This window comes from Streptomyces sp. NWU339 (assembly GCF_003143855.1).
Lineage (GTDB): Bacteria > Actinomycetota > Actinomycetes > Streptomycetales > Streptomycetaceae > Streptomyces.
In genome coordinates, this window is sequence record NZ_QFRK01000004.1 from 1 (window position 1) to 57,671 (window position 57,671).

Consider the following 57,671-nt stretch of genomic DNA (forward strand, 5'->3'; position numbering starts at 1 on the left):
CCGGCCGGACGGCCGGAGACGGGGTATCAACATATCTGGCGTTGACTTTTGGCACGCTGTTGAGTTCTCAAGGAACGGACGCTTCCTTCGTACTCACCCCTGCGGGCTTTCCTCCGGGCGCTTCCCTTCGGTCTTGCGTTTCCGACTCTATCAGATCTTTCCGATCCGATTTCCTCGGGCTTTCGCCTTCCGGGGCCGCGCTTTCCGCGTTTCCCTTTCCGGCGGACCCGACTTTATCAGAGGTTCTGAGTCGGATTTCCTCGCCCCTCCAGGGACTGATTCCGACGCTTGAAGCGATCGGGTTCCCGGTCGGGGTGAGCCGTAAACGTACTGGAGCGGGGCGGCTCGATGCAAATCGAGGCCGCCCCGCTCCCAGTTCACCCTTACGGTCTTGTCCTACAGGCCGTCAGACCTCCACGACCACGGGAAGGATCATCGGCCGGCGCCGGTACGTGTCGGAGACCCATTTGCCCAGCGTGCGGCGGATCAGCTGCTGCATCTGGTGCGGTTCGACGACGCCGTCCTGAGCCGACCGTTCCAGGACTTCCGTGATCTTCGGCAGTACGGCACCGAAGGCGGAGTCGTCGATCCCGGAGCCGCGGGCCTGGACATACGGGCCGCCGGTGATCTTCCCGGTGGACGAGTCGATCACCACGAAGAGCGAGATGATGCCCTCGTCACCGAGGATCTTGCGATCCTTCAGCGCGGGCTCGCCGACATCGCCGACGGAGAGGCCGTCGACGTAGACGTACCCGGCCTGGACCTTGCCGGAGATCTTCGCCCTGCCGTCGATCAGGTCGACGACGACCCCGTCCTCCGCGATGACGATGCGGTCGTGCGGGACACCCGTCAGGGCGCCCAGTTCGGCGTTGGCCCGCAGGTGGCGCCATTCGCCGTGCACCGGCATCAGGTTCTTCGGGCGACAGATGTTGTAGAAGTACAGCAGCTCGCCGGCGGAGGCGTGGCCCGAGACGTGCACCTTGGCGTTGCCCTTGTGGACGACGTTGGCGCCCCAGCGGGTCAGGCCGTTGATGACCCGGTAGACCGCGTTCTCGTTGCCGGGGATGAGCGACGACGCGAGGATCACCGTGTCGCCCTGGACGATACGGATCTGGTGGTCGCGGTTGGCCATCCGGGACAGGGCGGCCATGGGTTCGCCCTGCGAGCCCGTGCACACCAGGACCACTTCGCTGTCCGGCAGGTCGTCCAGCGTCTTGACGTCGACGACCAGGCCCGGCGGGACCTTCAGGTAGCCGAGGTCGCGGGCGATGCCCATGTTGCGGACCATGGAGCGGCCGACGAAGGCCACCCGGCGTCCGTACTCGTGCGCCGCGTCCAGGATCTGCTGGATGCGGTGGACGTGGCTGGCGAAGCTGGCCACGATGATCCGCTTGCGGGCGCCGGCGAAGACCTGCCGAAGGACATTGGAGATTTCGCGTTCGGGCGGGACGAAACCCGGCACCTCGGCGTTCGTCGAGTCGGAGAGGAGGAGGTCGATGCCTTCCTCGCTGAGCCGGGCGAAGGCGTGCAGGTCCGTGAGGCGGCTGTCCAGCGGAAGCTGGTCCATCTTGAAGTCGCCGGTGTGGACCGCCATGCCGGCGGGGGTGCGGATGGCCACGGCGAGCGCGTCGGGGATCGAGTGGTTGACTGCGACGAACTCGCAGTCGAACGGGCCGATGCGCTCGCGGTGCCCCTCGGCGACCTCCAGGGTGTAGGGGCGGATGCGGTGCTCCTGGAGCTTCGCCTCGATGAGGGCGAGGGTCAGCTTGGAGCCGATCAGCGGGATGTCCGGCTTCTCGCGGAGAAGGAACGGAACACCGCCGATGTGGTCCTCGTGACCATGGGTGAGGACGATGCCCTCGATGTCGTCGAGGCGATCCCGGATGGACGTGAAGTCCGGCAGGATCAGGTCGATTCCGGGCTGCTCCTCCTCGGGGAACAGCACTCCGCAGTCGACGATGAGCAGACGGCCGCCGTACTCGAAGACCGTCATGTTGCGGCCGATCTCGCCGAGACCGCCGAGCGGGGTGACGCGCAGCCCGCTCGCGGGAAGCGGCGGGGGCGGACCGAGTTCAGGATGCGGATGACTCAAAAGACTCTCCTCACCACACGCGCCACGTACCGGTGGGGCACGTGGCGCGCATGACGTTCGTGCAGAAGCAGTTGTCGTTGTGGTGCGCGGGCACCGGTGGCCCGCCGCTTATTCAGTTGTGGAGTCAGGTTGCGCGAGCGGTCGCGCGAAGTCCGTTGTCAGAGCTGTACCCCGCCGGCGGCAAGATCGATCTTGAGCTGCTCGATCTCTTCCGGCGCGCACTCGGCCATGGGAGCGCGCAGGGGCCCGGCGGGCAGGCCCTGGAGGGTGAGCGCCGCCTTGGTGGTCATCACGCCCTGGGTGCGGAACATGCCCGTGTAGACGGGGAGCAGCTTCTGGTGGATCTCGGTGGCCTTCTGGACGTCTCCCGAGATGTACGACTCCACCAGGGAGCGCAGCTCGGGGGTGACGAGGTGGCCGACGACCGAGACGAAGCCGACCGCGCCCACGGAGAGCAGCGGCAGGTTCAGCATGTCGTCGCCGGAGTACCAGGCGAGGCGGGAGCGCGCGATGGCCCAGCTGGCGCGGCCGAGGTCACCCTTGGCGTCCTTGTTGGCGACGATCCGCGGGTGCTCGGCCAGGCGGACGAGCGTCTCGGTGTTGATCGGGACACCGCTGCGGCCGGGGATGTCGTAGAGCATGACCGGCAGCTCGGCGGCGTCGGCGATGGCCGTGAAGTGCCGGTAGAGGCCCTCCTGCGGGGGCTTGTTGTAGTACGGGGTGACGACCAGCAGGCCGTGTGCGCCGATGCGCTCCGCGGTGCGGGCCAGTTCGATGCTGTGGCGGGTGTCGTTGGTGCCGACCCCGGCCACCACGTGGGCGCGGTCTCCGACCACCTCCAGGACCGCCCGTACGAGGTCCGCTTTCTCCGCGTCGCTGGTGGTGGGGGACTCGCCGGTGGTGCCGTTGATGATCAGGCCGTCGTTGCCTGCGTCCACCAGGTGGGTGGCGAGTCGCTGGGCGCCGTCGAGGTCGAGTGCGCCGTCCGCCGTGAAGGGCGTGACCATGGCGGTGAGGACCCGCCCGAAGGGGGTCTGCGGAGTGGAGGTCGGAGCCATGGGTTACACGCTACTCGCTGCTTGAGTCGGGGTCTGCCCTCGGGGAGGCGACAAGACAGGACAAAGGTGGAGCCCGGCACTGCCTGCTCGGGGGTTCAGGCAGTGCCGGGCCCGTTCGATCAGGCTAAATGAACTACCCTAAATACCGCAATACGGACAACTCGCAGGGCTGATCGCCCATGCGCGATCAGCCCTGCGAGCAAGACCCGCCACCGGCGGACACGAGGAGCTGTGAGCACCACTCGAACCGCACCGGCCGCACGGGCTACGGCGCCACGCGCCCGTTGGCGTTGAAGGCGGCGTGAGTGAGCGGCATGAGCCGGGCCCACTCGGCCTCCATCTTCTCGCCGACCATCTCGATCTCCCGCTGCGGGAAGGACGGGACCTTCGCCATCTCGTGCTGGGTGCGCAGGCCGAGGAAATGCATCAGCGAGCGGGCATTGCACGTGGCGTACATCGAGGAGTACAGGCCGACCGGGAGCACCGCGCGGGCGACCTCGCGGGCCACACCCTCGGCCAGCAGCTTCTGGTAGGCCTCGTAGGCCTGGCGGTAGGAGTCGCCCAGTACGTTCTGGACGGTTTCGTGCTGGCCCGGGGTGCCTTCGACGAAGACGTACTTGCCCGGGCGCCCCTCCTGGACCAGCTTGCGCGACGCGTCGGGAACGTAGAAGACGGGCTGCAGCTCGCGGTAGCGCCCGGATTCCTCGTTGTAGGACCAGCCGACCCGGTGGCGCATGAACTCACGGAACACGAAGATCGGCGCGCTGACGAGGAACGTCAGGGAGTTGTGCTCGAACGGGCTGCCGTGCCGATCCCGCATCAGGTAGTTGATCAGGCCCTTGGAGCGCTCCGGGTCCTTCTGCAGTTCCCCGATGGACTGCTCGCCGAGGGTCGACACGCGGGCGGCGAACAGGACGTCCGAGTCCGAGGCACTGGACTTCACCAGTTCGACGGTGACGTCACTCCGCAGGGTGACGCCATCAGGTGTTGACGGCTGGAGGTCATCGGCGGAGGTCAAGAGAGCACTTCCCGTCACATCGCATCTGCAGGTCAGCGCCCACTCTACGGGGGCTCCCTCCGTGGCGGGGAGACGGACCGCGCCACGAAGAATTTCCCCATCTGGGCACTTTTTGAGTGTGTCGCTCGTTTGTGTCGGTGAGAGTGATTCGTTCGAGATTCGACGGGAGAAGCACCACTGATGTTCGGTCGACGGGAATCCGTGCCGTTCGCCTTCATTGCCACTGCCGACAGGTTCCGCAGTAATGTCACGCCCCCGCCGCGCGAGCGGGCTTCCGCCGGCGAGCTGGCCGGGCGCTGGCTGCTGGGCCTCTGCATCGTCACCGGTCTGGTAGGGGCCCTGGTCCTCGGGATGCCCGCGCTGTCCATCGACCAGTCGGCCACGGGGAGCGAGCAGTCACAGGCGTCCGACGGACGCTGACCCGGAGCCCGGACCGGACGCCTTACCGAGCGCCGAACCGGACGACGACCCCGCGCCGAATCGGGCGCGGGGAACCACCCGGGAGCGGGGGCTCCGGCTCCAAGCGGGCCCCCGAGGGTGGTGAGGGGTCATGCGGATCGGTAGCCTCACCGGGCACAGCCCACGCATGGATCAAGTGAGGACCAGCCGTGCCCCTGCCCTTCCTGACGGCCGATCGTGCTTTCGACACTGCGGACGACGTCGCACTGCCGCACGACGACCGTGACCGCTGGCGGCGTCCGTACCGTCCGGGGCCTTGGCGAGTGGGGACGGCGGCCATACTGCTGCTGCTCGCCTCGTTCGTGCTGTTCGCGGCGGCGATCATCGCTGCGACGGCCTCGGTGTCGTCGGCCGGTGTGGTCTTCGCCCTCGCGCTGGTCGTCATAGTCTGGGCGCTGAGGCTGCTGCGCATGGGCACGTGGGTGAGTGCCCGTGGACTGCGGCAGGTGAGTCTGTTCAGCACCCGTACGACGCCGTGGGCCCAGGTGGTCACGGTGCGCACGGTGCAGCAGCCGGTGCGCTGGCTGGGGCTGCCGAGGACAGTACAGGGGCAGGCGCTGCTGCTGGCCCGGCGGGGACGGTCGGCGGAGGCCCTGCTGCCGCTGCTGACCTCGCACAACGCGGACTTCCTGGGACGGGAGCCGGCTTTCGACCGGGCGGCCGACTCGGTGGAGGTCTGGGCCGACGAGTACCGGCGGGACTGACCCTGCCCGTCGGGACCGGACTTCACGTCGTCAAGAGCCGGGGCCCGGTCCGCATGTGCGGACCGGGCCCCGGCTCTTTTTGTCGCGGCGTCAGGGGGCGGCCCTGCGCAGGGCGATCGCCCGTTGCATCGCCTTGCGGGCGCGCGCGGTGTCGCGGGCGTCGTGGTAGGCGACGGCGAGCCGGAACCAGCTGCGCCAGTCGTCGGGGGCGTCCTCCGTCTCGGCCCTGCGCCGGGCGAAGACCTCGTCGGCCGAGTCCCGGTCGATACGGCCGCTGGGCAGACGCTTCAGCTCGTCCACGGGCAGTCCGCCCTGGGCATCGAGTTCGGCGGCGAGGCGGTTGGCGTTGCGGACGAACTCGGTGTTCTTCCACAGGAACCACACGCCGATGACCGGCAGGATGAGCACCGCCACGCCGAAGGTGACGGTGAGGGGCGTACCGGCCTGGATGAGCAGCACGCCGCGGCTGCCGACCAGGACGAAGTAGACGACCAGGACGGCGGCCGTGACGGCGTAGGAGATCTTCGCGCGCATGGGGTCGGCTCGTGCTCAGTTCAGGTCGAGGAAGTGTTCCAGGCCGAAGGTCAGGCCGGGAGTGGTCACCACACGGCGGGCGCCGAGCAGGATGCCCGGCATGAAGCTGCTGTGGTGCAGGGAGTCGTGGCGGACGGTGAGGGTCTCGCCCTCGCCGCCGAGCAGGACCTCCTGGTGGGCCAGCAGGCCGCGCAGCCGGACGGCGTGCACCGGCACCCCGTCCACGTCGGCGCCGCGGGCGCCGTCCAGGGCGGTGGCCGTGGCGTCCGGGGCGGGGGCGCTGCCGGCCCGGCGGCGGGCCTCGGCGATGAGCTGGGCGGTGCGGGTGGCGGTACCGCTGGGGGCGTCCACCTTGTCGGGGTGGTGCAGTTCTACGACCTCGACGGACTCGAAGTACGGGGCGGCGATCTGCGCGAACTTCATGGTCAGCACGGCGCCGATGGAGAAGTTCGGTGCGATGAGCACACCCGTCTCCGGGAACTGCTCGAGCCAGCCCCTCAGCTGTGCGAGGCGGTCGTCGGTCCAGCCGGTGGTGCCGACGACCGCGTGGATGCCGTGACGTACGCAGAAGTCCAGGTTGCCCATGACCGAGGCCGGGGTGGTCAGTTCGACGGCGACCTGGGCGCCGGTCTCGGCAAGGGTCTCCAGCCGGTCGTCCCGGCTGAGTGCGGCCACCAGCTCCATGTCGTCGGCGGCCTCGACGGCCCGTACCGCTTCGGACCCGATCCGGCCCTTGGCGCCGAGGACCGCCACGCGCAGCTTGCTCATCTTCCTTGCTTCCTTACCGGAGGGGTCGGGGAGGACCGGGACCGTGGAGGGTTGGGGGCCGTCGGGGCCCGGCGGGCCCGCTAGGCGACGGTGTCGTGCAGCCGGGAGGCCTGTTTGTCCTTGAGCGGGCCGATGACCGACAGCGAGGGCTGCTGTCCCAGGATGTCGCGGGCGACCGCGCGGACCTCGTCCGGCGTGACCGAGGCTATCCGGGCCAGCATGTCGTCGACCGACATCTGCTCGCCCCAGCACAGTTCGCTCTTGCCGATGCGGTTCATCAGCGCGCCGGTGTCCTCCAGACCGAGGACGGTGGAGCCCTGGAGCTGGCCGATGGCGTGCCGTATCTCGTCGTCGGACAGGCTGTGTTCGGCGACCTGGTCGAGTTCGTCGCGGCAGATCTTCAGCACGTCGTGCACCTGGGACGGCCTGCACCCGGCGTACACGCCGAACAGGCCGCAGTCGGCGAAGCCGGAGGTGTACGAGTACACGCTGTAGGCCAGGCCGCGCTTCTCCCGGACCTCCTGGAACAGGCGGGAGGACATGCCGCCGCCGAGAGCGGTGTTGAGCACGCCGAGGGCCCACCGGCGCTCGTCGGTGCGGGACAGGCCCGGCATGCCGAGGATGACGTGCGCCTGCTCGGTGCTGCGGTCGATCAGTTCGACCCGGCCGGCGGTGCGCAGCGTGCGCCGTCCGCCGCGCGGGGCGATCGGCTCGGCGTCGAGGTCCTTGACGGCGCCGGCCTCCTCGAAGGCGGCGCGGACCTGGCGTACGACCTGGTCGTGGTCGATGTTGCCGGCGCAGGCGACCACGAGGTGGGTCGGGTCGTAGTGCTTCTTGTAGAAGCGGCGGATGCGGTCGGCGGTGAGGGCGTTGACCGTGTCGACGGTGCCGAGGACCGGGCGGCCCAGCGGGTTGTCGCCGAACATGGTGTGCGCGAACAGGTCGTGCACGCAGTCGCCGGGGTCGTCCTCGGTCATCGCGATCTCTTCGAGGATCGCGCCGCGCTCGACGTCGACGTCCTCCTCGAGGATGCGCGAGCCGGTCAGCATGTCGCAGACCACGTCGATGGCGAGCGGCAGGTCGGTGTCGAGTACACGTGCGTAGTAGCACGTGTACTCCTTGGCCGTGAAGGCGTTCATCTCGCCGCCGACGGCGTCGATGGCGGAGGAGATGTCCAGGGCGGACCTGCGGTGCGTGCCCTTGAAGAGCAGATGCTCCAGGTAGTGGGTGGCGCCGTTCAGGGCCGGGGTCTCGTCGCGGGAGCCGACGTGCGCCCAGATGCCGAAGGTCGCCGAGCGGACCGAGGGCAGGGTCTCGGTGACGATGCGCAGGCCCCAGGGGAGGGTGGTCTTGCGGACGGTGCCGATGCCGTTCTCGCCCTGGATGAGGGTTTGGGTACGGGCGACGGCCCGCGCCTCCGGGGAGGTGCGGGCCGTCGCCTTGGAGCCGTGGGACGTCACTTGTCGGCGTCGGCCTTCTTCTCGTCGTCCTCGCCCTCGATCACGGGGATGAGGGAGAGCTTGCCGCGGGAGTCGATCTCGGCGATCTCGACCTGGACCTTGGCGCCCACACCGAGCACGTCCTCGACGTTCTCCACGCGCTTGCCACCGGCCAGCTTGCGGATCTGCGAGATGTGCAGCAGACCGTCCTTGCCGGGCAGCAGGGAGACGAACGCGCCGAAGGTGGTCGTCTTCACGACCGTGCCCAGGTAGCGCTCGCCGACCTCGGGCATCGTCGGGTTGGCGATGCCGTTGATCGTGGTGCGGGCGGCCTCGGCGGCCGGGCCGTCGGCGGCACCGATGTAGATGGTGCCGTCGTCCTCGATGGTGATCTCAGCGCCGGTGTCCTCCTGGATCTGGTTGATCATCTTGCCCTTGGGGCCGATGACCTCACCGATCTTGTCGACCGGGATCTTCACGGTGATGATCCGCGGCGCGTTCGGGGACATCTCGTCCGGCGTGTCGATCGCTTCCATCATCACGTCGAGGATGTGGAGGCGGGCGTCACGGGCCTGCTTGAGAGCGGCGGCCAGGACGGAGGCCGGGATGCCGTCCAGCTTGGTGTCGAGCTGGAGGGCGGTCACGAACTCCTTGGTGCCGGCGACCTTGAAGTCCATGTCGCCGAAGGCGTCCTCCGCACCGAGGATGTCGGTGAGGGCGACGTAGTGCGTCTCGCCGTTGATCTCCTGGGAGATCAGGCCCATGGCGATACCGGCGACGGGGGCCTTGAGCGGCACACCGGCGTTCAGCAGCGACATGGTGGAGGCGCAGACCGAACCCATGGACGTCGAGCCGTTGGAGCCGAGGGCCTCGGACACCTGACGGATCGCGTACGGGAACTCCTCGCGCGTCGGCAGCACCGGCACGATGGCACGCTCGGCGAGGGCGCCGTGGCCGATCTCGCGGCGCTTGGGGGAGCCCACGCGGCCGGTCTCGCCGACGGAGTAGGGCGGGAAGTTGTAGTTGTGCATGTAGCGCTTGCGGGTCACCGGGGAGAGGGTGTCCAGCTGCTGCTCCATGCGGAGCATGTTGAGGGTGGTGACGCCCAGGATCTGGGTCTCGCCACGCTCGAACAGCGCGGAGCCGTGCACCCGCGGGATGGCCTCGACCTCGGCGGCCAGGGTGCGGATGTCGGTGACTCCGCGGCCGTCGATGCGCTTCTTCTCCTTGATGACGCGCTCACGGACCAGGGACTTGGTCAGCGAGCGGTACGCGGCGGAGATCTCCTTCTCGCGGCCCTCGAACTCCGGCAGGAGCTTCTCGGCGGCGAGCTGCTTGACGCGGTCCAGCTCGGCCTCGCGCTCCTGCTTGCCGGCGATGGTGAGTGCCTGGGCGAGCTCGGGGCGGACGGCGCCGGTCAGCGCTTCCAGGACGTCGTCCTGGTAGTCCAGGAAGATCGGGAACTCACCGGTCGGCTTGGCGGCCTTCGCGGCGAGGTCGGCCTGCGCCTTGCAGAGGACCTTGATGAAGGGCTTCGCGGCCTCCAGACCGGCCGCGACGATCTCCTCGGTGGGGGCCTCGGCACCGCCCTCGACCAGCTTGACGGTCTGCTCGGTGGCCTCGGCCTCGACCATCATGATCGCGACGTCGCCGTCCTCCAGGGCGCGGCCCGCGACGACCATGTCGAAGACGGCGTCCTCGAGCTCGGTGTGCGTCGGGAACGCCACCCACTGGCCGCGGATCAGCGCGACGCGGACGCCGCCGATCGGGCCGGAGAAGGGCAGACCGGCCAGCTGCGTGGACGCGGAGGCGGCGTTGATCGCCACGACGTCGTACAGGTGGTCGGGGTTGAGCGCCATGACCGTGGCGACGACCTGGATCTCGTTGCGCAGGCCCTTCTTGAAGGACGGGCGCAGCGGGCGGTCGATGAGGCGGCAGGTGAGGATCGCGTCCTCGGAGGGCCGGCCTTCCCGGCGGAAGAAGGAGCCGGGGATCTTGCCGGCCGCGTACATCCGCTCCTCGACGTCCACCGTCAGGGGGAAGAAGTCGAGCTGGTCCTTGGGGTTCTTGGAGGCGGTGGTGGCCGACAGCACCATGGTGTCGTCGTCCAGGTACGCCACGGCGGAGCCTGCGGCCTGACGGGCGAGGCGGCCCGTCTCGAAGCGGATGGTGCGGGTGCCGAAGGAGCCGTTGTCGATGACGGCCTCGGCGTAGTGGGTCTCGTTCTCCACCAGTGTTCTCTCCGTTACTTGTCGTCTTTTGTCCCTCCTCGCCCGTGTGGCGGGAAGGACGGGCGGAGAAGCACGCCTTCTGGTGCGGGCCGGTCTTCGATCGAAGCTCCCGGGTTGACTCTCCCGGGGGCCACTACCGAGGACCGGCGGCGGCGAGGTGCGCTTCTCCTCGTACGTCATGACGTCCGGGGGGACGTCGGGGTGGCGCCCGTGACGGCGGTGACCTGATGCGGTACCGGTCGGCACGGCGATTCGGTGCTCTTGCGTTGTGCTACCACACTACAAAGAGGGAGTGACACTCCGCACGTACAGCAAAGGGAGCGGTCCCCATTTTCCCAGGGAACCGCTCCCGTCACAGCGTCTTACCGGGCGCCCGCCGCACCACGGCGGATGCCGAGGCGGTCGACCAGCGCACGGAAGCGCTGGATGTCCTTCTTGGCGAGGTACTGCAGCAGCCGGCGGCGCTGGCCGACCAGGATGAGCAGACCACGACGGGAGTGGTGGTCGTGCTTGTGGGTCTTGAGGTGCTCCGTCAGGTCGGAGATCCGACGCGAAAGGAGGGCGACCTGGACCTCGGGGGAGCCGGTGTCGCCTTCCTTGGTGCGGAATTCGGAGATGATCTGGTTCTTCGTAGCGGCGTCGAGCGACACGCTTACTCCTCATGGTCTGTGAATGGCCACCGAGCGCCCCCGGTCTTCACCTCGGGGGATCTTCCATGACTCGGAAGGCGGGATCCGCTGGACGCGGCCTGTGGAGCGGGGCTCCGAGGCGCGCACACAGCACACATACGTCCGTCGCTCAGAGTACCAGCCGGTGGCGGGCCCCTTTACCACGGTCCGCGGAACCGCCCAGGTGGGGCGTGGGGTGCCACTAGGGTGAGCGCTCGTGCCGGTCGTCGGACCGGCCATCGGACCATCCATACGTCGGGAAGGGGTCGCTGCGACATGGCGGAGACGGCTGAGGAGATCAAGGCACGCAAGGAGCGGGAGAAGGACGAGCTCTACGCCCTCGACATCTCCGGCGTCGAATGGCACAGCGCGCCGGGCACCGAGGAGCACGAGGAGCGGGTCGAGATCGCCTATCTGCCCGAGGGCGCGGTGGCCATGCGGTCCTCTCTCGACCCGGACACCGTGCTCCGCTACACGGAGGCGGAGTGGCGGGCGTTCGTGCTGGGCGCGCGGGACGGGGAGTTCGACCTGGAGCCGGCGGGCCCCGAGGCGGAGTGACCGCCGTACGCGTCCGGGAGCGTGCACGCGTGTGTGCGCCCTCCCGGACGTCGCGCGTCAGCCGGTCATCGACCGCACCATCGCGTACACGTCGAAGACGGCGAGCGTCAGCGGCACCAGTGTCAGCAGTACGAAGCCCTCGGCGATCTCCAGGAAGCGCCCCCAGAAGGGCGTGAACCCGCTGCGGGAGGCCACCAGACCGATCGCGGTGACCAGCGCCGATACCGCCGCGATGGCTGCGACCAGCCAGATCGTACGGATGTCGAGACCGGTCCGGTCCCCCGTCAGCGCCTCGCGGACCAGGGCGTCCGGCGGGTTGAGCGCCAGACCGAGACCGAGCGCGACCAGGGAGCCGAGCCCCGCGGCCAGCAGGGTGGCGACCTGCGCGGTGTAGCGGAACAGCTGCGCGCGCATGAGCAGCGCGATTCCGGTGGCCAGGACGAGCAGCAGCGCCCAGAGGCCGTCGGAGAAGCTGAGCACGAGGGCGGAGCCGACCGCGAGCAGCGAGCAGCCGCCGACCAGGCCGACCAGGAGTTCGTGGCCGCGGCGGACCTGGGCCCCGATGCGTTCGGCGTCCACCGGCTCATGGGGCTCGGGGTCGGTGCCGTAGGCGCGCGAGGAAGCGGTGTGCGGCGTCTCGAAGCCGATGGGCAGACGCGCGAAACGCATGGACAGGCCCGGCAGGAAGGCCAGGGCGCCGACGGCGACAGGAGCGCACAGAGCGGCGCTCTCGGCCGGCGTCCAGTCCCTCAGGAGCGCCACGAAGGTGGTGACCAGGGCGAGGCCCGAGGCGGCCACGAAGGCCACGAACGGGCCGTCACCCCGCGGAGAGACCAGGGCGAGGATCACCGAGGCCACCAGCACGGCCGCACAGGCGAGCAGGAACTGGAGCTTCCCGATGCCCTGCCCCTCGGAGAGCGACAGCAGGCCGGAGCCGGCCACCCCCATGTTGGGGAGTGCGCCGAGCCCCAGCGCGACGGCGGCGGCCCGGTCGTCGTAGACGCGGGCGCGGACACAGCCCAGAACGACGAGGAGGACACCGGCGATGCCCGCGAGGATGCCGGGCAGGCCGTGCATGTCGTGCCGCGGATCGGCGTTCCAGGCGACGAACGCGAGCAGGGCGGGCAGCACGCCACCGCCGACGAGGCCCGCGGCACGTGTGAGGTCGCTGTGCCACAGGGAGCGGTCCCGGGTGACCGCGGAGGCGACCGCTTCGGAGACGTCGTCGACGACGGCCGGCGGGAGCGACTCGGAGAAGGGGCGAAGGGTGAGGAGTTCGCCGTCGAGGATGCGCTGCGCCGCGAAGGAGCGGGAACTGTCGAGGACGGTGCCGTCCCGCCGGACCAGGTGGTAGCCGACCGGGGCGCCCTCGGCGGGGCTCTGCCGGGCGAACCGGAGGATCTCCGGGTAGAGGTCTGCGACCGGCACGTCGTCGGGCAGTGCCACGTCGATGCGGCTGTCCGGTGCCACGATGGTGACCCGGCAGAAGCCCAGCCCCGCGCCTGATCCCGCTGAGGCCGTGCTGCCCGGTCCGCCGGCCGCGCCGGCCGGCGCGGAGGCCGTCATGCTCACCTGCTGTTCCCCCTCTTCGGTAATGCGGGCGGAGCGCGGTACCGTCGCGTCTCACCCGCTCACCCGCGGGTGGCCACCGTGTCCGGTCGTACCGCGCCGCCCGTCAGTGGCTTCGTCGGATCCGGAGCAGGCACGAACGCTCGTTCCGACGTCGCATTGTGCGAGCAGTCCTCGGCCGATTCGCAATCGTTCACACGTCTCACGGGCACCCTATCGTCCGCCGTGGTCAGTGCGAGTCAGTAGGATCGCCCCTCGCGACCGACGTGCGCCGGACACGGGGCGGCGGACGGAACGGTCCAGCCGGGCAAGGGAATTGGTGCGAAGTGAGCCACATCGTCGTCAAGCGCCCACCACGGGCACTGCCGAAGGACGTGCCCACGCAAGAGGTCGTTCTCCAGCCACCGCCCGAACTCCCGCGGGGGCAGCAGGAAGGCGCTCTGATGCAACTCCTGCCCATGCTCGGCATGGGCGGGTCCGTGGTCTTCTTCTTCAACCCGCAGGCCCAACCGTTCATGAAGATCATGGGAATGGTGATGGTGGCCGCGACGATCGCCATGGGCGTCGCGATGCTGATCCGCTACCGCCGGGGCAACCAGGGGCAGATGGCCGACATAAGGCGGGACTACCTGCGCTACCTGTCGCAAGCCAGGCAGTCCGCCCAGACGACCGCCCAGGCCCAGCGCGATGCCCAGTACTACCTGCATCCTTCACCGGAGCAATTGTGGGCGCTGGTCGCCGAGGGCAGCCGAGTCTGGGAGCGGCGCACCGGTGACGAGGACTTCGGTCAGGTACGGGTGGGTCTCGGTCCGCAGGCCCTGGCCACTCCCCTGATTCCGCCGGAGACCGCGCCGGTCGACCAGTTGGAGCCGCTGACCACAGGCGCCATGCAGCGCTTCCTGGCCACGCACGGCACCCTCGACGACCTGCCCATGGCCGTCTCGCTGCGCGCCTTCTACCACGTGACGGTCAGCGGCGACCCCGGCACCGTGCGCGCCACCGCCCGCGCCGTCACGGCTTCCCTCGCCTCGCTGCATTCCCCTGACGACCTGGTCATCGCCATGGCCACTGGCCGCGAGTGCACGCAGGAGTGGGAGTGGAGCAAGTGGCTGCCGCACGTGCAGTCCAAGGGCGCCGCGGATGGCGCGGGCAGCAAGCGTCTGATCACGACCGACCCGGTGGAGCTGGAGGACCTGCTCGCCGACCGGCTCCAGGGACGCCCCCGCTTCCACCCGGACGGGCAGCCCGTGCCCGACCAGCCGCACCTGGTCGTCGTACTCGACGGGGTTTCGCTGCCGCCGACGTCCCTGCTCGCGAGCCCGGAGGGTCTGCAGGGCGTCACGGTGCTGGAAGTCATTCCCGGAAACCTCACCAGCGGGCGCGGTGACCTCTCGATCATCGTTCACCCGAAGGAGCTGCGCCTGGAGTCGGCTCACGGCATGGTCTACGAAGGCACGCCCGACGGACTGCCGTACGAGGCTGCCGAGGCCCTGGCACGGCAGCTCGCGCCGCTGCGGATGGCATCGGGCGGAGACGACGACGAACCGCTGCTGGCCAACCTGGAGTTCACGGATCTGCTGAACCTCGGCGACGCGGCCTCCGTCGACACGAGGCGGACCTGGCGGCCCCGCTCGCAGTCCGAGCGGCTGCGGGTGCCGATCGGCGTCGGCGAGGACGGCCGACCCGTGATGCTCGACCTGAAGGAAGCCGCGCAGGAGGGCATGGGCCCGCACGGTCTGTGCGTCGGTGCGACCGGTTCGGGAAAGTCCGAGCTGCTGCGCACTCTGGTTCTCGGTCTCGCCGTCACCCACTCCTCCGAGACCCTCAACTTCGTGCTGGCGGACTTCAAGGGCGGAGCCACCTTTGCGGGTATGGCACAGATGCCCCACGTGGCAGCGGTCATCACCAACCTGGCGGACGACCTGACCCTCGTCGACCGGATGGGCGACTCGATCCGCGGTGAGCTCAATCGCCGCCAGGAAATGCTCCGCGACGCCGGCAACTACGCCAACATCCACGCCTACGAGAAGGCCCGCGCCGCCGGTGCCGCGCTGCAGCCGATCCCGTCCCTCGTCCTGGTGATCGACGAGTTCAGCGAACTGCTGACGGCGAAGCCGGACTTCATCGAGATGTTCGTGCAGATCGGCCGCATCGGCCGATCGCTGGGCGTCCACCTGCTGCTCGCCTCGCAGCGGCTGGAGGAGGGCCGCCTGCGAGGCCTGGAGACCTATCTGTCGTACCGGATCGGTCTGCGCACCTTCTCGGCGGCGGAGTCGCGTGCGGCACTCGGTGTCCCGGACGCCTACGAACTGCCGAACGTCCCCGGCTCCGGCTTCCTGAAGTTCGGCACGGACGAGATGGTGCGCTTCAAGGCCGCGTACGTCTCGGGCGTGTACCGCACGAGCGCCCAGCAGACGGCGTCCTACGGCGGACCTCTCCCGGTCGACCGTCGGCCCGTGCTCTTCACCGCCGCCCAGGTTCCGGTGCAGTACCTGGCGGTCCCCCCGCAGCGCGAGGAGGCACGGGACGAGACCGACGAGGCGCTCGCCGACACCGTGCTCGACGTCATCGTACGGCGCCTGGAGGCGCAGGGTCCGGCCGCCCACCAGGTGTGGCTGCCACCGCTGGACAGCCCGCCGTCGCTCGACACACTGCTGCCCGGCCTCACCGGGGTGCCGGGGCGCGGCCTGACCCAGCCCGGCTACGAGCACGCGGGCCGGCTGGTGGTGCCCGTCGGTCTCGTCGACAAGCCGTACGAACAACGCCGCGACCCCCTGTGGGTGGACTTCGGCGGCGCCGCCGGCCACATGCAGATCCTGGGCGGACCGCAGTCCGGCAAGTCGACGCTGCTGCGTTCGATCATCACTTCCTTCGCGCTCACGCACACACCGCACGAAGTACAGTTCTACGGCCTGGACTTCGGTGGCGGCGGCCTGTCCGCCGTGGCCGGCCTCCCGCATGTGGGCGGGGTGGCATCGCGTCTGGACCCTGAGAAGGTGCGGCGCACGACGGCCGAGGTGTACGGCGTCATGACGCGCCGCGAGGAGTACTTCCGTACAGCGGGCCTCTCCTCGATCGCCGAGTTCCGTGCTCGCCGGGCTCGGGGCGACATCTCCGTGACCGACCAGCCCTGGGGCGACGTCTTCCTGGTCATCGACGGCTGGGGGAACTTCCGCACGGACTACGACGCGCTGGAACCGTCCGTACTGGACATCGCGGCGCGCGGCCTCGGCTACGGCATCCACCTGATCCTCACGGCGTCCCGGTCCATGGAGGTCCGCGGCAACCTCAAGGACCAGCTGATGAACCGCCTGGAACTGCGGCTCGGCGACCCCATGGACTCCGAGTTCGACCGCAAGGTCGCGGCCAACGTGCCGCCGGGGGTGCCCGGCCGTGGCCAGACTCCGCAGAAGCAGCACTTCATGGCCGCGGTGCCGCGCATCGACGGCCTGTCCTCCGACACGGACCTGGCGGAGGCGACGCAGGCGCTCGGAACCGAGGTGGCCCGGCACTGGCAGCAGCCCGGTGCGCCCGTGGTGCGCCTGCTGCCGAGGGAGTTTCCGGCTCACCGTCTCCCCCCGGGCGGCCGGTTCCCTCGCCGGGGGGTCTCCTTCGCGCTCGACGAGGACACCCTGGAACCGGTGTTCGTCGATTTCGAGCAGGACCCCTTCTTCCTGGTGTTCGGGGAGAGCGAATCCGGCAAGTCGAACCTGTTGAAGCTGCTCATCCGGCGTCTGACCGAGCGCTACGACGGCAACAGCTGCAAGTTGTTCGTCATCGACAATCGGCGTTCCCTGCTGGGCGTGACCCCGCCTTCCCATCTGGCCGAGTACGTCCCCATGTCGAACCAGATGCAACACCACATGGACGCGCTCGCCGAACTGATGCAGCGGCGTACTCCGACCGCGGATGTCACGCCGCAGCAGTTGCGTGATCGCAGTTGGTGGCAGGGGCCGACGGTCTACATCGTCATCGACGACTTCGACCTGGTGGCCACGTCGAGCGGCAACCCCCTGGCCGGTCTGACCGAATTGCTCCCCCTCGCCCGGGATGTCGGTGTCCGCTTCATCATCGCCCGCTCCACCGCGGGCGCGAGCCGCGCCGGTTACGAGCCCTTCATGCAACGGCTGAAGGAACTCGGCGCACAGGGCGTCGTCCTCAGCGGCGATCCGGCCGAGGGCGATCTGCTGGGCGGCGTACGTCCGCGGCCGATGCCTCCGGGACGAGGAGTGTTCGTCTCCCGGCGGCGGGGGCGGCCGCTGGTACAGACGGGATTGGTGACGGAGGAGACTCTCTGATGGTCGGAGCCGGCATTCCTCTCGTTCTGAATCGCCTGCCGGCCCTCCAGGGCGGGCCGACAGGTGATCAGTGGGCGTTGTGGTGGCGTTTCCGGACCGCTGCCTGAGGGCTTCGTCGCGACTCCCCCCTCCCGGAAGCGCCGCGCGGAAGAGAACCGGTATGCCCCTGTCTTGCTGACGGCAGTGGAGGAGAGGACCTATGACATGGGACGAGTGGGAACAGTTGAAGGCACAGGCTGCCGACCGGCAGTCGACGCACATGCAGGTGAACCAGGCGCCCGCTCAAGGGCCGGGCGTCGGCGGCGATCCCGACCTGGTCGTACAGCAGGACGACCTCGGCGCCGTGGGGCATGACGCTTTCGTCCTGCACGGTGACCTCGTGAAGAAGGTGGACATCGCCGGTGCCGGCATGAACTCCGATCACGCCGGTTCCACGCACCAGGCGGCATCGGCTCTGTCGAAGTCCAACTTCACCATGGGCGACGAACTCATGACGACGCTGACGGTCTGGGAGAGCCAGGTGAAGGCGGTTCGTCAGGCCTGTGCCCACATCTCGAACCACCTGGACTTCAGCAAGAAGCGGCACGCCAACGACGATGCCGAGATCGCCACCGTCATCGCGAGGCGCAATGGCTCCGCAGTGCCCGTCTCGGAGCTCGGCAAGTACTTCAAGTAGCACGGGGGATCTCAGGCGTGGCCATCACCTACAACGACCTGATCCAAGTCGACCTCGGCCGGCTGGGAACCGCGGTATCGGACTGGAAGAAGGCGGTCACCAACCTGAAACAGCTCGAGGCCGATGCACGTGACGGCCTCAAGAAGAAGTCCGACCGAGCGCGCTGGGAAGGGATGAACGCCGGTGTCACACGGGAGTTCGTGAACAAGACCGCCAAGGAGTTCGCAGACCTTCGCACGGAAGCCAACAGCGTTTTCCAGGTCCTGGACGACGCCCACCGTGAACTCGAAGCGTTACAGAAGAGCGTCAGGTCACTCACCAACGAGGCCAAGGACAAGGGCTATACCGTTCAGGACAACCGCGACGGAACGGTGAGTGTGGGCGTCCAGCCCACAACGGGCGCCGATGCGAAGGACGGCAAGGACGACACGAAGCAGGACCGGCAGCGCTACGCCGACTCCATCACGAAAAAGGTCGCGCGCGCCGACGACATCAACGCCTCCACCAAGCTGGCACTCAGGCGGGCTCACGGGAACGACCCGTACAACGCCGGTCACGCGAAGTACGGTTCGCTCAATGACGCGCAGGTCGAGCGGGCCCTGGAACTCGCCAAGAGGCGCGAGGACATGACCGACCGCGAACTCGCCGAACTGAACAGGCTGCTGCGCCACAACGGACGCGAGAAGGATGGCGAGTTCGCGGCCGAGTTCTTCGAGGGTTTGGGCGGACCGAGGCAGACACTCGAGTTCTACGCCGCCATGTCGATCGACGGCACCGGCGAGGACGCCTCGAAGACCCGCCTGGCCGGCGTGCAGGATCTGCAGCGGTACATGGGCCATGCCCTGGCCAACGCGACCGACCCCTACACTCCCCAGAGCCTCAGGGGCCACCGGCAGCATCTGCCCACGTGGTGGGGCGCGGAGTTCCGCAAGCTGGGCACCCAGGAGATCGAGTGGGAGCGCGGCCTGTGGAGCAAGCCCTACGGATACCAGGTCCTGGGCGGTCTGCTCCGCTACGGGAACTACGATCCGGCGTTCTTGACCCCCATCGCGGAGCATGTCACCCAGCTCCACCAGGACGATCCGCACCGCTTCATGGCCAACAAGCCCGCCGGCGGCGACGACAGGTACGGATTCAACCCCTCCGGAAAGCTCGGCACCGGCAACGACCCGCTGAACAGCGTGCTCGAGGCCCTTGGACACAGTCCTGAGGCAGCCGAGCAGTTCTTCACGCAGAAGCCCACGGTGTACAACGAGGACGGCACGGTCAAGTCCGGTGAGAAGACGGACTTCAAGTCCTACCTCGACCTCTTCACCAAGAAGGACTTCGAGTGGACGATCGACACGAACAGCCAGCACGTCTTGGCGGATGAGGAGGCGACGGAGAAGGCCCTCGGCTTCGGGCCGAACGCCCTCGGCCACGCCCTCGAAGCCGCGGCAACGGGCCACCCGTACGACAGCAGCACAGTCGATCCGTCGGTCAAGCACAGCGAGGCGCAGGCGAAGCTGGTTCACGACATCGTGGAGAAGTTCGCCAAGAACCCGGACCTGCTGACGCACAACATGAACGGGGACCTGGAGGAGGAGAAGACCGGGCCGCTCTACGCGCTGCGGGACAGTCTGGGCAACATCTCGGCGGACTACATCGGCGACTTCCAACGGTCGATGTACCTGGAAAGCTCCGACAGCAAGACCTTTCAGGTCAACGGAGCCGCTGCCGAGCTCGAATACGGAAATGCACAGAAGTTCCTGGGCCTGGTCGGTCAGGACCCGGATGCGTACAGCGCGATCACTTCCGCGCAGCAGGCGTACACGGCGAACGTGGTGCAGGAGTTCCTGAAGGCGGAGGGGAGGGACCTCACCGCGGAGGACGGTGCGCGCGTCGGGGACCTGGTGGCGCCGGGGGCCGCCATCGCGGGGATCATGAGCAACTCGCGGGCCGACTCAATCTATGACTACCACACGGCTGAGAACAAGGAATTCAACGAGGCTGCAGCCGACAACGCGAAGTGGGTCAACCGGATCGTGGGGGTGGGGACGGGGGCCATTCCTGCCCCCTTCTCTGCCGTGGGGGAACCAGTCAATTGGCTGGCGGAGGATGTAACCGAAAGCGTCTTGAAGAGCATCAACAAGGACACAACAGACAAGGCTGAACTCAGCGCAGGGAAGGAGTACTCAGAAGGAAGGAAAGCGGCAGCGGAGGCATCTGCGGCAGCCGTGACCACTTATTTTGCACATCATGGAGGAATCGACGTGAAAACTGAGGAGGCCATCGAGCGAGCCGTTCGCACTCAAGCAGGTGTCAGCCACTCTGATGGCGCTCAATGGAACTCCTCGGGCGACGGGACGTGAGACTGTTCCAACAGTCGACCCGTCACTCGATCGGCCACTCCCTGCAAGCCAGACAAGAACAGAAGGAGGGGATTATCCTTGCAACCTAAAAGAATCTTTATCGCCGCTGCAATCGCGATGGCGCTCACAGCGTGTGACTCATCGAATGCAGGGCTTTCTTATCCCGCCCCGGACAACATCTGCGGAATCCCCGCCGACAAGGAAGCTCTGGAGTCCCTACTCGACGACGGCGACGAACTAGAACAGGACACCGGCCCCTTCAGCCTTACAGAGGGCCAGTTCTGTCACATGTACGTGGACGGAAACGACTCCGTAGTCAGCGACGGGAATTGGCATGAGAACGGGTATGAACTGCGCGACCTCTTCCAGGACTACGAGGCGAAAAATTTGCGCTACTTCAAGGGAGATACATACGCCTCATGGCATCGCGGGGTAGCAACTCTGATTCCGTGCCCTGGAGTCAGCAAGGAGGGTGACATTGTGTCCGTGGAAGTCAAGGACATGAAGTGGAACGAAGAGTCACAAGCCTTGCTGGAAAGGCTCGTCCCCTCCTACTTCGATACCTACAAGAAAAAACTCGGCTGCCAGCCTTGAGAGCCGCACCGGCCGGGAACCTGAGCGCTGCACAGATGAGGCGTGCGACACTCTCTGGGCCTCACGCCAAGTGAACGGACGGTTCACCTGGCTCGATCGCACTCAAGTTGAAGCAGGACGAACCGCGGCCCGGGCAGTGGAAGCCGTATTCCGCGTTTTTGCACGCAAGATCGATCAGGATCGGCACGCCCCGCTGGGCTGCTGCACCATTGAGCACGTCGACCAGGCCGTGCCGGTGGGCGCAGGAGGTGTCATGGCCTCGCCCCCTGCGGGTGTCGCTCCTCGCACGGTGGTCGCGCAGCAGTCGGGCCAAGTGCTCGACAGTGGACCGGCGGACAGCAAGCACAGCGGTACATGTGACACCGGACGGCACGTGAGGCCCCTTGGCCGGATCTTTCTGTCGCAAGATCGTTCCTACCAGGGGCCTTACGGCGGCACGGGCTTGGGGACGACAGGGACCCAGTCCAGCCCGGCAGTCATGACGAGTGACTGCCGATTACGAGAAAAGGCTTACTGCAGGTATCGGGATGCCGCCAGGTCGCCTTCCATGTACGTGCCGCCGGACGAACCCACGACGTGGCCGATGCCCATCAGGGCCTGGTGGATGTCGCTGGCCTCCTTGTCCCAGCGCCGCAGCTTCTCGTCGAAGGTGTCCTGTGCCTTACCCGTCCAGTACTGCTTGCTGTTGACCACCATCTGCCGGAGCTGCTGGAGGTCCTCCTCGAGCTGCTTCGCTTCGTTGGCGATGGTGGTCGCCGCGAAGTCGAGTCCGTCATAACCGACTTGCAGTCCTTCGCCGTTACGGCCCATCTCTCTGCCTACCTCGTCTCGTTCGTGTGTGCTGTTGACGAATTCTCGGGAATTCCGCCGGCTCAGAACGAGCTGAACGGAGACGACTGCATCGTGGGGGCGCCGTCCAGCACGTTGATCTTGTTCACGGAGGCGCGGACTTCGTCTTCCTTGCTGTCCTTGATGTTGCGCGCCGAGGTCATCGCGTCGATGACCTCGGCAAGGACGCGGCCCATGTTCTGCAGAGACGTGTTGATCTCGTACTGCTTGGTGTCGAACGCGGCACGACCGATTCCGTGCCACTGCCCCTCGAGGCTGTCGATCACACCCTGGAGGTTACTCACCCGCTTGCGGATGTTCTCGAACTTCTCGTACATGTCCTTCTGCAGCTTGATTACTGCTGCATCTTCGAGCTTCTGGTCGACGGCCATGTTCCGCCTGCCCTCCCTCTTTCCGTTTCGGGGTCCAGCTGTGCGGCTCAACGCTTTACGGCGGTGAGCACGTTCTCCATGTCCTGGCTGAGCGGCGCGGGGCTCGGGAGGCTGCTGACGTCACGTGGCGCGACGCGCTCGCAGCAGGGCGAAGGCACCGCCTCCGACCACGACCACCGCTGCCGCGGCGCCGAGCACGATCCACAGGGTGCTGTTGTCGTCACCCGAGGACTCGGCTGCCGCCTTCTCCGTCTTCTCCCCCTTCGATCCTGCTGCCGCCTTGTCGGCGCCAGAAGAGGCTTCCGGGGCTTGTGACGAGGCTGTTGCAGAGGGGGAGGCCGCAGAGGCGGGAGGAATCTCGGTCACCAGCGTCTCCCCCTTCTCCTGGTTCCACTTGGCGAGGGGGTCGGAGTACGCGGGGCCGGCGTCGTAGTTCGGGTTTTCGAGTACCTTACGGGGCCGGATGGTTCCGTAGCCGGCGTGCTCGGTCGGCTTGTCCTTGGGCCAATTGCGGCTTGCGGTGTCGATCAACGCGCGGGTGACCTGGTTCGCCGTCCAGTCGGGGTGGGCGGACCAGATGAGGGCGGCAGAGCCAGATGCGATAGCCGTGGATGCGCTTGTTCCGCTGAGGTCCGGGCAGTACGACGTGAAACTGGGCTGGCAGTAACCGGGAACGCCCTCACCAGGTGCCACCAGGTCGACGTAGTTCCCGGTCGAGGAGAACTTCGAGAGGTTTCTGTCCTTGCCCATCGACGAAACGCCCACCACGTATCGAGCCGCAGCCGGGTAGCCGATGTTGTCTTCGCCAGTGTCGCCGTTGTTCCCTACACTCGCAATCAGCATCTTGCCTTTCGAGGCAGCGTAGGTGATCGCTGCTTCTACATCCGGATCATAATATGGAGAACCGAAAGACATGCTGATGATCTTTGCATCAGTATCGGCCGCGGCCTTGATCGCCTGCGCGGGCAAGGCCGTCTTCTTCTTGTCCTCGGCTCCTGTCAAACCGTTCAAGTGAATGCGGTATGGGACGATCTTCGCGTCAGGTGCGAGACCCTGCACACCACCGTTGGCTCCTGTGCCGGCGATGAGCTCAGCCATGCTTGTGCCGTGCCCTGTGTAGTCGTCCGCAGCACCGTATGCAACAGCTTTGGGCACCTCATTCACCAGCACCTGGCCCTCCAGGGAATCCGTATGGGGATTCACACCGGTGTCAATGACAGCGACCTTGACGCCCTTTCCAGTGCTGTGCTTCCACATCTGGTCTGCCTGCATCGGCTGCAGATACCACTGTCGCGACTGGGCATCGGACGCCACAGCATGCGGAGCAAATCCCACGCCCGCAGCCGCCACTGCACCGATCACCGCGCCCGCAGCGTGCACTCGTCGCCGGTGACGCATCTTGCGGAGGACACTCCGCTCGGCCAGTCGGCTGGTCCCTGCCTTCATGACGTTGTGAGTCCTCGCTAGTGCTTAGTTGACGACCGGCGGCACGCCGCGCCGCTGCTGAGTGGGCAAGTGGAGCTCTTCGTCCTCGCTCAGGTGGGCGCCACGCGCTGTCTCTTCCCGGTCCTTGTCCGAAGTCTTGTCCGGCCTCCCGCGGCCGCCTGGCCCGCGCACAAGACCGGCGCCTCCGCGGGTCATGCCGTTCCGCTCGGCATTGACTGCGGAGTTACGTGCGGCAGGACTGCCGGTAATGGCCCCGGACGTCGCCGGTCCGACACGAGGACTGTTGGCGGCGGAACCGGGCTTCCCCGCGGAGGCCAGCCCACCAAAGACTCCACCCTGTCCAGGACGCCGCTCGGCCGCCGAACGGGATCCGGCCGCCGCCTCTGTGCCAATCACCGTTCCTCGGGGGATCCTAGGCCCGTTCTTCGCAGGTGTCGCGGCTCCGGTCACGGGCCGCCCCCCGACCACTCCGTTCGCATGGCCCGCGCCGGTCGTCCCACCGCTCTGCGGCCTGGGGCCAGACGTCCCAGTTGGCTTCGCTGTACCGCCGGCCACTCCCGAGCCCATCGGCAGGGACTTCGCTCCGGAAGGGACACCCTTGGCAATCGACTGGCCGGTCGCTGCGGTACGGCCCATCTGGCCAACCGGTCCGTTGCCTGGACGCCCAGGGCTCATGTTGTTGACGCCTGCTGCACCGGTTCGCCCCTGGGCGGACACCGGGCCTCGGAGACCGCCCGACCCGCTCGTGCCTTTTCTCGAGATCATGTTGCCGACCGGCGTTCCGTAACCGTTCGCGAACCCATTGTTCGCGCTGCTGCTCCCACCTGGGGCACCGACAGTCGGAGCAACATCTCCAGGAATGGACGGTGTCAACGGTGGCAAGGTGCCGACGCTGTCAATCGTCGTTCCTACCGCAATGTCCGGCTCCGCGGGGGGCCGTGAGGAATCCACGGGGCGCAGTGGCACATCCTTTGCCCCGCGGATTTCCCCTCTTTCCGCTTGGGCGACTGCTGGCTGATGACTTGCGCTGCCTGTCGCGCCAGTTGCCTGGTGAGCCGCTGCCGACGCGCCCCCGCCCTGAGCGGAGTCCGTGTCGACAACGCCGGGTGTGGGCCTCGGGACCCCCACGTCCGGCATGGCCTTGAACTCCGGAGATTTCAGCTCGACGAGTTGCTCGCGGGCCACCGCATAGTAGGACGACAACCGGTTCATCTGGTTGATCGCCTCCTGGCGGTCCTTTTCCACGCGGACCGCTTCGGCGTACTCGGCGTTGCCCTCGACCTGCTTGGGCGTCGGCATCTGCTCAGGCCGCAACGCCTTCTCCGTCGGCCTCGTATCACGCAGCGGCATGGACCCGCGCACCGCAGCCAGGCCCACCGCGGCGGCGCTGATCTGGTCCCCCGCCCCGCCGGCGAAGTCACTCAGCCCGTACGTGCTGATGACGAGTGAACGCCCCCACTTGCGAAAAGCCTCGCCCGACTCTCCGACCCAGTGCACCTTCTCGATGCGGCCGTCCAGTTCCTTGGCAGCGTCCGAGATGGCGTCCCGGGCGTCCCACAGGGCCTTCCCGGAAGCCTCCATGTCCTCCGGGTTGGTCTTCTCGACCAGGTCGATCATGTCGTTCAGACGGTGCTCGTCGAAGTTGGTCCGCCCGTGCATCGCTCGCCCGTATGGCGTCTTCTCCGCCGCCGCACGCACCATGCTGTCGATGGCTCCGCGAAGGAAGCCGCTGCTCGGGTGCTCTTCGGCATGCCGGGTGAGGTCCGTGAAGGAGTTCTGCCCGGAGACCCGCTCCAGGTCCTGCTCATGCTGCTCGTCGGTCATGGTCACAGGTCCCCGATGGGCTTGTCGCTCTGAGTGCGCTGGTTGTCGTCGCCTGTTGCCTGGGTCTTCTGAATCTGCAACTGGATCGCCCAGAAGCGACGCCGTTGCTCCTCTTCAAGGTTGTCGAAACCGACGTGCGCACCTTTGACGGCGATGCCGATCGCCTCGATCTGCAGGTGCAGGGTCTTGGAAAGAGAGGTGAGCTTCTCGTGCACCTGGTTGTACTGCACGTACAGGTCCTGCGCCTCAGGAAAAGCGGACGGGTTCCCCGCCAACGACCCCGGCTTGATCGTCTGGGCGCCGACGCGTTTCGGGTTGCCCGGCGACCCTTCAAGATCACTCAGGATCCCGTCCACACGCTTCACGAACGTGCTCAGCGCCTCACCGGTGACCTCCAGGTTCACCGCCCTGGCGGTCGACACGCCCCCCACCATGTCTGCTGGAAGCACTCGCTTCCTCCCCGTTTCCCCGTAGAACCATGGCTGTGGCCACCTGACCACCCGCCCCCGCGATCGCAAACCAAGTCGCGCGCGCCATGCGATCACCACTGTAATCAACCGGTACCACGGGGCCAACCGTGATGTGTGCTGGTCGAGTTACAAAGTCCTCCCGGACATGGCACTTCGACCGATTTGGCGAGTAGCGCCGGGAGGAAATCGCGGCACAAGCGGCCGGCAGATGCCGGGCTTCGTGGTCACAGCCGCATGGCACGTACGAAAAGATCGTGCCACTCCGCCGCCTCCTCGGCCGTCCGCCGCGGTGTCACTCGAAGTAGCGCAACGGCGGGGGCACTTCGGCACCCCCGTCCGCGTGTCCAGCATGTATCTCGACCCGTCCAGCGTGAAATCCGTGGCGTACTGGCTTGCACGAGCCCCAGCACATCTCCCCAGAACCCTCACCTCCGCAATCGCCACACCTCGGGCACAGCCGGTTGGCCCTTCTGCGCCAGTTGCTAGCTTGTTGGCGTCCGGACACCGCAGGGCGCCCTCCGACCAGCACAGGCAGGAGGCACTCCTGCACACGGGGAGGGTGCCGTCCATGGCATGGAACGAGTGGGAACAGCTCAAGGCCGAAGCGCTGCAGCGTCAACAGGGTTCGGCACACATGCAGTTGAACCAGCTGGACGGCGGCGGCCCTCCGAAACCTTCCGAGTACGGGGACCTCAAGGTCGCGAACGACGCGCTCACCAAGATCGGCTCGGTCGCGTTCGAGCTCTACGACCAGCTGTGGGACAAGGCACGGGTCTCCGTACCCAGCAGTGACTCCGCGGCCGCCGACTTGTCGAAGCAGGGTTTCGCACTCGGTGCGGGACTCAAGCACGTGTCGAACCGCTGGGAGGAGCAGCTCAAGTCCCTGATGGACGCCTGCGCCCACATCTCGAACCACATGCGGGTCACCAAGAAGGTCCACGACGGGGACGAGGGCTACATCCAGCGGCAGATGAGCAGTATCGCCCTGCTGGACGCCGGTTTCGACGAGCGGGTCGGAGCACCAGGCGAAAAGAACCCGATCTACGGAGAGCCGAGCAAGAAAAAGGACGAGTAGGGCGTCGGCACAGGCCCTGACTTCCGCTCGATACCCGCTCATCCTCAAGGACGTATCCCATGGAACTCGACACTCTCCGCGATGCCGACTTCAAGCTGCTAGACGACGCCGTCAAGGACTGGTCGACTCTCGTCAAGAACCTCGAGACCCTCAAGAAGGACGCCGAGGACAACCTGCACAAGGGCGCCAACAAGGCCGACTGGGCCGGTGTGAACGCCAAGGTTTCCAAGGAGTTCATAGGTAAGACGGCCGGCGAGTTCGCCGATGCCCATACCCAGGCCAGCACCATCCACAAGATCCTCAACGACACAGTGGGCGAGTTGAAGGGCTACCACCGGCAGCTCGTCGAAGCCATCGACGGCGGCCGGAAGAAGAGCCTGAAGGTCATCGGATACGAGGGCGGCTTCACCGTCACCACGGATGTCCCCCCGGAAGCACGCAACACGATTGACCATGACAACCAGTCGGACATCACCGCGCTGCGAGACCAGATCCAGGGCATCCTCAACAAGGCCACCGAGAGCGACGACTCCGCCAAGACCGTCCTGCAGGCCATTGCCGACCAGAGCAAGATGGGCTTCTCCGACGCCAGCTACCAGGACCGGGATTCCGCGGCCGAAGCCATCAAGCAGGCCGACGAGTTGGCCGCCCTCGCGAAGAAGAACCCCGACGACCTGAGCGTCAAGGACTTCGACAGGCTCAATGCCGGGCTGAAGAAGTACGCCGGCGACGAGTTGTTCGCCGAGCGGTTCACCACGACGCTCGGCCCGAAGAAGACAATGGAGTTCTGGACCGGGATCACCGACCCTCAGCGGGGGAACTGGGATCTGGGTCGTGAGCGTCTGGACCAGTTCGACGACTTGCAGCGCAGCCTGGGCATGACGCTCGCCAACGCCACGCAGAGCGACTCGACGGCGATGGCCGACTGGAAGCGTACGATGATCGACATCGGAGACAAGCCGCTGTACGGCAACCGCGGCGGCCCGATGGGCTTCCAGGTCATGAGCAACCTCATGCGGACCGGTGACTACGACGACCGGTTCCTCACGGACTACGGCACGAAGCTCATGGCCACCGAGCGCAAGCTCACCGGCAACGGTGAGCACCAGAATCTCGCCTGGCGCAACAGCCCCATGACCCCATGGCTCAACCGAATCGGCGAGGACAGTGGCGCCGACCCGCTGACGGGATACCTGAAAGGCCTCTCCAACAGCCCGGACGCAGCCACCGACTTCTTCAACCAGCAGTTCGTCTCGAAGGACGACCCGGACAACCCGTTCGAGCGGGACACGGACGGCAACGGCAAGAACGGGAAGGTCTCGCTGTCCAACTTCCAGTATCTGTTCGAGGAGCGGGAGTGGCCTCAGGAGTCGAACCTCAAGGGAGACGACCTCCACACCGGGCAGAACAACCTGGCGCTGGCCCTGGAAGCTGCAACGACGGGACATCCAGCAGGTGAGCTGCCCACACTAGATACGCCAGCACACAATGCAGGACAAACAAAGCTTTTCGAAAGCATCGTTGCCTCCATCTCGGACAACACGGAGCGACTGACCGATAACAGCTACATGTCCGACAGTATCGGTCAGATCGCGTCCGAGTATCTTCCTGATATCAACCGCGCAGCAACTGACGTGGATCCGCACCCAGACAAAGATGATGTGGATGCCCAGCAAGCGTGGGATCGGATCAAGAACACCTACCCAATCGCTGGTTCTGCCGCGGAGATGAACCACCGAGACATCTCCCGATTCCTCTTCACCATTGGCCAGAATCCGGAAGGTTACGCTGCGGTTGAAGTAGGCCAGAAGAAGTACATGACCTACTTGATGGACTATCACCTGAACCCAGACTTGTCGGAAAGTCAGCGTCCCCATCACGATGAGGAACTCACTGTCCGCTCCATCGCGCGTCATTCGGGCGAAGTTTCCGGAACGTTGGCGATGGGGCGAAACGAAGCAGTGGCGTCCGGAGCCGTCGAGTCGGACGAGAAGTACGACCACTCAGTAGCACAGTGGAAGAACACCGCTTCAGGGGTCGTTGGTCTCGGTGTCGGTGTCGGCACGTCTTTCATCGCCTCGCCCGTGGCTGGAGCGGCGGCCGCAGGTGCCGCCGGAACCGTGACCAGCGTAGTGATGGAACAGTTGTTCAAAGATGCGGAAGGCAGCGCCAAGGACGACGCTGGTTCCAAAATGGGCGAGAACTGGGAGAAGGGCCAAGATAACAATATGAAGTACACTCGGCGTGCTGCTTCAGAGGCCGCCCGAGCACATGGCCACGCCACCCCAGGGGATGTCGCCAGCTGGGCGGAGGACGAATCCTATAAGGGTTATTTGTCGGCTGGTGGCCACATGGAGCGCGTCGCGCCAGAGCTTGTGACGGACATCTGATCGGCGCTACATGATGGCCCATTTCCCCCTATCGCTTCACAGTTATCCCGAAACGAAGGAGTTGCTTTCTAATTGATCAATCGACGAATCACAGCATCTGCGGTGGCGCTCACGGCGGTCGGCGTGCTCGCCGGATGCTCGGGATCTGACGAGGGGAAGAAATACGACGTCCCCAAATCTCTTTGCGGCATTTCTCTGGACTCGGGCCTAATTGATGAGCTGCTCCCTTCAGGGAGCAAGATCGACGTCCAGGAAAAGAACCCGGGGCCCAGTCGAAAACGCTGTCAAGTGATTATCGACGGCGAATCAGCCTTCGAAGTGAGCCAGGAATGGTGGCCGGAAGGTGACACCGTCGTCGATGTGGCCCAGGGGGTTCCGGAGGTGGAGTCCGCCGTACTGACGGACGACAGCGACTCCCTGCTCACCGGTACGGGGGCTGTGCAGCAAGCGCGTTGCACCAGTTCAGAGCGTCCCGATCATGTTCTGTTCATAACAGCCCAGGTCCACGCCGACGGTGTGGACGACTCTGCGGCGATGCAGGAGTTGATCACCGCGTACACCCGGGCCGTGGAGGGCTCTGCGACCTGCCGGTGAGGCGTGGGCTGCCAGCAGGCGGGCACGCGCGGGAGCAGGCGGATCAGCAGGCTCCCTTGCGGCTCGTCACCGCGTACGCGTAAGCCGGCACCACCGTCGTCCCTTCTCCTCCCGTGATGCCCGGGGGATGCCAGTCGTCCTCCTTGGAGCGGGTGCGCCGCACGTGGACGCAGAAGGCCGCCCCCGCGCCGTCGCCCGTGACCGTGTAGCTCGAGTCGGGGGCCGTGTTGCCGTCGGCCGGGTGGGCGTCGACGCCGAGTTGCGGGGCGTCTCCGCCGCCGTGTTCCACGACCTCGTCCTCGATCATCCTTGTGTTCTCCTGGTCGACCATGGAGTCGCTGCTGTGGAGGTCACCGAGTTTGGTCGTGCCGTCCAGGGCCGTCACGGCCTGCTCCACCGCACTGGTCAGTTCGTCGTCGCTCCACTTCGCGTCATCCTCGGCGGCCAGACCGCGGACGCCCACGACGATCCCGACCGCAGCCATCGTGACCAGTAGCAGGCGCGCGACGACGAAGGCCGCGTCCGGGACGTCAGGGGCCGAGGGGTTGAGGGACTCGCGCCAGGCCCGTACACGGTCGGCCTTGACGCAGGCCATGGCGAGCAGCACAGCGTCCAGGACGAATATGAAGATCGACAGTTGCGTCAAGAGTGGCCTCCCTGCCCTCCGTGCCGACGTCGTGCGTCCCTCACCGCGACCGCCGTACCGGTCAGGCCCGCCACCAGGACCAGGCCGCCGACCACCACGTACGTCCCCAGACGGGTGTTGCGTTCCTCGGCCGTCTCGCCGACGTGCAGGGGGGCCACGGAGGGCGCCTTCGCGCGAACATCCCCCTCCTCGGCCCGGGGAGACTCCACCGGGCGGGCCGGATCGACATCCGTGAGGGCCTTGACGGGGTCGACCACGCCCCAGCCGACCAGGCGGTCGTGGCCGGGGATGGAACGTTCGGCCGTCTGCTCGATCTGGGCGACGATCTGGGCGGCCGTCCACTTGGGGTATTTGGCCTTCAGGAGAGCCGCCACCCCGGCCACGTACGGCGCGGAGAAACTGGTGCCGTTGTCCGAGCAGTGGCCGTCACCGGGGACGGTGGAGACCATGTCGACGCCTGGGGCCGCCACACCCACGAACTCACCCGATTGGGAGAAGGACGCGCGTTCGTTGTTGCGGTCGGAGGACGCCACGGCCAGGACGCCTTCGAATGAGGCGGGGTAGGTGACCTTGACGTTGCCTCCGAGGCCGTCGTTGCCGGCCGAGGCCACGACGACCACCTGCTGGGACAGGGCGTGGTCGACAGCCTCCCGCAGGCTCGGGGCCGGCTCGACGGCGTTTGCCGTGTCCTGGGAGATGTTGATGACATCGGCGCCCGCCTGGACAGCGTAACGGATCGATGACGCGAGGGTCTCCGCGGTGCCGTTGCCCTCCGCATCGTTCTGCTTGATGGGGATGATCGTGGCGTCGGGAGCCAGGCCCACGAAGCCGGTCCCCTTGGCGGGACGGGCCGCGATGATGCCGGCGACCCGTGTGCCGTGGCCGACCGTGTCGGTCGTGCCCTGGGCGTTGCCGCGTTCGATGCTCTCACCCTTGGTGCTCTTGGCGGGCAGGTAGTTCCTGCCCTTGGACACGTTGACGGCGTCGCCGAGTTGGGGGTTCTTCACGTCGACCCCCGTGTCGATCACCGCGACGCTGACCCCCTTGCCCTTCGACTGCTCCCACAGCTCGTCCAGGTTGACGCGCTGCAAGGACCACGGCCGGCCTTCGTACTTCTTCGAGGGGAACGTGCACCGTCCACCGTCGTCCGCCCTCGCCTCGGGGAGCGGGAACGCGCAGAGCGTCCCGCCGGACAAGACCGTCACCACGAGCACGGTCGCCGTCGTCCGGGGGATCTTCCTGCCGTTGGCTCGCAGCATGACTTCCTTCTCCTCGGGAACCACGTCCGCTACGAGCCCTGCGGCTGCCGGGCCGCCGCTTCCGACAGGCGGGGGCCGGTGGGCAGGAACGTCGACCAGTTCACCGGAACGAGAGACGGTTCCACCTTCTCGTAGCCGAGGCGGGTCTGGGCGATCTGGGCCTCGTTGAGCTGTTGCTCGCGCTGCTTGTCGGAGGTTCCGATGCCCTTGTCTTCCGTGGCGCTGTCGTTGTTGGACTGCAGGGCGTAACGCAGTCCCGTGTCGGTGACCAGGAAGACCCCGCCCGCCTTGGTCTCGGTGCCCTGGAACTGCCGGTAGAGCTGGCCGGAGCCCGGCGTCACGTACGCGCTCGAGGAACCGGTGGGCAGCTGGGCGGGGAAGTCGGTGCCCGCCCAGGTGGAGAGGGTCGTGACCCCAGACTTGGCGTTGACCGAACGCAGCACGTTGCAGACGGTGTTACGTCCGCCGTCGGCGGCCGTGGCGCCGTTGACCGTCTTCGGACGGTACGTCGGCCAGTTCCGCTGTCCGTCGAACTCGGTGCTGTCGACGACCGCGCCGGGGCTGACCTGCTGGGCCTCACCGGCCTGTCCGGCGCCGACGAGGTCACCGCTGTTGAGGAGCAAGGTGGCGGTGAACTCCGAGATGCGCGCCACGCCTCCCTCCAGTACCACGTAGTACTGCATGCGCCGGCCGTCGTACGCCTTGATGATCATGCCGACCTTGTCGTACTGCCTGAGCATGTCGGAGGCGCCCGCGTCCGCGCCCGGCGTGCCCGTGATCTCGGGAATCGCGATCGGGTCGCCCTTGTGAAGGGTGTCCAGCCACTCCTGGGACACACGCTGCGGGGCACGGCTCTGCGTGTCGAGGGCTTTGAGGAGCTCCTTGTCGGCCGGATCGGCCAGCGGGTAGGCGTATCCGCGCGAGTCGACCACGTACTGGCTCTTGCCGTCCGGGCCGACGACGTACATCAGCTCTCCCTCGACGAGCCTGTCCGAGCCCTCGGTCCTGGACCATTCCTTCTCGGCGAGGACGAACGCCGCCTTCTGGATGGCCCGGCCGCCGGGCCCGGGGCGCTCGCACACCGCCCATCGCATGGTCCTCTCCGCCTCGTCCGGCGAGGGCAGGCGGTCGGGTGCGTAGGGAATGCCGATGGTGGCCCCGTGCGGGGGTTTGCCACTGTCCAGGACGTCCTCGTCGACGGTGATGACACTGTCCTTGTTCGGGTCCAGGAGGAGCTTGGCGGACGCCATGTTGAGGACCGGGTGCAGTTGCTTCTTCCCGTCCGTCTTGAGTACGACGTACCGGGTCGTGGAGTCGCTGGCCACGATCACGTGCGCCCCCGACTCGTCCCACCCCTTCGGCGCCATCGGGCTGAACATGCCGATCGCCCCGAACACCGCGAGGACGACCACCCCGACGATGACGCCCGGCACGACCGCTCTGAGCGGCTTGGGGGCTCCCTCCTCCGAGCCCGATGGAGAGGGTTGCAGGAAGGACGCGAGGGTGCGGCGCTTCGCGAAGGTGTAGGCGTTCAGTTCATCGCGCCGTGATGCCATCTGTGTTCGTTCTCTCCCCGTACGAAGCCATGCGCACCGGCGGAGTGTCAGGGGCAGGCCGCTGGTGCCCGCTCCGCTCCGGGTGTCTCTGGAGCCTCGGCTGTCAAACCCAGCACCTACTATGCCTGTTGCGCAGTCGCCTGTGTGGCACGGGTAGGGTGCTGAAGCCTTGCCGCCTGCTGAGTGCGTTGGTTTTCGGGAGAGTTCGGGGGATTTGCAGTGATGGCATCCGCTCCGCGAACCCGGTCGCGATCGCAATCCGCGACGCGGCGGGCCGACGCGGCGTCGACGGCCGGTGGTTCCGCGACCAGTCGCGGTTCTGTCACACCGCACCTGCAGCCCCGTTCCGGGCGAGGGGGTTCCTTCGCGCTGCAGCGGCTGGTGCTGCTGGAACTCGTCGCCGCGCTGGTGGTGTGCGGTTGGCTCGTCGATCCTGCCGCTCTGGTGGCGGGATGTGTGATCGGCGGCGTTCTGCTGCTCTTCGCTGTCGTACGCCGCCGGGGGCGCTCCCTGCCGGAGTGGCTCGGTAGCCAACTGGCTCTGCGCGCCCGCATGCGCAGAGCCCCGGGCTCTCCCTTGCCACGCGATGTCGACTCCAGCCTGGCCCCGGCCGTGGAGTGCGAGCCGAACCTGCGGACGTACAACTACAGCCGCCGTGATGACCACGACAGGCGCCCGGTGGGCATGGTGGGTGACGGGAGCTTCCTCACGGCCGTCCTCCAGGTGGAGGCGGACGCCGGTGCCCTCCGTGCCGAGCGCGGTCGTACGCCGCTCCCGCTCGCTCTGGTGCGGGACGTGCTCGACGTGGACGGTATTCGTCTGGAGTCGGCGCAGGTGGTGTTGCACACCCAGCCCGCGCCCGCTCCTCACCTGCCGCAGCAATCAGTCGTGGTGACGAACTACGCTCAACTCCAGGCGGAGACGGCCGCGCCCGCGGTCCGCATCATGTGGATCGCGCTGAAGCTCGATCCCGAGCTGTGCGCGGAGGCGGTGGCCGCGCGGGGCGGCGGGCTTCTCGGTGCGCAGAAGTGTCTGGTGCGCTCGGCGGAGCACCTGTCCAGCAGGCTGACGGGCGCCGGGTTCCGTACGAATCTGCTCACCGAGGAGGAGCTGTCCGCCGCGATCGCCACCTCGGCATGTGCGAACCCGATGGTGACCTCTCAGCCCGGGCAGGGCGACACGCCCCGGCGACGGACCGAGGAGTCCAGCCGCAGTTGGCGCTGCGACAACAGACGGCACACCACGTACTGGGTACGCCGGTGGCCCCAACTGGGCGGCTCCGCGATCGGACTGCCGCAGCTGGCGGCCCAGTTGACTGCGGTTCCCGCGCTGGCGACGACGTTCAGTCTGGTGCTGGCCCCAAGCGGTCGGCAGGACGTGTCGGTCACCGGGCACGTGCGGGTCACGGGTCGCAGCAGCACCGAGCTGTCCGAGGCGCGCCGGGCCCTGGAACGGGCCGCGCGCCAGGCACGGACCGGGATCGTCCGCCTGGACCGTGAGCAACTACCCGCCGTACTCGCCACTCTGCCGCTCGGAGGTGCCCGCTGATGGTCACGTCCACACCGTCGAATCTCGCCGGGCCGGCCTCCGGGGATCAGCCGCGCACTGGTCTTCGGGGACGTCTGCGCACCGGATTCGGGCTCCTGGGCCCCCGTCATCCGCGGCACACGCTGCCCCTTTCCCAGGTGGACACGCTCGCCCTGCCCGTGGGGGACGACGGTGTCGTGGTGGGGGTGAACGCCGAGGGACAGCCCGCCGTCCTCGGGGTGAATCGGCCGACGCCGTTCGACATCCTGTTCATCGGCGGTCTCTGGACGGCACAGGTGCTGGCACTGCGCGTGGCGGCGACGGGCGCGAGGGTCGCGGTGGAGACCGGCAGACCGGGGCACTGGGCCCAGGTCGTCCAGGCGGTCGGCGGAGGCCAGTCGGGGATGACCGTGCACGACGTGGGCCGAGTGCCGCCGCAGGGCGCCTCGGCGATGGGGCCGGTCCTGGTGATCCGGGACTGCGGCATGCGGCCGCCGCGTGGACGGGTGACGTCGGGACCATGGCAGTCGGTGCTCACCCTGCTGCCGTATCTCAGCCCGGTCGCTCCCCGGCTCATGCGGCAGGCGCAGCTCACGGGCATCCAACGTGTTTCACCGGACGAGGCAGCGGAGTTGGGGCGCGTCATGGCCCTCTCTCCGACCGAGTTGGAGTCCTTGCCCGTGCTCCCCGACGGTATGACTCTCTGGTACGCCGACCGGGGCCATCAGTACGTGATGACTCAGCCCACCGACGCGGAGACGGGACTGCTGGGAGCGCCGCGCCGCATGGACTGACTCACGCGGTGAGTGGAACACTCGTTCGCACACCGCCTTGGGAGCGGCTGCCACGAACGATGTTCCGGGTGGCGCCTACCAGCCCTTTTCTCCCACGGTCGACGGGAGTTGAGGAGCCATGATGGGTGGGCCGAAGCTCACGCGTGGGTCCTCTTTCCGGGGACTCCTGCGGGGAGGGGATGACGGAGATCACTCCTCCTGTGCCCTGTTCCGTGATCGTCCACGGAAGTGGGCCGGTTCGACGCAGACAGGAACACTGCGCGAAGCGGCGGTTGAAGCATCGGATTCCCAGGGATCTCAACGATGTTCCGTCCCCCTTGTTCGTGGATGTCCGGTGGAACATCCACGGATACGGGAGCCGTGCACGGCACTTCAGGGGCAGGCTGTGGTGCAGGGGGCGGATGCTCAGGTGAGGACGGGGCTGCCCGGGCGGTGCCTGTGGTGATTAGGCTGGGTCTTGGCGTGACGCGAGAACCCGTGGACCGGGCGTCGGCGTCACAGGGGGAGAGCCGGTGGATCGGACGACCTCGGACAACTGCGAATGACAAGCAAGGGTCGCCTCAGCACGGAGTGAGGGTGCTCGACCACACCAGGAGGAACTGTGAGCAGCGATCGGGACGGGACGCGCGGGGGCTGGGCGACACCCGGCGATGACCAGCCCGACGCGGAGTCCGCCGTCGAGGCGACGGGCGAGTTCACCATCGACTACGCACCGCCGGCCTGGTACACGCAGAACGCTTCGGAGGGTTCGAGTTCGGGGTCGGGTTCGGGGTCGGAGAGCTCCGGGAAGGGGGCCGATCCTTCGTCTTCCTCGTCTCCCTCATCTCCTTCGTCTGCTCCCTCTTCGGGGTCAGGCAGGCCCGTTCCGCCGTTGCCCGGGCTGACTCCGCCGCCGCACGCGGTGGGTGCCGGGGGGCCTTCGTCGATTCCGGCGCCCGCTCCGGGGGCTCCTTTCACCCCGCCCCCGCCCGCTCCCACGCCGGGCGCTCCCTTCACGCCGCCGGCTCCCGCGCCAGGGGCCCCGTTCACTCCGCCCGCTCCGCCGTCCGGGGGGCCGGGCGCCGTGCCCAGGCTTCCGGTGGGGAGCGGTTTCGAGCCGCAGCAGCCTTCGGAAGGGGACGAGCGGGGCGAGGCGCCCATGCCCACTCCCCCGTCTGCGCCCGAGCCGGAGCCCGACTCCGGTGACGGCGATCTCGAGAGCGGTGCCACCATCCGGTTCTCCGCTGCCGCCTTGAAGCGGGAGATCCGGGAGCGCGGGACCGAGACCGCGCCCGAGGCGGAGGCGGAGGTGACTCCGGCGCCGGATAAGCGGCTGGAGTCGGCCGACCCTCAGGACGGGACCGACGACGTCGCGGACGTGGAGGCCGCCGACGGTCTCGAGGACGAGGGCATCGCCGAGGCCGGCGCCTCCGAACCATCCGCGGAGGACGGTCAGGACGACGCGAACGACGCGAATGACGCCGAGGACTCCGAAGACGCTGTCGTCGTGGCCGAGGCCGAGGCGGACGCGCCCGAACCCGAGGACGCCAAGCCGGTGGTGGGTGACGCGCCAGGGGGCGGCGTGGCCGGTTCTGATGGTGCGGACGACGCCACGGAAACCCCGGACAACTCGGACGACGCAGACAGCGCACCTCAGGATGGCGTCCCGGCCTCCTCCGGCCCTCCGGCCGCGGCCGCCTGGACTCCCCCGGCGCCACCGGTGGCGCCGCCCCCGCCGTACCCCACTGCCCCGGCACCCGCGAGCCAGTGGCCCGCACAGCCGCCGCAGGCCCCCGCAGCGGCCCCCACGCCGGCGCCGGCACAGCCCACGGACGCGGAAGCACCCGCGCAGCAGCCGCCGTTCCAGCCGCAGGCGCCGCAGCCCGCGCCCGCCGCCTGGAACGCGCCGGACGGGCCGACGCCACAGCAGCACCAGACACCGGCCCCGCCCGCTCCGCAGGCCGGATACGGTTTCCCCCAGCCGGGCGTCCCCGCTCCCGGCGCCCCCGCCGGTTACGGGTTCCCGCCCGCCGGTCCCGTGCCGGCCGCCCCGACTCCCCCGGCCCAGCCGGGCGGTTACGGCTTCCCGCAGCAACCGCCGGTGCAGCAGGCGCCTCCGCGGCAGCCCGTACCACCGCAGGCACAGCCCCAGCAGCCCGTACCACCGCAGCCCCAGCAGCCGCAGCCCGCCCAGCAGGGGTTCCCTCTCCAGCAGCCCCAGCCCCAGCCCCCGCACGCCGGTCAGCCGCCGCAGCCGCCCGTCGATCCCCGCGCCGGGGCCGCCTGGCCGCAGCCGATCCAGCACGACCAGCGGCAGCAGACCAACCCCGGTGCCGCGCCGCTCGGTTACACCGCGGCCGTGGAACTGTCGTCGGACCGGCTGCTCAACAGCAAGAAGCAGAAGGCGAAGAGCACTCGGCCGGCCGCGGGCGGATCGCGTTTCAAGCTGGGTGGCAAGAAGGAGGAGGCCGAGCGGCAGCGGAAGCTGGAGCTGATCCGTACGCCGGTGCTGTCCTGCTACCGGATCGCCGTGATCAGTCTCAAGGGCGGTGTCGGCAAGACGACCACGACCACCGCGCTCGGCGCCACCCTCGCCAGTGAGCGGCAGGACAAGATCCTCGCGATCGACGCCAACCCCGACGCCGGTACGCTCGGCCGCCGGGTGCGGCGGGAGACCGGGGCCACCATCCGTGACCTGGTGCAGGCGATCCCCCACCTCAACTCGTACATGGACATCCGGCGGTTCACCTCCCAGGCCCCCTCCGGCCTGGAGATCATCGCCAACGACGTCGACCCTGCCGTCTCGACGACCTTCAACGACGAGGACTACCGGCGGGCCATCGACGTTCTGGGCAAGCAGTACCCGATCATCCTCACCGACTCCGGTACGGGGCTGCTCTACAGCGCCATGCGCGGGGTGCTGGACCTGGCCGATCAGCTCATCATCATCTCGACGCCGTCCGTGGACGGCGCGAGCAGCGCCAGCACGACGCTGGACTGGCTGTCGGCCCATGGGTACGCGGATCTCGTCTCGCGGTCGCTCACGGTCATCTCGGGTGTGCGCGAGACCGGCAAGATGATCAAGGTCGACGACATCGTGTCGCACTTCCAGACCCGCTGCCGGGGCGTGATCGTCGTACCGTTCGACGAGCATCTGGCCGCCGGCGCGGAGGTCGATCTCGACATGATGCGACCGAAGGTGCGGGAGGCGTATTTCAACCTCGCGTCGATGGTCGCCGAGGACTTCGTCCGGCACCAGCAGTCGCACGGCCTGTGGACCTCCGACGGCAACCCGCCGCCGGTCGCCGCCCCGCCGCTGCCGGGCCAGCACATCCCGAACCAGTACGTCCCGGGCCAGCCGTACCCCGGACAGGCCGGCCCGTACCCCCAGCAGCCGCAGCCCGGCCAGCCGTACGCCCCTCCCGGTCAGCCCGGCCGGCCCCACCCGCAGCAGGGCCACCCCCAGCCCCCCGCACCGCCCGGCCCCGCATACCCGCAGGCCGCTCCCGGCCAGCCGTACCCCCAGCCCGGCTACGGTTATCCGTACCCGGGCCCGCCCGGCCACCCGGACCAGCACGGCGGGGGGCAGACGCCTCCCCCGCAGGCACCGCCCCCGCAGCAGTAGGGGATGTCACCCGATCGGCCCCTTTCGAGGGGCCGATCCCGTTTCCGGCCCGCACCGTTCGCCCACGGATGCGGGCTCTCCCGTATTCGGGGTGCGGCACGGCTTCAGTCGCTGGCCAGGAGCGCTTCAGTGGTCTCGACCAATGGGCGCGAAATGCTCGTCAGTTCGTTATTTCCGCAGGCCACATGGGGTGTGCGCACCGTTGACGACCGCCAGATACCGCTGATAGACACTCACCACTCACCTGATCAACCAGTCCTACCCGTGCGAGTGATGACGCGAGGTCAGCGAGCCTATGGACACGAACGATCAGTACGGCGGTCAACACGAGACCGGACGTCCGGGCACCGGGCCACGGTCCAGACCACGGGCAGGGAGCGGCGTTCCGCGCCGGGTCCGGCTCGCCACGGCGGCCGGTGCGGCCGCGCTCGCCCTCACCGCCGGGCTCGCGACCCCGCTCGACCCGGCGCCGCGGCAGGCCCGGGCGGCCGACGACGGGAAGCAGACGCTGACCGTCGCGGTGGCGCAGAGCGTCGACTCGCTCAGCCCGTTCCTCGCGGTGCGGCTGCTCAGTACGAGCATTCACCGGCTCACCTACGAGTACCTGACCAACTACGACCCCGAGGACAACCGTGTCATCCCGGGCCTGGCTACCGAGTGGAAGTCGTCCCCGGACAAGTTGACGTGGACGTACACCATCCGCTCCGACTCCACGTGGTCGGACGGGCAGCAGGCCACCGCCGAGGACGCGGCATGGACGTTCAACACGATGATGACCGACGAGGCCGCGGCCACGGCCAACGGCAGCTTCGTCGCCAACTTCGAGAAGGTCACCGCGCCGAGCCCGACCGAGCTGGTCATCCGGCTGAAGAAGCCGCAGGCCACCATGACGGCGCTGGACGTGCCGATCGTGCCCAAGCACGTGTGGGAGAAGGTCGACGACTTCTCGAAGTTCAACAACGACAAGGACTTCCCGATCGTCGGCAACGGGCCGTTCGTCCTCACCGACTACAAGCCCGACAGCTATGTGCGACTGGTGCCCAACAAGGACTTCTGGCGCGGGGCGCCGAAGTTCGACGAGTTGCTCTTCCGGTACTACAAGGACCAGGACGCGGCGGTGTCCGCGCTGCGCAAGGGTGAGGTGTCGTTCGTCGCCGGATCGCCGTCCCTGACGCCGGCGCAGGCGGCCTCACTCCGGAGCGAGAAGAACATCAAGGTCAACGACGCGCCCGGCCGCCGCTTCTACGCCCTCGCCACCAATCCGGGCGCGAAGGCCAGGAACGGCGAGAAGATGGGGGACGGGCACCCTTCGCTGCTGGACCAGCGGGTCCGCAACGCGCTGTTCAGGGCGGTGGACCGGAAGACCATCATCGACAAGGTGTTCCAGGGTCACGCGGAGATGGGCGCGGGCTACATCCCGCCGCGGTACGAGCAGTACTTCTGGGAGCCGTCGGCCGACCAGGAGCTGGCGTACGACCCGGCGGAGGCGGCCCGACTGCTCGATCGGGCGGGCTACAAGAAGAACGGTGACGGCAAGCGGGTCGGCAAGGACGGCAAGCCGCTGAACTACCGGGTCCTGTGCCACGCCACCGACCCGAACGACAAGGCCGTCGGCAAGTACCTCGAGGAGTGGTGGGGCGACCTCGGCATCGGGGTCACGCTCAACTGCCTGGACAACGTGACCGATCCGTGGCTCGCCGGCGAGTACGACCTGGCCTTCGACGGCTGGTCGGTCAACCCCGACCCCGACTTCGTCCTGTCGATCCACACCTGCGGGGCGCTTCCGGCGACCCCGAAGGACACCGGCGCGACCGACAACTTCATCTGCGACAAGAAGTACGACGAGCTGTACGCCCAGCAGTTGGTCGAGTACGACCCCGCCAAACGGGCGAACATCGTCCAGCAGATGGAGTCACGGCTGTACGACCTCGGGTACATGAACGTCATGGCGTATCCGAACGCGGTCGAGGCGTACCGCACCGACCAGATCGAATCGATCACCACGATGCCGAAGAAGGCCGGCAACCTCTACGGCCAGGACGGCTACTGGAGTTGGTGGTCCGCAGTACCGGCGAGCTCCGGTGAGGCCTCCGAGGACGGGTCGTCGACGGGTGTGGCCGTCGGGATCGCCGCGGGTGCCGTCGTCCTCGTCGGGCTGGGGGTGTTCGTGGCGATGCGGCGGCGGGCCACCGCCGAGGACCGCGAGTAGGGCGGGCGACGGGTACTCATGACCGCCGACGCGACATCCGCTCCGGTCGAGGGCACGCAGACCGCCGGTCCGGCGAAGGACGGACCGGCGGCCCGCGGGCCGCGCGCCCGCACCACCACCGCGTACCTGCGGTACGTGGCGGGCAAGGTGGCCGGCGCGGCCGTGTCCCTCCTGGCCGTCCTCGTTACCAGTTTCTTCCTCTTCCGGCTGATCCCGGGCGACCCGGTGAAGTTCATGACCGGCGGACGTCAGGTGTCGGCCGAGCAACTGGCCGCCTACCGACGTGAGTTCGGACTGGACCTGCCGTTGTGGCAGCAGTTCACCGACTACTGCGGCAAGGCGCTCACCGGGGACCTGGGAACGTCGTACCAGTTCAACGCACCGGTGATCGACAAGATCACCGAGGCGTTGCCGAACACGCTGCTGCTCACCGGTACCGCCTTCGTCCTCTACACGGCGCTCGGCATCGTGCTCGGCACCCGGTCGGCGTGGCGGCACGGGCGGCTCGGGGACCGGATCCACACGGGGCTGGCTCTGACGCTGTACTCCATCCCGTCCTTCTGGCTCGGGCTGCTGCTGATCATCACGCTGTCGGTGGGCATCGGCCCGATTCCGGGGCTGTTCCCCACCGGTGGCATGGAGTCGGGCGGCGAGGAGGGCTTCGCCCGGGTCCTGGACGTGGCACACCATCTGGTGCTGCCCGTGCTGACGCTGGTCGCGGTGGAGTACGGGCAGACGCTGCTGGTGACCCGGTCGGCGCTGCTGGACGAGATGGGCAACGACTATCTGACCACCGCGCGTGCCAAGGGGCTGCGCGACGATCTCGTACGGCGCAGACACGCGGTGCCCAACGCGCTGCTGCCGACGGTGACGCTGATCTTCATCAACCTCGGCCGGACGGTGGCCGGTGTGATCCTGGTGGAGACGGTGTTCTCCTGGCCGGGGCTCGGCGGGCTGTTCTACCAGGCGCTGAGCGTGCCCGATCTGCCGCTGGTGCAGGGGCTGTTCTTCGTGTTCGCCGCCGCGGTGATCGTGATGAACACGCTGGCCGATCTGATCTATCCGCTGCTCGACCCCCGGGTGGGCCGATGACGACCGACAACGGCACGACAGGGAAACCGGCCGCGGAAAGCACCACGGGCGGCGCCGGAACATTCCCGGGCACGCTTCCGGACACGCTCGCGGCCGCCACGGCCGCAGCGGGGAAGGAGCAGGCGGTCACAGGTCCGCGCGCGCTCGCGTGGCGACGGCGCCGGGACTCGGCCGCACGCTTCTGGCGGCAGTACCGCACCCACCGGGCCGGCGTCTTCGGCCTGGCGGCGCTCCTGCTCTTCGCACTGCTCGCGCTGGCCGCTCCCCTGCTGGTCGGCTCCGACGTGGACAACGTGACGGACGCTCCGGGCAGCCCGATGGAGAGCCCGAGCACGGAGTTCCCCTTCGGCACCGACCAGTTCGGGCGGAACCTGCTCGGTCTGGTGATCTGGGGGGCGCGGGTGTCACTGATGGTGGGGCTGCTCGCCGCCGTGCTGTCGGTGGCGATCGGCACCCTGATCGGCGTGACGGCGGGGCATTTCCGGGGCTGGTACGCGACGGTGATGATGCGCGTCACCGACTGGTTCCTGGTGATGCCCACCCTGGTGCTGGCGATCGCGCTGGCCACCGTGATGTCCCGCTCGCTCGTCACCATCGTGGTGGCGATCGGGGTGACGACCTGGCCGACGACGGCCCGGCTGGTGCGCGCGCAGACCCTGGCGGTGGAGACCCGGCCGTACATCGAACGCGCGCGGGCGCTGGGCGGTGGGCACTGGCATGTGATGTCGCGCCATGTGCTGCCCAACGTGATGCCGCTGGTGCTGGCCCAGACGACCCTGATCATCTCCGCGGCGATCCTCGCCGAGGCGACCCTGGCGTTCCTGGGGCTCGGTGATCCGACGGTGGTGTCGTGGGGCGGGCTGCTGCAGGACGCGCGGGAGGCGGGCGCGGTCAGCGCCGGCCGCTGGTGGTACCTGGTGCCGCCGGGCATCGCCATCGCCGTGGTGGCGCTGGCGTTCACACTCTGCGGGCGGGCCGTGGAGTCCGTCCTCAACCCCAGGCTGGGGGTGTCCCGTTGAGTCTGCTCAACGTCAGGGACCTGACGGTGACATACGCGGGCGGGGCCGCCGCGGTACGCGGGGTGGACCTGCGTCTGGAGGCCGGCCAGAAGCTGGGCATCGCCGGGGAGTCGGGCTGCGGCAAGTCCACGCTCGCGCTCGCGCTGCTGCGGCTGCTGCCGGACGGGACGCGGACCGGTGGGGAGATCCTGCTGGACGGCGAGGACGTCCTGGCCATGAAGTGGGGCCGGGTACGGGCGGTCCGCTGGGCCGGGGCCTCGATCGTGTTCCAGGGCGCGATGCACTCCCTCAATCCCGTCCACCGCATCGGTGACCAGATCGCCGAGCCGATCCTGCTGCACCGGAGGGCGACCCCGGCCGGGGCGCGGAAGAAGGCCGGTGAGCTGCTGGAGCACGTCGGTCTCCCGGCCGCCCGCGCGACAAACTACCCGCACGAGCTGTCCGGCGGGCAGCGCCAGCGCGTCATGATCGCGATGGCGCTGGCCTGCGATCCGCGGCTGATCATCGCGGACGAGCCGACCACCGCGCTCGACGTGATGATCCAGGCGCAGATCCTGCGGCTCATCGAGCAGCTGGTCGCGGACCAGGACGTGGGTCTGATCATGATCAGCCATGATCTGGCGGTCCTCTCCGACACCTGCGACCGGCTCGCGGTGATGTACGCGGGACGGGTGGTGGAAGAGGGCCCGGCCGGGCAGGTCTACGAGGCCGCCCGACATCCCTACGCCCGTGCGCTGTCGGCGGCGTTCCCCCGTATCGGCGACCCGGTGTCCCGCTTCGCTCCGCGGGGGCTGGCGGGCGACCCGCCGGACCCGTCGGCGCTGCCGGCCGGGTGCACCTTCCACCCGCGCTGCCCGGTGGCCCTGGAGTCCTGCGCGGTCGAGGACCAGGCGCTGCGGTCGGCGGGGCCTCGGCGGCGGGCGGCCTGTGTACGGGTCGTCGCGGAGGACACGTCCGAGAGCACACGGGACCACGAGCCCGAACGACACGAACCAGAACCGCAGGAATCCGGTCCGCAGGAACCCGGCCCCCTGGAGGAAGTGAGGCGTACCACCCCATGACGGCCTCCCCCGCTGTTGTCCCCGGCTCCCCCGACTTCACCGGCACGCCGCCCCTGCTGAGCGCCCAGGGCGTCCGCGTCGTCTTCCCCGGTCGGAACGGCGCCCCGCCCGCTCGCGCGGTGGACGGCGTCGATCTCGACATCCGGCCCGGTGAGATCGTCGCCCTGGTGGGTGAGTCGGGTTGCGGCAAGACGACACTGGCCCGTGCCCTGCTGGGCCTGGTCGAGCCGACCGCGGGGCGCGTCGCCTTCGACGGGCGGCCGCTGGACCGTTCCAGCCGTTTCCTCAAGGCGTACCGCAAGCGGGTCCAGCTGGTGCTGCAGGATCCGAGCGGTTCGCTCAATCCCCGGCACACGGTGTACGACGCGGTGGCCGAGGGGCTGCGCATCCACGGTTACCGCGGCGACGAGCGGGCGGCGGTCGCGGGAGCCCTGTCCCGGGCCGGGCTGCGGCCACCGGAGCGCTTCTTCCTGCGGTACCCGCACGAGCTGTCCGGCGGGCAGCGTCAGCGGGTGGTGATCGCGGGTGCGCTGGTCCTGGAGCCCGAACTCCTCGTCGCCGACGAGCCGGTGGCCTCGCTGGACGCCTCCGTACGCGGCGAGATCCTGGCCCTGCTGCTCCGGCTGCGCACCGAACTGGGCCTGTCCGCACTGGTGGTCACGCACGACCTGGGGCTGGCCTGGAACATCGCCGACCGGGTCGCGGTGATGTACCTCGGCCGGATCGTGGAGACCGGGGCGGTGGAGCAGGTGCTGACCGCACCCCGGCACCCCTACACCCAGGCCCTGTTGTCGGTGCTCCCGGAGGCGCCGGGCGACCCGGTGGTCCTCACGGGCGAGCCCCCGGACCCGGCCCGTGTCCCCGGGGGCTGCCGGTTCCACGCGCGCTGCCAGATCCTGCTCGGCGGCGAGGCGAACCGGGCGGGCGTGGCGGACGCGTGCCGGACCCAGGACCTGGAGATCCTCGACGGCGGGGGCGGCGGGGCGGGCGGCCAGGTGGCCTGCCACTGGGCCCGCGCGGGCGGGGCCTGACCGAAAGCCGCGCCGCCCGGGGGCTACGCCTTCCCGGCGGCGGCCACCAGGTCCGTGCAGCGCCTGACGTCCACGGCCATCTGCTCCATCAGATCCTCCAGGGTGTCGAACCTGGCCTGGCCGCGGACGAAGGCGAGGAAGTCGACGGCGACGTGGAGGCCGTAGAGGTCCAGGCCGACGCGGTCGATGGCGTAGGCCTCGACCGTGCGCTCGGTGCCGTCGAACTGCGGGTTGGTGCCGACGGAGATCGCGGCCGGCATGGCCTCGCCCTGGGCGTGCAGCCAGCCCGCGTAGACGCCGTCGGCGGGGATCGCGGTGTGCGGGAGCGTCTCGACGTTGGCCGTGGGGAAGCCCAGCTCGCGACCGCGCTGGGCGCCGCGGACGACCACGCCCTCCACCCGGTGCGGGCGGCCCAGGATCTCGGCGGCGCCCTCGACGTCGCCCTCGGTGATCAGGCGGCGGGTGAGCGTGGAGGAGAACGGCTCGCCGCCGCCCGCCTCGCCGGTGACGTACAGGTCGACGACCTCGACCTCGAAGTCGTAGACCTTGCCCTGCTCGGTGAGGAATTCCACGGTGCCCGCGGCCCGGTGGCCGAAGCGAAAGTTGGGACCCTCGACGACCGCTTTGGCGTGCAGCCTGTCGACCAGGACCTTCCCCACGAATTCGGCCGGTGACAGCTTCGAGAACTCCGTGGTGAACGGGAGGATCAGGACCGCGTCCACCCCCAGCTCGGCCATGAGCTCGGCGCGGCGGTGGTGCGGGGAGAGCAGCGGCGGGTGGCTGCCGGGGCGGACCACCTCGCTGGGGTGCGGGTCGAAGGTGACGACGACCGCGGGGACGCCCAGTTCCCGGGCCCGGTCCACGGCATGCCGGATGATCAACTGGTGTCCGCGATGGACTCCGTCGTAGGAGCCGATGGTGACGACGCTGCGCCCCCAGTCCTGGGGGATGTCCTCCAAGCCACGCCAGCGCTGCACTGTGCCTGCTCCTTGTCGAAACCTTGTCGAGCCGAGTCCGTGGACTTCTCCTGCGCAGGTCTAAGGGTGCCATGCCGACCGCCGTCGCCCCGCATCGGCATGGGTGCTGTGACGGGGTCCACCGACTGGCACGGCCCATCACGCCCGGCACGGCCGACAGCGGCTCAGGCGGGGATGCCCGCACCCGCCAGGTTCTCGATCGTCCGGCGGGTGCCGGGGCCCACCACGGCGGCCCACTCCTGGGGCGCGTCCGCCAGCCAGTGGGCCAGGGCGGCGGCGAAGCCCGGCACCCGCCGCCCCAGATCGACCAGACCGCTGTCGAAGTGGGCGGCGCCGTCGGGGGTGCGGACGAGGAGCAGACCGGTGCGGTGGACGAGCTCGCGCGCGGTGGCGCCGGAGCAGCGGGCCGCGGCGCCCAGCACCGCGGCCAGGACGGCGGGGTCGGGTGCGCGGGTGAGGAGCGGATCCAGCAGTTCGCGGCGCAAGGGCCGGGAGGCGGAGGTGCCAGGCTCGGCGAGGACACCGGCGAGGGCGGCCCGCAACGGCTGCGGGCCGCCCTCCAGCAGGCCGGCGAGCAACGGCAGGAGTACGTCGTGGTCGGCCGTCTCCTGGGTCAGGCGGCGGCCCGCGTACGCGGCCAGCTCGCCCGCGAGGTCCGGCCGCTGTTCCACCGCCGTCCGCAGGAGCGCGGCGACGCGGGGGGCCAGGGCGGGCGTGGTGGCGTCGGCGAGGGTGTGCAGCGTCTCGCGCGCGTCCGTGTGTGCGAGCCTCGCGCGGAATGCTTCGAGGACGGGCTCCGGGTGTGAGGCGAGGGCACCGGTCAGCGCGCTAGGCGGGAGGTGCGGGTCACCGGCCGCGAAGTGTTCCAGGGCCCGCGGGAGGTGGCGGTCCCTGCTGCTCGGGTCCTGGACGAGGAGGGCGAGCGCGCCGCCGTGCAGGGGCCGGTCGGCGGTGCGCAACAGCAGGGCGATGGCCGCGTACCGCAGCAGGGTGCGGTCGGTCACGTCACGGGCGTGCGGTGCGGCCCGCAGTCCGTAGGCCACGGCTGCCGCGCGGCGTGCGGGCCGCTCGTCGCGCGCCCAGCGGTCGACGGCCCTGCACATCGCCGAGGGGTCCTCCTCGGCCAGCACGGTGAGCAGTTGCCCGGCCCGCCGGTGCGCGCTGTCGGCGAGCACCTCGGTGAGAGTGTCCGGGGCGCGGTGCCGGTGGGTGTGCAGCAGTGCCTGCGCCGCCGTGGCGACGGTCGCGTGCGGGGTGGCGGGCAGCGGCCGCTCGTCCTCGAACCACCGCACGAGGTGCGGGAGTACGGCGACGGGGTCGGCGGTGAACAGGCGGGCGGCGGCGTCCAGGAAGCGGGAACCGGTCTCGCCCGGGGGACCGTCGGCGTGGACGAGTCGGCGCAGCAGCTCGAAGCCGGTCTCCAGGGGCAGCGGGAGAGCCGTCCAGAAGGCCGGTCCCAGCTCCCTCGGCATCCTCCGCCGCTGCTGCCGCCAGGCCACGATCCGGTCGGCCAGCAGCCGGAGCACCTCGGTGTAGGGCGTCGCGTCGGGCACGCGTGCGAGGGTCTCGGTGAGCAGCCGGGCGGCCCACCAGGAGCCGGAATCGGCGTCGAGGGCGTGCACCAGGTCCGCCAGCCGGGAGGCGAGCGGGCCGGTGCCGTGGTGACGGGCGAGCAGCAGCATGGCCTGGACGACGGGGCCGATCCGGTGGTGCGGGACGGGGAGGCGGTCGGTGCCGGGGCCGGTGGCGTGGTCGTGGTCGTGGTCGTGGTGGCGATGGTCGTGGACCAGGACGCGCAAGGCCGCGTCCAGGTCGAGGTGGGTGCCGTGGAGCCAGTCGGCGAGTTCCTCGTGGGCGAAGCGGTAGCCGGTCCCGGCCGGGACGAGGATGCCCTCGGCGAGTACGGCGGAGGCCCAGCCGGTGCCACCGCCGAGCCGGGCCGGGGCGGGCCCCCACGGGAACACCTCCTCGAACGCCTCCCGGCCCAGCTCGCCCTGTCCGGGGCCGAGACTGCGCCGGGCGGCCTCGTGCACCTGCCCGGAGACCCTGGCGGCCAGCCGCCGTACGGCGGTGCCGCGCAGTCCGCTCTCGGCGGCGAGGCGCACGGCCACGCGCAGGCACATCAAATCCAGGTGGGCGGAGAGGACGTCGTGGCGGTCGGCGCGGGCGTCCGGGGCCTGCGGGGCGTCGGCGAGGGCGGCCCGGACCTCCGAGAGCAGCCGGAGGGTCAGCGGGTGCCGGGAGTCGGCCGGGGAGCCCTCCGGGATGCCGTAGCGGGCACGCGCGTGGATGGCCTCCTGGGCGGTCAGGTCACCGAGGCGCACGCACGCGGGGAGGTCTTCGGCGGTGGCTCCGTCCTGGTGCCCGCCCTGGCGCTCGCCCCGGTGTCCGCCTCCGTCTCCGCCCCGGTGCAGCAGGTCCGCGGGGAGGAGCGCGCCCGCACTCTCCCAGTACTCCGCGCGGCACCCCACCACCAGCCGCGCGCCCGTCCTCCGCAGCCAGCGCGCCGTCCCGTCGGTCCACCGGGCGAGGCGGTCGGCCAGGGCGGACGGCATCTCCTCCGGGCCGTCGAGCAGGACCAGCAGGGGGCGGCCGGCGGTGCCGGCCAGTGCGGCGAGGCGTCCCGGGCCGGTGTCGCCGAGGCCTTCGGGGCCGCCCGGGAACGGGGTGCGGGAGGCTGCCACGATACGGGCGGCCCGGTCGAGTGCGCGGTGGGCCGCGTTCGCGACGGAGAGGTCGTCGTCCCGCAGATCGGCGCCGCGCAGCCACAGCGTGGGCAGTCCGGCGCGGTGGCGGCGGGCGGCGAGCGCCGCGAGTTCCGTCGTACGGCCGCTGCCGGGCGGTCCGACGAGGCCGAGCACCGCGGCCCGGCCGCGCTCGAACGCGGCGAACTCCGCGGTCGTGGCCGCCCGCTCCACCGGCACCACGCCTCCGGGGGCGAGGGCGCCCGACGGGCCGTCCTGCCCGACCGAGGTGGCGGTGAGTTCCAGGACGCCGGCGACATTGAGGTCGGTGCCGTACGCCGGGACCGTCGCCGCGTTCTCGGCGAGCAGTTCAGCGAGCGGGCTCCGGGCGGGGCGGAGCGGCACGGCGAAGCCGACGTCGCGGCTGCCGGACCGGAGGGCCGTGCCGAGGACGCCGAGCACGGCGCCGGTGGCGGCGTCGAGCACCGGGCCGCCGGCCGCTCCGCCGCCGGGGCGCAGGGCGTCGCGGCCGGTGGTGCCGATGGCGAGCTCCAGCGCGTCGTCGAGGGGGTGGCAGCGGTCTGCGGCCGTGTACGTCACGGTGGTCGTGCCCAGTACGCGTGCCTCGCGCCAGCATCCGGCGGCGATCCGCACATAGGTGCCGCTCTCGACGCGGTTCCGCGTGGCGACGGGCAGTGGAGCGGTGCCGAGCCCCTCGCTGCGGACGAGGGCGAGGCCGAGCTCGGGCAGCGGGGTGACAGCGTCGGCGCTCACCACTCGGTGGCGGTCGCCGGGGGCGTGCAGGACGAGGCGGGGCAGGCCGTCGACGGCCTCGTGGCTGGTGATCAGGGTGCCGCGGTGGTCGGCGGGGAAACCGAGACCGCGCGGACGGCCGGCGAGGTCGTGGATGCGGACGAGGACGTCGCCGGGTGGGTGCTCCCCCGCCGTCCGGGCGGGCTCCCGCCCCACCGGACCGTTGCGCGACGTCATCGTCGAGCCTCCCCGCCGTGCCTTCGTGCCGTGCTCTCGCCCTGCCGTGTTCTCGAGATTCTCGAGACTCTCGAGGTTCTTGAGGTTCTTGAGGTTCTCGACAGTAAGGCCGGAATGATCAGCGGGGTAGCTCACTCGACGAACGCGCCCCCTTCCACTCCCCCGGTTCACTCCGAGCGCCCGCACTTACGGGTGAATGAACGGGCCCGGATGGACAGACCCTTGGGGTGGGGGGACCGAGGGGGACCGTGGAGCGGCGGCATGTCCATCCCCGTGCCGCCGCTCCACGGCGGGAACACACCGTCAGCCGTCCGTCCCGGCGTCAGGTGAAGACGGCCAGGCTCTTGGCCTTGCCCCTGTGCTGCTCGACGAGGGCGAGGAACCGGCCCTCGGGGCCGAAGACGGCCACCGGACCGGCTCCCGCGTACTCCTCGGGCATCTCCAGACGCACACCGTTGGTGAGCAGCCGGGCGCGCCGGGCGTCGACGTCCCAGCGCGGGAAGGCCAGGGCCGCGGCTTCGGCGATCGGCAGCACGGTCAGCTCCCGCTGGTGCTGCTCGAGGGTGCGGGCCGCGTCCAGCTTGTACGGACCGACACGGGTGCGGCGCAGCACCGTGAGGTGGCCGCCCACGCCCAGGCCGGCGCCCAGGTCACGGGCGAGGGCACGGATGTACGTACCGGAGGAGCAGACGACGGAGACCACCAGGTCGAGCACCGGGGTGCCGTCCTCGGCGACGGCCGGCCGGACGTCGTGCACGGCGAACGAGGAGACGGTGACCGGCCGGGCGGGGATGTCGAACTCCTCGCCTTCCCGGGCCCGTTTGTAGGAGCGCACACCGTCGATCTTGATGGCGCTGACCTTGGACGGCACCTGCATGATGGCGCCGGTCAGCTTGGCGACGCCGGCGTCGACGGCCTCGTGGGTGACCCCGGAGGCGTCGGTGGACGAGGTGATCTCGCCCTCGGCGTCGTCCGTGAGGGTGTTCTGCCCGAGCCGGACGGTGCCCAGGTACTCCTTCTCGGTCAGCGCGAGGTGGCCGAGGAGTTTGGTCGCCTTCTCGACGCCGAGGACGAGGACGCCCGTCGCCATCGGGTCGAGGGTGCCGGCGTGGCCGACGCGCCGGGTGCGGGCGATGCCGCGCATCTTGGCGACCACGTCGTGCGAGGTGAAGCCCGACGGCTTGTCGACGATGACAAGGCCGTCGGGCGTGGTGTGCTTCTGGGTCATTCGGCGGTGTCATCCGTCTCGTCCTCGGGCTTGCGGTACGGGTCGGCCCCGCCCGCGTACGTGGCGCCCGCGGACGCCTCGCGCACCTTGGCGTCGGACTGGCGCGCCTTGTCGAGGAGGTCCTCGATGTTGCGCGCGGTGTCCGGGAGCGCGTCCATGACGAACGCCAGGGTCGGCGTGAACTTCACGCCCGCCGCCCGGCCCACCTCGGAGCGCAGGATGCCCTTGGCGCTCTCCAGGCCGGCCGCGGCGGCCTTGCGCTCCTCCTCGTCCCCGTACACCGTGTAGAAGACGGTCGCCTCCCGCAGGTCACCCGTGACCCGGGTGTCCGTGATGGTGACGTGGGTGCCGAGCCGCGGGTCCTTGATCCCGCGCTGCAGCTTCTGGGCCACCACCTCTCGGATGAGGTCCGCCAGCCTTTTCGCCCGCGCGTTGTCGGCCACTGGTCCGTCTCCCGTTCTTTCCTGTCTGAGTGGTCGGAACTCCGGGTCCCCGGAGCCTGGATCCGTCAGTCGTCCTCGCCGTGGAAGCGCCGTCTGACGGACAGCAGCTCCACCTCGGGTCGCCCGGCGACCAGCCGTTCGCACCGGTCCAGTACGTCGGTCAGGTGCGCCGCGTCGCCGGACACCACCGCCAGGCCGATGACCGCCCTGCGATAGAGGTCCATGTGGTCCACCTCGGCCGCGCTCACCGCGTACTTCCGCTGGAGTTCGGCGACGATCGGGCGGACGACGGAGCGCTTCTCCTTCAGCGAGCGAACGTCGCCGAGGAGGAGGTCGAAGGACAGCGTCCCCACATACATGTACAACCGGTTCACCCGCCGGTACGGGATCGACGTCCCCGCCGTCCGTGGTGGGCGGGGACATCAGAACCGTACAACGAAGGGGCGAGTCCGATCGACGGATATTGCGCTCCGTGGCTCCAGTGCCCCGGCAGGCAGCGTTCGCCCGTCAAGGAGCGGCGTCATGGGGGTGCCCCCTGCTCGAGCGAAGCCGAGAGCTTGGGGGCGCGTGCCGGGCGTCGCGACGGGGCGAACGCTGCCTGTTGGGGCACTGGGCCCCCGGACACACGGACCGGCCGGCGGAACCATGTGTCCAAGGGCCCGCCGGCCGGTGTGCACCGTGGGGTGTTACGCCCGCGGCTTCTCGCGCATCTCGTACGTCGCGATGACGTCGTCGACCTTGATGTCGTTGAAGTTTCCGAGGTTGATACCGCCCTCGAAGCCTTCGCGGATCTCGGTGACGTCGTCCTTGAAGCGACGCAGACCGTCGATGTTGAGGTTCTCCGCGATGACCTTGCCGTCGCGGATGAGGCGCGCCTTGGTGTTGCGCTTGACCTCGCCGGAGCGGATGAGAACACCCGCGATGTTGCCCAGCTTGGACGAGCGGAAGACCTCGCGGATCTCCGCCGTGCCGAGCTCGACCTCTTCGTACTCCGGCTTGAGCATGCCCTTGAGGGCCGCCTCGATCTCCTCGATCGCCTGGTAGATGACCGAGTAGTACCGGACATCCACGCCTTCGCGCTCGGCCATCTGCTGTGCCCGCCCGGCGGCGCGCACGTTGAAGCCGATCACGATGGCGTCCGAGCCCATCGCCAGGTCGATGTCGGACTCCGTGACCGCACCGACGCCGCGGTGCAGGACGCGGATGTCGACCTCTTCGCCGACGTCCAGCTGGAGCAGCGAGGACTCGAGGGCCTCGACCGATCCGGACGCGTCACCCTTGATGATCAGGTTCAGCTGCTGGACCTCGCCGGCCTTGAGCACCTTGTCCAGGTCCTCCAGCGACACGCGGCGCGTGCGCTTGGCGAACGCGGCGTTGCGCTCACGGGCGGCGCGCTTCTCGGCGATCTGACGGGCCGTACGGTCCTCGTCGACGACGATGAAGTTGTCGCCCGCACCCGGGACGTTGGTCAGGCCCAGGACCTGGACCGGCGTCGACGGGCCTGCCTCGGCGACGTTGTTGCCGTTGTCGTCGAGCATGGCGCGCACGCGGCCGTAGGCGTCGCCCACCACCATCGTGTCGCCGACCCGCAGGGTGCCTCGCTGGACGAGGACGGTCGCCACGGCACCACGGCCGCGGTCGAGCCGGGACTCGATCGAGATGCCCTGCGCGTCCTGCGCCGGGTTGGCCCGCAGGTCGAGCGAGGCGTCGGCGGTGAGGACGACGGCCTCCAGGAGGCTGTCGATGTGCAGACCCTGCTTGGCGGAGATGTCGACGAACATGGTGTCGCCGCCGTACTCCTCGGCCACCAGGCCGTACTCGGTCAGCTGACCGCGCACCTTGGTCGGGTCCGCGCCCTCGACGTCGATCTTGTTGACCGCGACGACGATCGGGACGTCGGCCGCCTTGGCGTGGTTGAGCGCCTCGACCGTCTGCGGCATGACGCCGTCGTTGGCCGCGACGACCAGGATCGCGATGTCGGTCGACTTCGCACCGCGGGCACGCATGGCGGTGAACGCCTCGTGACCCGGGGTGTCGATGAAGGTGATCCGGCGGTCCTCTTCGTTGACCTCGGTCGTGACCTGGTAGGCACCGATGTGCTGGGTGATGCCGCCGGCCTCGCCCGAGGCGACGTTGGTCTTGCGGATGGCGTCGAGCAGGCGGGTCTTGCCGTGGTCGACGTGACCCATGACGGTGACCACCGGCGGACGGACGACCAGGTCCTCCTCGGAGCCCTCGTCCTCGCCGAACTCCAGGTCGAAGGACTCGAGCAGCTCGCGGTCCTCCTCCTCCGGGCTGACGATCTGAACCGTGTAGTTCATCTCGTCGGCGAGGAGCTGGAGCGTCTCGTCGGAGACGGACTGGGTCGCGGTGACCATCTCGCCGAGGTTCATCATGACCGCGACGAGCGACGCCGGGTTGGCGTTGATCTTCTCCGCGAAGTCGGTGAGCGACGCACCGCGCGACAGGCGAATGCTCTCGCCGTTGCCGCGAGGCAGCATCACGCCGCCGACCGACGGGGCCTGCATGGCCTCGTACTCCTGGCGCCTCTGCCGCTTCGACTTGCGGCCACGACGGGCCGGACCGCCGGGACGGCCGAAGGCGCCCTGCGTACCACCGCGGCCACCGGGACCGCCGGGACGGCCACCGAAGCCGGGACGGCCACCGCCGCCGGCGAAGCCGCCGCCACCACCGGGACGACCGGCGAAGCCGCCGCCACCACCGGGACGACCAGCGCCACCGCCGCCGCCCGGACGGCCGGCGAAGCCGCCGCCGCCACCGGGACGACCGGCGCCGGGACGGCCGGCGCCGGCCGGGCCACGGCCGCCGGGGCCGCCACCGGGACGGGGACCGGCAGCCGGACGCTGCGGCATCATGCCGGGGTTCGGACGCGGGCCGCCGGGGCCGCCACCGGGACGGGGACCGCCCTGCGGACGCGGCATCGAGCCCGGGGTGGGACGCTGCCCGCCCGGAGCCTGCGGACGCGGACCGCCGCCACCCTGGCCGCCGGGGGCCTGGGGACGGGGGCCGGCGCCGGAGGCACCGGGACCGCCGGGACGCGCGCCCTGCGGGCGGGGCGCCTGCGGGCGGGCCATACCGGTGGAGCCACCGGAGGTGAAGGGGTTGTTACCCGGACGCGGACCGGCCGGGCGTGCACCCGGACGCTGACCGCCGCCACCGGGGCGCTGACCCTGACCGGCCGGGCGTCCGCCCTGGCCGCCCTGACCCTGGCCGCCGGGGCGACCGCCGGGCTTGGGGGCGCCGGGACGCGCGCCGGGCTTCGGCCCGGACGGAGCCGGGGAGGGAGCCTGCGCGGCCGGCGGGGCCTGGAACTCCGGAGCCGCCGGTGCCGGACGCGGCGCGGGCCGCGGGCCCGGCGTCGGACGGGGACCAGGGGTGGCCGGAGAGGGCGCCGACGGGGCCGCGGGCTGCTGGGCCGCGGCGGGCTTGGGGGCCGGCGGCTTCGGGGCAGCCGGACGAGCCGCCTGCGCCGGTGAGGGCGCGGCGGGCCTGGGGGCCGCCTTCCGGGGGGCGCCGGGCTTCGCGGCGGACTTGCCGTTGCCCCCGCCCTGCTGGAAGGCGTCGGTCAGCTTGCGTACTACGGGCGCTTCGATCGTTGAAGACGCCGAACGGACGAATTCACCGAGTTCCTGGAGCTTGGCCATGACGACCTTGCTCTCCACACCGAACTCCTTGGCGAGTTCGTAGACCCGGACCTTAGCCACTTCGCTCCTTTGAGGTCCGGGTTGCGTCCGGACCGTCGCTAGTTCATGGGCGTACTCATCGCGTACTCATCGAGTGCTCATCGCAATCTCGACCTGCTTTCGACTCGCGAGGTACCAGACCGTACGGGGGGTTCCGCACGGCATGTCTTCTTACGGATTGCTCTCACAACCCTGTGCCTGCTCGACGTAGTGGCGCAACGCCTTTACGTCGAGCGGTCCCGGGACGCGGAGCGCCCGCGGAAACGCCCTCCGGCGCACCGCCTGGTCAAGACAGACCGGGACGGGGTGCACATAAGCACCCCGGCCGGGCAGCGTACCGCGTGGATCCGGGACGCACGCGTCCTCGATCGCCACGATCCGCAGCAGCTCTTTCTTGACCGCTCGCTCCCGGCAGCCCACGCAGGTTCGCTCGGGGCATACGCGGATAGGTGTCCGGCCAGACACTCCTCAGTCTACCTCCCCGGACCGACCTCACCCCTTTGGGGCAAGAATCGAACAGATGCCGCCAGCAAGACTGTCGTGATCTCAGCGGGCGGGGGCTCGGATCTATTCCCCGGGCTGTTCCGTGTCCGGTCGGATGTCGATCCGCCAGCCGGTCAGGCGGGCGGCCAGGCGGGCGTTCTGCCCCTCCTTGCCGATCGCCAGCGACAGCTGGTAGTCCGGCACCGTCACCCGGGCGGACCGGGCGGCCAGGTCCACGACCTCGACCTTGGAGACGCGGGCCGGCGACAGCGCGTTCGCCACCATCTCGGCCGGGTCGTCCGACCAGTCGACGATGTCGATCTTCTCGCCGTTCAGCTCGCCCATGACGTTGCGCACGCGGCCGCCCATCGGGCCGATGCAGGCGCCCTTGGCGTTCAGCCCGGACCGGGTGGAGCGGACGGCGATCTTCGTACGGTGGCCGGCCTCACGGGCGATGGCGGAGATCTCCACCGAACCGTCGGCGATCTCCGGCACCTCCAGGGCGAAGAGCTTCTTCACCAGGCCGGGGTGCGTACGCGACAGGGTGACCGACGGGCCTCGCACGCCCTTCGCCACCCGGACGACGTAACTGCGCAGCCGCATGCCGTGCGGGTAGGTCTCGCCCGGCACCTGCTCCTGCACCGGCAGGATGGCCTCCAGCTTGCCGATGTCGACCAGGACGTTCTTCGGGTCACGGCCCTGCTGGACCACGCCGGTGACGATGTCGCCCTCGCGGCCCGCGTACTCGCCGAGCGTCGCGTCGTCCTCGGCGTCGCGCAGGCGCTGCAGGATGACCTGCTTGGCCGTGGTGGCCGCGATGCGGCCGAAGTCGGACGGGGTGTCGTCGAATTCGCGGGCCTCCTGGCCCTCTTCGAGGTCCTCGGGGTCCTCCTTCGCCCACACCGTCACATGTCCGGATTCCCGGGCGAGTTCCACGCGCGCGTGGCGGCGGCTTCCCTCGGTGCGGTGGTAGGCGATGAGGAGGGCCGATTCGATCGCCTCGACCAGCAGGTCGAGGGAGATCTCCTTCTCCCGTACCAAGAGCCGAAGGGCACTCATGTCGATGTCCACGGTTACGCCTCCTCTTCCGTCTCGTCGTTCTTGTCGTTCGCGCCGGTCGTGCCGGTCTTGTCGTCCTTGCGGTTGAACTCGACCTGGACGCGCGCCCTGTTGATGTCGTCGAAGGCGAGTCTGCGCGCGGTGGCCTTGCGGCCCTTGACCCCGGGCACCTCGAGGTCGATGCCCTCGTCGTCGACCCGCAGGATCCTGGCGACCAGTTCGTCGCCCGCGGTCAGCCGGAAGCTCACCAGGCGGCCCGTGGCACGCAC

44 protein-coding genes (1 of these 44 running past the window's edge) are annotated in these 57,671 nt (G+C 69.2%); 18 read left to right on the forward strand and 26 right to left on the reverse strand.

Annotation, left to right across the window (positions count from 1 at the left end):
* Positions 1-406: 406 nt before the first annotated feature.
* The 3 genes from DIZ27_RS06560 to thyX all read right to left on the reverse strand — a co-directional run bounded on the left by DIZ27_RS06560 (position 407) and on the right by thyX (position 4,168).
* Positions 407-2,092 carry a ribonuclease J gene (locus DIZ27_RS06560; RefSeq protein ID WP_109377357.1) on the reverse strand — a complete coding sequence of 562 codons (1,686 nt, stop codon included), beginning with the start codon at positions 2,090-2,092 and terminating at the stop codon, positions 407-409.
* Between the two features lie 158 nt (positions 2,093-2,250).
* The gene (gene dapA, locus DIZ27_RS06565) at positions 2,251-3,150 is read right to left on the reverse strand and encodes a 4-hydroxy-tetrahydrodipicolinate synthase (protein WP_109377358.1); all 900 of its coding nucleotides are present in this window, start codon (positions 3,148-3,150) and stop codon (positions 2,251-2,253) included.
* Between the two features lie 265 nt (positions 3,151-3,415).
* The gene (gene thyX, locus DIZ27_RS06570) at positions 3,416-4,168 is read right to left on the reverse strand and encodes an FAD-dependent thymidylate synthase (protein WP_109377359.1); all 753 of its coding nucleotides are present in this window, start codon (positions 4,166-4,168) and stop codon (positions 3,416-3,418) included.
* A 180-nt stretch (positions 4,169-4,348) separates the two neighbouring features.
* Between thyX and DIZ27_RS06575 the strand changes: the two genes are divergently transcribed.
* Together DIZ27_RS06575 and DIZ27_RS06580 are read left to right on the forward strand one after the other, a co-directional pair.
* Entirely contained in the window at positions 4,349-4,588 is a 240-nt protein-coding gene (locus DIZ27_RS06575) for a hypothetical protein (RefSeq protein WP_181383410.1), read from the forward strand.
* A 188-nt stretch (positions 4,589-4,776) separates the two neighbouring features.
* Positions 4,777-5,331 (forward strand): PH domain-containing protein, encoded by a 555-nt coding sequence (locus DIZ27_RS06580; RefSeq protein WP_109377361.1) that lies wholly within the window; start codon positions 4,777-4,779, stop codon positions 5,329-5,331.
* A gap of 90 nt (positions 5,332-5,421) precedes the next feature.
* Here DIZ27_RS06580 and DIZ27_RS06585 read toward each other — a convergent pair whose 3' ends face one another.
* From DIZ27_RS06585 to rpsO, 5 genes are all read right to left on the reverse strand, one after another.
* Positions 5,422-5,865 (reverse strand): tetratricopeptide repeat protein, encoded by a 444-nt coding sequence (locus DIZ27_RS06585; protein ID WP_109377362.1) that lies wholly within the window; start codon positions 5,863-5,865, stop codon positions 5,422-5,424.
* 15 nt (positions 5,866-5,880) lie between these two features.
* On the reverse strand, positions 5,881-6,633 hold the full coding sequence (gene dapB / locus DIZ27_RS06590; protein ID WP_109377363.1) for a 4-hydroxy-tetrahydrodipicolinate reductase: 753 nt from the start codon (positions 6,631-6,633) through the stop codon (positions 5,881-5,883).
* An 80-nt stretch (positions 6,634-6,713) separates the two neighbouring features.
* Positions 6,714-8,093, reverse strand: a complete 1,380-nt coding sequence (locus DIZ27_RS06595) for a pitrilysin family protein (protein WP_109377364.1) — start codon at positions 8,091-8,093, stop codon at positions 6,714-6,716.
* Positions 8,090-10,303, reverse strand: coding sequence for a polyribonucleotide nucleotidyltransferase (locus DIZ27_RS06600; protein WP_109377365.1), 2,214 nt, complete (start codon positions 10,301-10,303; stop codon positions 8,090-8,092). The genes DIZ27_RS06595 and DIZ27_RS06600 overlap by 4 nt, the downstream gene beginning before the upstream one ends.
* Positions 10,304-10,665: 362 nt before the next feature.
* Positions 10,666-10,953 (reverse strand): 30S ribosomal protein S15, encoded by a 288-nt coding sequence (rpsO, locus tag DIZ27_RS06605; RefSeq protein WP_109377366.1) that lies wholly within the window; start codon positions 10,951-10,953, stop codon positions 10,666-10,668.
* A 294-nt stretch (positions 10,954-11,247) separates the two neighbouring features.
* Here rpsO and DIZ27_RS06610 point away from each other — a divergent pair, with 294 nt between their 5' ends.
* Positions 11,248-11,529, forward strand: a complete 282-nt coding sequence (locus DIZ27_RS06610) for a DUF397 domain-containing protein (RefSeq protein WP_055605087.1) — start codon at positions 11,248-11,250, stop codon at positions 11,527-11,529.
* A gap of 57 nt (positions 11,530-11,586) precedes the next feature.
* On the opposite strand, the gene eccD is transcribed toward DIZ27_RS06610, so the two are convergent.
* On the reverse strand, positions 11,587-13,095 hold the full coding sequence (gene eccD, locus DIZ27_RS06615; protein ID WP_109377367.1) for a type VII secretion integral membrane protein EccD: 1,509 nt from the start codon (positions 13,093-13,095) through the stop codon (positions 11,587-11,589).
* A gap of 329 nt (positions 13,096-13,424) precedes the next feature.
* Between eccD and eccCa the strand changes: the two genes are divergently transcribed.
* The 4 genes from eccCa to DIZ27_RS06635 all read left to right on the forward strand — a co-directional run bounded on the left by eccCa (position 13,425) and on the right by DIZ27_RS06635 (position 21,017).
* Positions 13,425-17,396: a type VII secretion protein EccCa gene (gene eccCa / locus DIZ27_RS06620; RefSeq protein ID WP_109377368.1), complete on the forward strand. Its 3,972-nt coding sequence runs from the start codon at positions 13,425-13,427 to the stop codon at positions 17,394-17,396.
* Positions 17,397-17,595: 199 nt separating this feature from the next.
* Positions 17,596-18,072 carry a hypothetical protein gene (locus DIZ27_RS06625; RefSeq protein WP_109377369.1) on the forward strand — a complete coding sequence of 159 codons (477 nt, stop codon included), beginning with the start codon at positions 17,596-17,598 and terminating at the stop codon, positions 18,070-18,072.
* A gap of 17 nt (positions 18,073-18,089) precedes the next feature.
* Positions 18,090-20,423 (forward strand): DUF6571 family protein, encoded by a 2,334-nt coding sequence (locus tag DIZ27_RS06630; protein ID WP_109377370.1) that lies wholly within the window; start codon positions 18,090-18,092, stop codon positions 20,421-20,423.
* Positions 20,424-20,501: 78 nt separating this feature from the next.
* On the forward strand, positions 20,502-21,017 hold the full coding sequence (locus DIZ27_RS06635) for a hypothetical protein (RefSeq protein ID WP_146228910.1): 516 nt from the start codon (positions 20,502-20,504) through the stop codon (positions 21,015-21,017).
* 510 nt (positions 21,018-21,527) lie between these two features.
* Here the strand turns inward: DIZ27_RS06635 and DIZ27_RS06640 are convergent.
* The 5 genes from DIZ27_RS06640 to DIZ27_RS06660 all read right to left on the reverse strand — a co-directional run bounded on the left by DIZ27_RS06640 (position 21,528) and on the right by DIZ27_RS06660 (position 25,956).
* Complete coding sequence (locus DIZ27_RS06640) at positions 21,528-21,827, reverse strand: WXG100 family type VII secretion target (RefSeq protein ID WP_109377372.1); 300 nt, start codon at positions 21,825-21,827, stop codon at positions 21,528-21,530.
* Between the two features lie 62 nt (positions 21,828-21,889).
* A complete protein-coding gene (locus tag DIZ27_RS06645; RefSeq protein WP_109377373.1) occupies positions 21,890-22,237 on the reverse strand; it encodes a WXG100 family type VII secretion target in 348 nt (115 codons plus the stop codon).
* Between the two features lie 120 nt (positions 22,238-22,357).
* On the reverse strand, positions 22,358-23,617 hold the full coding sequence (locus DIZ27_RS06650) for a S8 family serine peptidase (RefSeq protein ID WP_309074846.1): 1,260 nt from the start codon (positions 23,615-23,617) through the stop codon (positions 22,358-22,360).
* Between the two features lie 90 nt (positions 23,618-23,707).
* A complete protein-coding gene (locus DIZ27_RS06655; protein ID WP_109377374.1) occupies positions 23,708-25,507 on the reverse strand; it encodes a WXG100 family type VII secretion target in 1,800 nt (599 codons plus the stop codon).
* Positions 25,508-25,509: 2 nt separating this feature from the next.
* Entirely contained in the window at positions 25,510-25,956 is a 447-nt protein-coding gene (locus DIZ27_RS06660) for a hypothetical protein (protein WP_109377375.1), read from the reverse strand.
* 589 nt (positions 25,957-26,545) lie between these two features.
* Here DIZ27_RS06660 and DIZ27_RS06665 point away from each other — a divergent pair.
* The 3 genes from DIZ27_RS06665 to DIZ27_RS45085 all read left to right on the forward strand — a co-directional run bounded on the left by DIZ27_RS06665 (position 26,546) and on the right by DIZ27_RS45085 (position 30,036).
* A complete protein-coding gene (locus DIZ27_RS06665; protein ID WP_109377376.1) occupies positions 26,546-27,052 on the forward strand; it encodes a hypothetical protein in 507 nt (168 codons plus the stop codon).
* Between the two features lie 59 nt (positions 27,053-27,111).
* Positions 27,112-29,442, forward strand: a complete 2,331-nt coding sequence (locus DIZ27_RS06670; RefSeq protein ID WP_109377377.1) for a hypothetical protein — start codon at positions 27,112-27,114, stop codon at positions 29,440-29,442.
* 72 nt (positions 29,443-29,514) lie between these two features.
* Positions 29,515-30,036 carry a hypothetical protein gene (locus DIZ27_RS45085; protein WP_146228911.1) on the forward strand — a complete coding sequence of 174 codons (522 nt, stop codon included), beginning with the start codon at positions 29,515-29,517 and terminating at the stop codon, positions 30,034-30,036.
* Between the two features lie 43 nt (positions 30,037-30,079).
* On the opposite strand, the gene DIZ27_RS06680 is transcribed toward DIZ27_RS45085, so the two are convergent.
* Genes DIZ27_RS06680 through eccB form a run of 3 tightly spaced genes read right to left on the reverse strand, consistent with a single transcriptional unit; the run spans position 30,080 to position 33,497 of the window.
* Positions 30,080-30,682 (reverse strand): hypothetical protein, encoded by a 603-nt coding sequence (locus DIZ27_RS06680; RefSeq protein WP_109377379.1) that lies wholly within the window; start codon positions 30,680-30,682, stop codon positions 30,080-30,082.
* Positions 30,679-31,941: a type VII secretion-associated serine protease mycosin gene (gene mycP / locus DIZ27_RS06685; RefSeq protein ID WP_109377380.1), complete on the reverse strand. Its 1,263-nt coding sequence runs from the start codon at positions 31,939-31,941 to the stop codon at positions 30,679-30,681. Before mycP ends, DIZ27_RS06680 begins: the two co-directional genes overlap by 4 nt.
* 29 nt (positions 31,942-31,970) lie before the next feature.
* Positions 31,971-33,497: a type VII secretion protein EccB gene (gene eccB, locus DIZ27_RS06690; RefSeq protein WP_109377381.1), complete on the reverse strand. Its 1,527-nt coding sequence runs from the start codon at positions 33,495-33,497 to the stop codon at positions 31,971-31,973.
* Between the two features lie 222 nt (positions 33,498-33,719).
* Here eccB and eccE point away from each other — a divergent pair, with 222 nt between their 5' ends.
* The 8 genes from eccE to DIZ27_RS06730 all read left to right on the forward strand — a co-directional run bounded on the left by eccE (position 33,720) and on the right by DIZ27_RS06730 (position 45,834).
* Complete coding sequence (gene eccE, locus DIZ27_RS06695) at positions 33,720-35,045, forward strand: type VII secretion protein EccE (RefSeq protein ID WP_109377382.1); 1,326 nt, start codon at positions 33,720-33,722, stop codon at positions 35,043-35,045.
* Positions 35,045-35,818, forward strand: a complete 774-nt coding sequence (locus tag DIZ27_RS06700; protein WP_109377383.1) for a hypothetical protein — start codon at positions 35,045-35,047, stop codon at positions 35,816-35,818. Before eccE ends, DIZ27_RS06700 begins: the two co-directional genes overlap by 1 nt.
* Positions 35,819-36,419: 601 nt before the next feature.
* Complete coding sequence (locus tag DIZ27_RS06705) at positions 36,420-39,422, forward strand: SCO5717 family growth-regulating ATPase (RefSeq protein WP_109377384.1); 3,003 nt, start codon at positions 36,420-36,422, stop codon at positions 39,420-39,422.
* Positions 39,423-39,717: 295 nt separating this feature from the next.
* A complete protein-coding gene (locus DIZ27_RS06710) occupies positions 39,718-41,631 on the forward strand; it encodes an ABC transporter substrate-binding protein (protein ID WP_109377385.1) in 1,914 nt (637 codons plus the stop codon).
* A gap of 18 nt (positions 41,632-41,649) precedes the next feature.
* Entirely contained in the window at positions 41,650-42,723 is a 1,074-nt protein-coding gene (locus tag DIZ27_RS06715) for an ABC transporter permease (RefSeq protein ID WP_109377386.1), read from the forward strand.
* Positions 42,720-43,742, forward strand: a complete 1,023-nt coding sequence (locus DIZ27_RS06720) for an ABC transporter permease (RefSeq protein ID WP_258308271.1) — start codon at positions 42,720-42,722, stop codon at positions 43,740-43,742. The genes DIZ27_RS06715 and DIZ27_RS06720 overlap by 4 nt, the downstream gene beginning before the upstream one ends.
* A complete protein-coding gene (locus DIZ27_RS06725; protein WP_109377387.1) occupies positions 43,739-44,803 on the forward strand; it encodes an ABC transporter ATP-binding protein in 1,065 nt (354 codons plus the stop codon). The genes DIZ27_RS06720 and DIZ27_RS06725 overlap by 4 nt, the downstream gene beginning before the upstream one ends.
* A complete protein-coding gene (locus DIZ27_RS06730; protein WP_109377388.1) occupies positions 44,800-45,834 on the forward strand; it encodes an ABC transporter ATP-binding protein in 1,035 nt (344 codons plus the stop codon). Before DIZ27_RS06725 ends, DIZ27_RS06730 begins: the two co-directional genes overlap by 4 nt.
* Before the next feature lie 23 nt (positions 45,835-45,857).
* Here DIZ27_RS06730 and DIZ27_RS06735 read toward each other — a convergent pair whose 3' ends face one another.
* From DIZ27_RS06735 to rimP, 9 genes are all read right to left on the reverse strand, one after another.
* Positions 45,858-46,811 (reverse strand): bifunctional riboflavin kinase/FAD synthetase, encoded by a 954-nt coding sequence (locus DIZ27_RS06735; RefSeq protein WP_109377389.1) that lies wholly within the window; start codon positions 46,809-46,811, stop codon positions 45,858-45,860.
* Between the two features lie 164 nt (positions 46,812-46,975).
* Entirely contained in the window at positions 46,976-50,485 is a 3,510-nt protein-coding gene (locus DIZ27_RS06740; protein ID WP_258308272.1) for a trypsin-like peptidase domain-containing protein, read from the reverse strand.
* A 322-nt stretch (positions 50,486-50,807) separates the two neighbouring features.
* Positions 50,808-51,713: a tRNA pseudouridine(55) synthase TruB gene (truB, locus tag DIZ27_RS06745; protein WP_109377390.1), complete on the reverse strand. Its 906-nt coding sequence runs from the start codon at positions 51,711-51,713 to the stop codon at positions 50,808-50,810.
* Complete coding sequence (rbfA, locus tag DIZ27_RS06750) at positions 51,710-52,156, reverse strand: 30S ribosome-binding factor RbfA (RefSeq protein ID WP_109377391.1); 447 nt, start codon at positions 52,154-52,156, stop codon at positions 51,710-51,712. Before rbfA ends, truB begins: the two co-directional genes overlap by 4 nt.
* Positions 52,157-52,221: 65 nt before the next feature.
* Positions 52,222-52,515, reverse strand: a complete 294-nt coding sequence (locus DIZ27_RS06755; protein ID WP_109377392.1) for a DUF503 domain-containing protein — start codon at positions 52,513-52,515, stop codon at positions 52,222-52,224.
* Between the two features lie 327 nt (positions 52,516-52,842).
* Positions 52,843-55,881, reverse strand: a complete 3,039-nt coding sequence (gene infB / locus DIZ27_RS06760; RefSeq protein WP_109377393.1) for a translation initiation factor IF-2 — start codon at positions 55,879-55,881, stop codon at positions 52,843-52,845.
* 150 nt (positions 55,882-56,031) lie between these two features.
* A complete protein-coding gene (locus DIZ27_RS06765) occupies positions 56,032-56,325 on the reverse strand; it encodes a YlxR family protein (RefSeq protein ID WP_109377394.1) in 294 nt (97 codons plus the stop codon).
* A gap of 102 nt (positions 56,326-56,427) precedes the next feature.
* Positions 56,428-57,414, reverse strand: a complete 987-nt coding sequence (gene nusA, locus DIZ27_RS06770; RefSeq protein ID WP_109377395.1) for a transcription termination factor NusA — start codon at positions 57,412-57,414, stop codon at positions 56,428-56,430.
* A gap of 2 nt (positions 57,415-57,416) precedes the next feature.
* A protein-coding gene (gene rimP, locus DIZ27_RS06775; protein WP_109377623.1) for a ribosome maturation factor RimP crosses the window boundary here: on the reverse strand, positions 57,417-57,671 show its 3' end. Its footprint extends 282 nt past the window's final position; only the last 255 of its 537 coding nucleotides appear in the window; its start codon lies beyond the right edge, outside the window; it ends in the stop codon at positions 57,417-57,419.

Bases quoted from the DNA above. Each gene is read 5' to 3' on its own strand.
- dapA (WP_109377358.1), bottom strand. From the start codon at position 3,150: ATGGCTCCGACCTCCACTCCGCAGACCCCCTTCGGGCGGGTCCTCACC.
- DIZ27_RS06575 (WP_181383410.1), top strand. From the start codon at position 4,349: ATGTTCGGTCGACGGGAATCCGTGCCGTTCGCCTTCATTGCCACTGCC.
- DIZ27_RS06585 (WP_109377362.1), bottom strand. From the start codon at position 5,865: ATGCGCGCGAAGATCTCCTACGCCGTCACGGCCGCCGTCCTGGTCGTC.
- dapB (WP_109377363.1), bottom strand. From the start codon at position 6,633: ATGAGCAAGCTGCGCGTGGCGGTCCTCGGCGCCAAGGGCCGGATCGGG.
- DIZ27_RS06610 (WP_055605087.1), top strand. From the start codon at position 11,248: ATGGCGGAGACGGCTGAGGAGATCAAGGCACGCAAGGAGCGGGAGAAG.
- eccD (WP_109377367.1), bottom strand. From the start codon at position 13,095: ATGACGGCCTCCGCGCCGGCCGGCGCGGCCGGCGGACCGGGCAGCACG.
- DIZ27_RS06625 (WP_109377369.1), top strand. From the start codon at position 17,596: ATGACATGGGACGAGTGGGAACAGTTGAAGGCACAGGCTGCCGACCGG.
- DIZ27_RS06640 (WP_109377372.1), bottom strand. From the start codon at position 21,827: ATGGGCCGTAACGGCGAAGGACTGCAAGTCGGTTATGACGGACTCGAC.
- DIZ27_RS06645 (WP_109377373.1), bottom strand. From the start codon at position 22,237: ATGGCCGTCGACCAGAAGCTCGAAGATGCAGCAGTAATCAAGCTGCAG.
- DIZ27_RS06655 (WP_109377374.1), bottom strand. From the start codon at position 25,507: ATGACCGACGAGCAGCATGAGCAGGACCTGGAGCGGGTCTCCGGGCAG.
- DIZ27_RS06665 (WP_109377376.1), top strand. From the start codon at position 26,546: ATGGCATGGAACGAGTGGGAACAGCTCAAGGCCGAAGCGCTGCAGCGT.
- DIZ27_RS06670 (WP_109377377.1), top strand. From the start codon at position 27,112: ATGGAACTCGACACTCTCCGCGATGCCGACTTCAAGCTGCTAGACGAC.
- mycP (WP_109377380.1), bottom strand. From the start codon at position 31,941: ATGCTGCGAGCCAACGGCAGGAAGATCCCCCGGACGACGGCGACCGTG.
- eccB (WP_109377381.1), bottom strand. From the start codon at position 33,497: ATGGCATCACGGCGCGATGAACTGAACGCCTACACCTTCGCGAAGCGC.
- eccE (WP_109377382.1), top strand. From the start codon at position 33,720: ATGGCATCCGCTCCGCGAACCCGGTCGCGATCGCAATCCGCGACGCGG.
- DIZ27_RS06700 (WP_109377383.1), top strand. From the start codon at position 35,045: ATGGTCACGTCCACACCGTCGAATCTCGCCGGGCCGGCCTCCGGGGAT.
- DIZ27_RS06710 (WP_109377385.1), top strand. From the start codon at position 39,718: ATGGACACGAACGATCAGTACGGCGGTCAACACGAGACCGGACGTCCG.
- DIZ27_RS06715 (WP_109377386.1), top strand. From the start codon at position 41,650: ATGACCGCCGACGCGACATCCGCTCCGGTCGAGGGCACGCAGACCGCC.
- DIZ27_RS06720 (WP_258308271.1), top strand. From the start codon at position 42,720: ATGACGACCGACAACGGCACGACAGGGAAACCGGCCGCGGAAAGCACC.
- DIZ27_RS06730 (WP_109377388.1), top strand. From the start codon at position 44,800: ATGACGGCCTCCCCCGCTGTTGTCCCCGGCTCCCCCGACTTCACCGGC.
- DIZ27_RS06740 (WP_258308272.1), bottom strand. From the start codon at position 50,485: ATGACGTCGCGCAACGGTCCGGTGGGGCGGGAGCCCGCCCGGACGGCG.
- truB (WP_109377390.1), bottom strand. From the start codon at position 51,713: ATGACCCAGAAGCACACCACGCCCGACGGCCTTGTCATCGTCGACAAG.
- DIZ27_RS06755 (WP_109377392.1), bottom strand. From the start codon at position 52,515: ATGTATGTGGGGACGCTGTCCTTCGACCTCCTCCTCGGCGACGTTCGC.